Raw genomic sequence first — 57243 nt, forward strand, 5'->3', positions numbered from 1 at the left:
TCGCAGGGTGGATGCGTGCCCTTACTCATGAGATCAAACAGCGCGAAGGTAGCGCCGGTGTAGGTGTCATCGGTATGTGCCTGACAGGCAGTTTTGCCCTGACTTTGATGGCCGAAGACGCCGTTGTCGGCGGGGTCGCCAGTCAACCTGCTTTGCCAATATTTGGTGGTAAGCATCTTCACATGAGCCTGCAGGATATCGGCGCAGCGTCTGCAGGCATGACCGCTAAGGGACCCGGGCTGGCGATGCGGTATTCCGAAGACAAACTGGCACCTAAGAAACTGATGCAAGCGTTGGAGCGGGCTTTCGGCGATCTGTTGGAGACAGTGGAATATCCCGGCAAGGATCACTCGCTGCTGACGCTGGATTTCCACGAACCTGCCTATCAGCGCGTGGACGCCTATTTCAAAACCCGCTTTAGCATGAGCTAAGCGCGCAAGGCCTTTCCCTTCCTGCCTCCATTCGCTATTGCAGGCGCTGACCCGAATTTGTTGACGCAGGACGCACCCCATGGCGATGGAAAAGACATTCAACGCGGCTGAGGCCGAGGCCCGCATCTATGAAGCCTGGGAACAGGCCGGAGCCTTCAAGGCAGGCGCGAACAAATCGCGCGACGAAAGCTTTACCATCATGATCCCGCCGCCCAACGTCACGGGTGCGTTGCATGTGGGTCATGCATTCAACAACACGTTGCAGGACATCCTGATCCGCTGGCACCGGATGCGCGGGTTCGACACGCTGTGGCAACCCGGTCAGGACCACGCGGGCATCGCCACGCAGATGCAGGTCGAGAAGATGCTGGCCAACACGCAGCAGCCCGGTCGGCGCGAGTTGGGCCGTGAGAAGTTCCTGGAGAAAGTCTGGGAGTGGAAGGGCGAGTATGGCGGTACAATCATCGAACAGCTGAAGCGTCTGGGGTCATCGTGTGACTGGTCGCGGAACGCCTTCACCATGGCCGGTGCAGCAGGTGATCCACGCACGGGGCATGAGAACTCGGCCAACTTCCACGACGCCGTGATCAAGGTCTTCGTCGATATGTACGAAAAGGGCCTGATCCATCGTGGCAAGCGTCTGGTCAACTGGGACCCGCATTTCGAGACCGCGATCTCGGATCTTGAGGTCGAGAATATTGAGGTCGCCGGTCATATGTGGCACTTCAAATACCCCTTGGCCGGTGACGAGACATATGAGTATCTGGAAAAAGATGAAGATGGGAATGTGATCTTCCGCGAGGAGCGGGATTATATTTCCATTGCCACGACCCGCCCCGAAACCATGCTGGGCGACGGCGCGGTGGCGGTCCATCCGTCGGATGAGCGTTACGCGCCAATCATCGGGAAACTTTGCGAAATCCCGGTTGGTCCGAAAGAGCATCGCCGCCAGATCCCGATCATCACTGATGACTACCCCGATCCCGATTTCGGCTCGGGCGCGGTAAAGATCACCGGTGCGCATGACTTCAACGACAACATGGTGGCCAAGCGCGGCGGCATTCCGATGTACCGCCTGATGGACACCAAAGGCGCGATGCGAGCCGATGGCGCGCCTTACGCCGACGAAGCCGACAAGGCGCAGGAATACGCGCGCGGCAAAGCATTCACCGAGAACGAAATCGACGCGATCAACCTGATCCCCGATCACCTGCGCGGGCTTGATAGGTTCGAGGCGCGGGCGAAGGTGGTGGAAGAGATCACCGCTGACGGCCTGGCCGTGATGACTCGCGCGGATGACCCGCGTCTGGGCACCAAGCTGGGCGAGGATGACGACCCGGCTGCGTTGGTCCCGCTGGTCGAGAGCAAACCGATCATGCAGCCCTTTGGCGACCGCTCGAAAGTCGTCATTGAGCCGATGTTCACCGACCAGTGGTTCGTCGACGCCGCCAAGGTCGTCGGCCCCGCGCTGGATGCGGTCAAGGACGGCACGGTCAAAATCATTCCTGAATCGGGCGAGAAGACCTATTACCACTGGCTGGAAAACATCGAGCCCTGGTGCATCTCACGCCAACTGTGGTGGGGTCATCAGATTCCGGTTTGGTATGGCCTTGATCTCTCGGCTGAGAACTTCGAGGACGACGAAAACGACGGTGATCTTGATCTGGTCGAACTGGGCCGTTTGCTGAACGAAGGCGGCATGCTGCACCGTGGTAACGTCATGGAGTGCGCAGCGAACCTGAAAGCCGTTACCGAGAAGTTCCTGGACGACAATGCCAACATTCCAAGTCCATTGAGCCACGCGACGGTTATCGAAGTCGCTGACAAGCAGGAAGCCATCCATCAATTTGCGGAAAGCCTGGCTCAATATGCAGTCGAACAGGATCCAACCAAGCTGGTCTACCCGGTTTGGCGCGATCCCGACGTCCTCGACACATGGTTCTCCTCCGGCCTCTGGCCCATCGGCACGCTGGGCTGGCCCGAACAGACCGAGGAGCTGGAGCGTTACTTCCCCACGGACGTTCTGATCACCGGCTTCGACATCCTGTTCTTCTGGGTCGCCCGGATGATGATGATGCAACTGGCCGTAGTCGATCAAATCCCGTTCCACACCGTCTACCTGCACCAGCTTGTCCGCGATGAGAAGGGCAAGAAGATGTCGAAGACCACCGGCAACGTTATCGACCCGCTGGAGATCGTGGACGAATTCGGCGCCGACGCGCTGCGCTTTACCAACGCCTCGATGGCCGCGATTGGCGGCGTGTTGAAACTGTCGCGCGAGCGCATCACCGGCTATCGGAATTTCGGCACCAAACTGTGGAATGCCGTCCGCTTTGCCGAGATGAACGAGGTCTTCACCGACGCCGTGCCGCAGCTGGACGTGGCCGACCTGAAACCCAAAGCCGCTGTGAACCGCTGGATCATCGGCGAAACCGCCCGCTTGCGCGAAGAGGTTGACGCGGCGCTGGAAAGCTATCGTTTCAACGACGCGGCCAACGGTCTTTACGCCTTTGTCTGGGGCAAGGTCTGCGATTGGTATGTGGAGCTGTCAAAACCCCTGCTACAAGGCGACGACGCCGAGGCTCAGGCCGAAACCCGCGCCACGATGCGATGGGTTCTGGATCAGTGCATGGTCCTGCTGCACCCGATCATGCCCTTTATCACCGAAGAACTGTGGGGCCTGACCGGCGCGCGAACCAAGATGGTCGTCCATGCCGACTGGCCCACCTACGCCGCTGCTGATCTAGTGGATGCCGATGCGGATCGTGAGATGAACTGGGTGATCTCGGTGATCGAAAACACCCGCTCGGCCCGTCAACAAATGCGCGTCCCGGCGGGGCTCTATGTGCCGATGCTCGTCACTGAAATCGACGCCGACGGCCAAGCCGCATGGGACCGCAACGAGGCGCTGATCAAACGCCTGGCGCGGATCGACAGCCTGACCAAGGCCGACGAACTGCCCAAGGGCACCATCTCTATCGCCGCCCCCGGGGCCTCCTTCGGACTGCCACTGGCCGACATCATCGACATCGGTGCAGAAAAAGAACGGTTGGAAAAAGCCAAAACCAAACTGGCCAAGGAACTCGGCGGTCTGCGCGGACGTCTGAACAACCCTAAATTCGTGGCCTCGGCCCCGGAAGAGGTTGTCGAAGAAGCCAAAGCCAATCTTGCCGCCCGTGAAGAGGAAGAGGCGAAACTGAACGAAGCGCTCGCCCGCCTGGCAGAAATCGCCTGATCTTCTTTTCGTTCCAAACACGGAATTCCCAACCTCACCGCCCTAACCAGCGGTGAGGTTTTTCTTTGCGCTCAAAGCTTTCCCCTTGTTCGCAACACCAAGCAATTGCTAGCAATTCAGCACCCAAACTCCCGAGGCCCCGATGGCAAAGCCCCTTCCCCCAATGCAAACCATTTCAACCGGGCTGGTCGTTGCAGTGGTCGGTTTTTTCAGCTCCTTTCCCATTATTCTGCAAGGGCTTGAAGCCATGGGAGCTTCTGAAGCCGAGGCTGCCTCGGGCTTGATGAGTGCAGCGATCGCGATGGGGTTGGCTGCGATCTTTCTCAGCCTCCGCTATCGGCAGCCGATCAGCGTCGCCTGGTCTACTCCGGGTGCTGCTCTTTTGGCAGTGTCCGCCACCCCAGCAGGGGGCTTTTCGGGCGCAATCGGGGCCTTCCTCTGCGCCGGCGCACTGACGGTATTGGCCGGTCTCTGGAAGCCGCTGGGACGTTTGGCCGCCGCAATCCCGACGACGCTGGCCCAAGCTATGCTGGGGGGTGTTCTGCTGCCGCTGTGCATCGTCCCGTTCAAGGCAGCCGTCGAATTGCCCTTGCAAGCCCTGCCTGTCATCCTGACGTGGTTCATTGCGGGGCGTTTCAACAAACTGCTCGCAGTACCCGCCGCAGTGGTTGCTGCAGCACTGGTTGTCGTCTTCAGCGCCGAAGGCACCTCCGTGCGGCCCGAAAGCTTTCTTGCGCCCCCCGTTTGGACGATGCCCACATTCTCGCTGGCGTCGGCCATCGGCATTGGTCTACCCCTTTTTGTCGTCACGATGGCCACGCAGAACATCCCCGGCATCGCGGTCATGCGCAGTTTTGGCTACACGCCTGAACCGGGCAAACTGTTCTCGTCAGTGGGTGGCGCAAGCCTGTTGTCCGCCCCATTCGGGGCACCCGCGACCTGCCTCGCTGCCATCACGGCCGCCATGTGCTCCAACGAAGACAGCCACCCGGATCCAGCATTGCGCTATTGGTCAGCGATCATGGCGGGGCTGTTCTATTGCCTGTTTGGTGTCTTCGCCGTGGCCATCACTGGTTTCGCTGCTCATGCCGACCCGTTGTTGATGGGGACGCTGACCGGTGTCGCTTTGATCGGAGTAATGGCCAACGCCACCTTCGCCGCGCTTGAAGTTCCAGCCGAGCGCGAAGCGGCAATCCTGACCTTTGCCATAACAGCTTCGGGCATTACTGCGTTTGGTCTGGGCGCGGCTGTTTGGGGGCTGCTGGCGGGCGGGGTCGCCTACCTGATCTCGCAACGCATCAGATAGATGGTTTGTCTGGTATCACAGATCGCTTAAAGTAAACCCATGTTTGGAGCATTGGCAAAACTGGTCGAACGCCAGATCAAAAAGGCTCAGGCTGAGGGCCAATTGCAGGGGTTGGAGGGTGAAGGCCAACCACTGCCTGACAGGTCGCCTGAAGCGATGAGTGATCCGGCCATCGCCGCAGGTCACAGGATCATGGCGCAAGCCGGTGTATTACCGGAAGAGTTCGACATAAAAAAGCAGCTCGACGCAGCGCGGCAGACCTATGCCAATCTGACTGACCCGGCCAAGCGAAAAGCCGCGATGGCCCACATTGCCGATTTGGAAATGCGCTACAACATGGCCCGCGACGCACGCCGGGCCTTTATGCGCTGATTACTTGAACTCGGGCTTGCGGCCCTGCATCTGCGCCATCACAACCTCCATCTGTTCGGGTTTACCGATCAGCTCGACCTGTTCGACGGATTCTGCCATCAGAACGTCGGCGCGCACCTGCGACTCTGCAACTTCGATAAGGCGTTTGGCGGCGCGGATGGCCGAAGGGCTTTGACCGGCGATGTTCTCGGCAAGGGCCAAAGCTTCGGTCAGCGGATCATCCGAAAGCTGCGTCACCAACCCCCAATCCGCCGCCTGCTGCGCGCCGATTGGACGCGCGGTGTAGGTCAGCAGTCGCAGCACATCCGAACGAACTAGGCGCGGCAACAGAACCATACCGCCCATGTCGGGAATGATCCCCCATTTCATCTCCATCACGGCCAGTTTGGCTTCGGGATGCGCAATTCGAATATCCGCGCCCAGCGCGATCTGCAGACCACCACCGTAAGCCACGCCCTGAATGGCGCAAATTACAGGCACCGGGACGCGTCGCCAGATCAGTGCCAGCTCCTGCATCTCGTTGGCGTCCTCGTGGCTTCGGGTCATCAGCCATTCGGTGGGGTCCATATGAGCCATCTTGGCAAAGCTCGCCATGTCGAGCCCTGCGCAAAAGCTCTTGCCTTCACCCGATAGCACCACGGCGCGGGCGTCCGAGGCCGCGACTTCTTGCCCTGCGGACAGAAGCGCCTTGATCATCGCATCATCCAACGCATTCATCTTGTCGCCCCGGGTCAGGGTGACATGGGCAACATGATCTTGGTAGGTGACGGATACGCGTGACATGGGGAACCTCCCGTAATATTCGTGTTACAACCATGCCCGGGCCGACGGCCAAATACCACTGCGACGTCAGGGCAAATCGCTGACGGGCATCCGCGCAAACCACGGGGAATCGAGCGTCATGACGTAGAACTGATCCGCCACGATCTTACCCCCGGTCGTGATTCCCAAACGACCCTGCGGATCCTGCAACGTGCGCAAAATACGACCTTCACCATCGAACTGCACCATGATGCCACGATGGATCGGTGCAGGGCGGACGGCTGGACCCAGCCGCCAGATGATCTTGCGCACAAACGGATACGGCATCAGCGCCTCTGACGGAACACGTGGGCTGGCGAAGGCCATCCAATAGGTGCCATCGCCTTGCGCCTCGATGTTGTCTGGATAGCCGGGCAGGTTATCCATCAAGACGTTCTGCTGCCCGGCCTTCGGACCGGTCAGCCACAGTTTGTGCACCCGTGCCCGACCCGTTTCGGCGATCAGCAAAAAGTCTTCTTCCGGGGACAGGGCGACACCGTTGGTGTAGACGAACCCTTCGGCGATCTTCTGGGTGGTGCCATCGGGCGTGCGACGGGCGACATAGCCTGTTTCGGACTGCTCCCAAATGGTCAGAACCGAGGTTGGTTTTGTCCCACCCATGGTTTCGGGATCGAAACGGTCAGAAGAGTTCGAGAAATAGATCGTGCCATCCTGTGCCACATCCAACTGGTTGGCATAGATCACTGGCGCACCTTTGATGTCACCTACCACCGTTTCCAAGGTACCCGGCCCAGTCCAGCGCATCACGCCGCGAAAGCTGTCAGCAACATAAAGCGCGCCGTCAGGCCCGGCCTTGAGACCCAGAGGGCGCCCGCCCAGACGGTCGACCTCTACAGGTTCTTCTTCTTCGATGCGGTAGAGGGTACCCGCCCGACTGGTGGTATAAACCGATCCATCGGGCATCACCGCGATGTCTTCGGGGCCGACCTCATCCCTAGGCAGGCGGACTAGCTGTGCGGAATCCAGCGCCGCATTTTCAGCGAAATCTCCTGTAAACCCAGCATCTTCCGGCATTTCAACTGCGACGGGCGTTACCGGAACGGGCCAGAACAAAAGATAGGCGAGGCCCAACAGAATGACTGCTATGAGAATGCGCATCTGCGCTCCTTTATTCAAAGTCTTTGCTAGCGCGCCGGATGGCACACGCTTGCTCAATCTTCGGGCTTAGGGTTATCTGCGCACATGACCGGACCTCGATACACCCCGCTTGCCCAATCCCTGCCAGCCACCGTGCCCTTTGTCGGCCCAGAAACGCAAGAGCGGCAACGCGGTGCGCCGTTTGGTGCGCGTCTGGGTGCAAATGAAAGTGTGTTTGGCCCCTCGCCACAGGCTATCGACGCGATGGCGCAAGCTGCATCTGAAATCTGGATGTATGGCGATCCCGATAACCATGACCTGCGCGACGCCCTAGCAAAGCACCATGGCGTGACACCAGAAAATATCGTGGTGGGCGAAGGGATTGACGGGCTTCTGGGTTATCTCGTCCGACTGCTGGTCGGTCCCGAAGATACGGTGGTGACATCGGACGGGGCTTACCCGACCTTCAACTATCATGTGGCCGGATTCGGAGGTGTTCTTCACAAAGTGCCCTACTCCGGCGATCACGAAGACCCGACAGCGCTGTTTGCCAAGGCGGCTGAAGTCGAGGCCAAGTTGGTTTATCTGGCAAACCCGGACAACCCGATGGGCAGCTGGCATTTGGGTGCCGATATCGTAAATGCGATGGAGGGCTTGCCGGAAAACTGTTTGCTGGTACTGGATGAGGCTTATGTGGAATGCGCACCCGAGGGGACGGCGGCACCAGTCGACGCAAATGATCCCCGCGTCATCCGGATGCGGACATTCTCAAAAGTTTATGGCATGGCAGGTGCGCGCGTTGGATATGCCATAGGCGCGCCGGACCTGATTTCGGCCTTCAACAAAGTGCGCAATCATTTCGGCATGAACCGCGCAGCGCAGGCAGGTGCTTTGGCCGCACTCCAGGATGCAGACTGGCTGTCGCATGTCCAGAACCGGATCGCGGACTCGCGAGAGCGCATCGGCGCGATTGCACGCGACAATGGATTGCAGCCACTGCCGTCGGCCACCAATTTTGTTGCGATCGACTGCGGGCACAACGGGGATTTCGCCAGAGCGGTATTGGTTTCATTGGTCGAACAGGGAATTTTCGTCCGGATGCCATTCGCCGCACCTCAAAACAGATGCATTCGAGTAAGTTGTGGAGAGGCAGCGGATTTGGACGCATTTGCAGCGGCTTTGCCCAAGGCTCTGGTGGCAGCTCGGGCGCAAACCGCCTGACCGTTGCCCTGATCAGGCAGCGAGCACAGTCGCTGCGGCCTCGAGCGCCCCAGTGCCACGGGGAATGTCCAGCGCGGCCAAAGCTGTTTCAACACCGCCCAGCATTGCCATGATCATCTGCCCGTTGACATGCCCCATGTGACCTAAGCGGAAATATCCGTCATAGTCCGCCATCCCCAGGCCGATGCCCAGCGTCAAACCCAACTGGTTCTCCGTAAAGGCGCGCAGCGGGGTGCCCCGGCCATCGCTAAGGCGCAGGGACGTGACCGCGCGGCTGCGATGGGCACGATCTGTAACGTTAAGATGCAATGCACCGCCTTCTGACCAGGTTTCACACGCTTTCCAGATTGCTTTGGCCAAGTGCTCGTGGCGCGCCCAAACCTGCTCGATCCCTTCTGCATGGATCAGATCCAGCGCGGCACGCAGGCCATAGAGGTGGTGCGTGGGTGCTGTACCATTGAAATACTGGTAGAACAGGTCCGGGTTTGCACGCGGCTGCCAATCCCAATATTGCGATACGCGCGGCATTGTAGCCCGTTTCGCCTGTGCTTTGTCGTTAAAGAACGCAAATCCCATACCTGCCGGGGTCATCAGCCCCTTTTGACAGGCACTGACCATCACATCGACACCCCATTCATCCATCTCGAACCGGTCACAACCCAAAGATGCGATGCAATCGGCCATCAGCAACGCCGGATGACCAAGATCGTCCAGAAGTTTGCGAAGCCCGGGAATGTCGTTGCGGATCGAACTGGATGTATCCACATGGACCGCCAGCACGGCCTTGATCTGGTGGTCTTGGTCGGCGCGCAGCGTATCAGCGATTTTGTCTAAATCCCACGCCGAAGCGGTTCCAAAGTCGATCAATTCAACCTTTGCCCCGATCCCATCAGCCATTTCGGCCCAGCCGTGGGTAAAGCGGCCCGACGCCGGAGCCAGCACCGTTTCACCCGGTGCAATCACGTTGGAAAGCACAGCTTCCCACGTGCCATGGCCGTTGGCGATGTAAATCGCCACATTATGCCGGGTTCGTGCAACACGCTTAAGGTCGTTGGTAAGCGCGGGCATCATTTCTATCAACTCACCGTCATAGATATTCGGTGAAGGACGGTGCATGGCTTGTAATACGGCATCGGGCATGACCGACGGGCCAGGAATAGCCAGATACTCGCGCCCTTGCGCAAGCGAAACTTTGTTTGTCATGAGGTCAACCTGTTTGAATTGACGCCCAACCTAGCAAGGGTTCTGGCGGCGTCAATCCATCAGCTTGGATGCTTCGCTTGCCAGCGCCTCGATCCCAGCCCAATCGCCTGCTTCGACAAGATGTTTCGGTGCGACCCAGCTGCCACCGGCACAAATCACATTGGACAACGACAGGTAATCGCGCGCGTTAGACGGAGAGACACCACCCGTCGGGCAAAAGCTGATCTGCGGCAGAGGCGCGCCAATCGCCTTGAGCGCGGGTGCGCCGCCCGACGCCTCGGCCGGAAAGAATTTCAGCATGTCATAACCCTTTTCCAGCAAGGCCATCGCTTCGCTTGCCGTGGCAGCCCCTGGCAGCAGCGGCAGGCCTTCGGCCTCACAGGCCGCGATCAGTGTTTCGGTTGCACCCGGAGAGACCCCGAATTGCGCACCTGCGTCCTTGGCGGCGCGGACGTCTTCGGGCGTGACCAGCGTGCCTGCGCCCACGACGCCCCCCGGCACCTCAACCATTGCCCGGATCGCGTCGAGTGCAGCCGGAGTGCGCAGGGTCACTTCCAGCGCGGGCAGACCACCTGCAACCAGAGCTTCAGCCAGAGGGCGCGCCTGTGCGGCATCATCGACGACGAGCACCGGAACGATGGGCGCCAGCGCGCAGATTTCGCGGGTGCGTTGGGTTTTAGACATGTCTTATGCTCCGAATATGCTGGCACCTGTGTCGGCAGACCCGACGTTCTGCCGGAACGCACCGAAAAGGTCGCGACCGACACCGTGTTGGTTGGATGAAAGATCGGCGGTGGCCGGTGCCCGGTCCAAAACGCCGGGAGTGAGGATTTTCAACGCGCCCTTGACCGCATCAACGCGCAGCATGTCACCGTCTTGCAGATAGGCGATGGCTCCACCGTCCAAAGCCTCAGGGCAGACATGGATTGCCGCGGGCACCTTGCCGGACGCGCCGGACATGCGACCGTCGGTGACCAGAGCCACCTTCTGCCCCCGACCTTGCAGAATTGAAAGGATAGGCGTCAGAGAATGCAGCTCGGGCATCCCGTTCGCCTTGGGGCCTTGGAAACGCACGACAACGATGACGTCATCCGTGAACTCTCCGGCCTTGAAGGCCGCTTTGACGTCATCCTGATCATGGAACACACGTACAGGTGCTTCGACCACCTGATGTTCGGGGGCAACGGCTGAAACTTTCATGACACCGGTGCCCAGGTTGCCCGTCAGGCGCGACAGACCTCCGGTTGGTTGGAACGGATCATTGGCCGGGCGTAAAATCTTTTCGTTCAGGCTGCGGTCAGTCCCATCCTGCCAGACGAGGTCTCCATCGAGCAGCTTGGGTTCTTTGGTGTAGTTCTGGAGGCCCTGCCCCGCGACGGTCAGCGTATCGGGGTGCAACAACCCCTCGTCCAGCAATGTGCCGATTGTATACCCCAGCCCCCCAGCAGCGTGATAGTGGTTCACATCCGCCAGACCGTTGGGATAGACCCGCGCAACCAAAGGCACGACGGCAGAGATGTCGGAAAAATCTTCCCAATCCAACACGATACCACCTGCCCGCGCCATAGCGATCAGGTGGATCAGCAGGTTGGTCGATCCCCCTGTGGCCATCAGACCCACGATGCCGTTCACAAAGGCACGTTCGTCAAGAATCTGGCAGACCGGTGTGTAGTGGTTGCCCAGCGCGCTGAGCGACAGGGCGCGGCGTGCGCCTTCCTCGGTCAGGGCATCACGCAAGGGCGTATTTGGATTGACAAAGCTAGAGCCCGGCAGATGCAAGCCCATGAACTCCATCAGCATCTGGTTGGTGTTGGCCGTTCCGTAGAAAGTGCAGGTGCCGGGGCCGTGATATGCGGCCATTTCGGCAGCCATCAGGTCTTCGCGGCCGACCTCTCCGGCGGCAAATTGTTGGCGGACCTTGGCTTTTTCGTCATTCGGCAAGCCACTGGTCATCGGACCTGCCGGCAGGAAGACGGCAGGCAGATGGCCAAAGGCCTGTGCGCCGATGACCAGCCCGGGGACGATCTTATCGCAAACGCCAAGGAACACCGCCGCGTCATAGGTGTTGTGGCTCAGCGCTACGCCAGTCGCCAATGCGATCACGTCGCGCGAAAACAGCGACAGTTCCATCCCGGCCTCACCTTGCGTGACGCCATCGCACATCGCCGGAACTCCACCTGCGACCTGCGCGGTGCCTCCGGCTGCGCGGATCGCCTGACGGATCAGTTCGGGATAACGCTCAAACGGCTGATGCGCCGACAACATGTCGTTATAGGCGGTGACAATTCCCAGATTGCCTGCCGTGCCAGTTGCCATCGATTGCTGGTCTTCCCCCGAACCCGCATAAGCGTGGGCCTGCCCGCTGCAAGACAGATGCGCACGGGCCGGGCCCTTGGATTTGGCCTGTTCCATTCGGTCCAGATGCGGACCGCGCAGATCGGCGCTGCGGTCGATGATCCGTTTTGTGACGTCGGCAATAACTGAATTTACCATGATTACCCTCCGATCTGACGCCACCGGCGTCCATCGCGATGCATCAGCATCAGTGCTTCTTCGGGACCTGAACTGCCCTGATCGTAGCGGGACGGGCGGTCTCCGCGCTGTTCCCAGCCCTGAATGATGGGATCGACCCAGGCCCAGGCGGCCTCGGCCTCATCACCGCGCATGAACAATGTTTGATCGCCTCGGATGACATCCATGATCAGACGCTCATAGGCATCTGGGGCTTGCGCCTCGGCCCCAAGCGCATCGGCAAAGCTCATGTCCAGCGCCACGTCCGACAGGCGGAACCCGCCCGGCCCCGGATCCTTGATCGTGGTGCGCAGGGTAATGCCTTCGTCGGGTTGCAGACGGATCACCAGCACGTTGCCGTGCAGAGGGCCGACATTGGGGAAAATGGTATGTGGCGGATCGCGGAAGAACACCGCGATCTCGGATTCGCGCGCGCGCAGACGTTTGCCGGTGCGCAGATAGAAAGGCACACCCGCCCAACGCCAGTTACCGATATGAACCTTGAGGGCAATGAAGCTTTCGGTTCGGCTGGCGGGGTTGCCGACATGATCGACATATCCGCCCTCACCCTTGTCCGCCCGGTATTGGCCGCGCGCGATATCCTTGGGTTCGATCGGTTCCAGCGCTTCGATCACCTTGACCTTTTCATCACGTACGGCGTTGGGCGCATATTTCGAAGGCGGCTCCATCGCCGTCAGACAAAGCAATTGAACCAGATGGTTCTGGATCATGTCCCGCATTGCACCGGATTGATCGTAATAGGCCCCGCGCCCTTCAACACCCACGGTCTCGGCCACGGTGATTTGTACGTGATCGATATGGGTGGAATTCCAAAGCGGCTCGAACAGCGAATTCGCAAAACGAAGCGCCATCAGGTTCTGCACGGTTTCCTTACCCAGATAATGGTCGATCCGATAAATCTGATGCTCTTCAAAACAGGCGCGCAAACCTTCGTTAAGTGCCTTGGCCGAGGCGAGATCATGACCAAACGGCTTTTCAACGACGATGCGGCTGTCAGGCGTGGCCAAGCCGGTTTCATGCAAACGCTGCGCGATCCCAGCGAACAGGCTTGGACCCACTGACAGATAAAAAGCCCGGACAACCTCGTCGCGCAGCAACTTTTTGAGACCGGACCACCCGGCTTCACCCAAAGCATCCACGGGCACGTATTCGACATGTGCCAGAAACTGGTCCAGCGTCTCAGGAGAAAAGTCTGGTGCAAATTGCTGCATCGACTTGCGGACCTGATCACGGAACCCATCGCTGTCGATTTCTGATCGTGCCGTACCGATGATCCGCGCGCCTTCGGGCATCTGTCCAATCGCGAAACGATGGCACAGGCCCGGCAGTATCTTGCGTTGCGCCAGATCGCCGGTTGCCCCGAACAGAACCAGGTCGAATGGTTCTACCGGAATTACACGTGAAACCATCATGGGCTCCTTCTGAGTGTGTCGATACCAACCCAGCATGGTACAAAACTGCACAATACCGCGACTGTTATCGCTAACATTGCCCGCGTATTAGAAAGACCCCACGCAAAAATCAAGCAGAGTTTCCGAAAACCCGCGCGTTTTGCGCGTTATCCTTGATTGCGCAGCCATTCCATCACAGCCGGGCGTACGCTTTGCTCACCTCGATGCCGGGCATCGGCGATGATTTTACGTACCTCTGACAGATCACAGCGCAGCAACAGGCTTTTGACCGGGCCAATCGAAGCAGGGCGCATCGACAATGTCCGAATGCCCATCGCCGCCAAGCACAGCGCTTCGACGGGGCGCCCGGCATCTTCACCGCAGAAACTGAGCGGAGTGTCCGAGATATCGCAGCGCTCAACAATCCGCTCCATCAAACTCAGGAAGCTGACATTTAGCGTGTCGTAACGGCGCCGGACCAGTTCATTTTCACGGTCGGCAGCAAAGAAGAACTGCTTTAGGTCGTTGCCGCCGATCGAGATAAAGTCCACCTCGTCAAAGAACTTCTGGGGGGCAAAGGCCAGCGACGGGGTTTCCAGCATCGCGCCAACCTCAAGCGTTTCAGGCAGGATATGACCCAGCCGTTTTTCGCGATCGATGGTTTTGTTCACCTCCCACCGGGCTTCGCGGAACTCGTCCGCCTGCGCGACAAATGGAAACATGATCGTCAGCGGTCGTCCATTCGCAGCCCGCAGAAGCGCTTGCAACTGCATCCGCATGACCCCGCGTTTATCCAGCCCCACCCGAATAGCGCGCCAGCCCAGCGCAGGGTTCGGTTCAGCAACATGCTTCATATAGGGCAGAACCTTGTCTGACCCGATATCCAGGGTGCGGAACACAACCCGCTTGTCCCCTGCCGCATCCAGAACACGTTGATATTGTGTGACAAGCTCGGACCGCTTGGGCATCTTGTTACGGATCAGGAATTGCAGCTCGGTGCGGAACAGGCCGACGCCCTCGGCACCTGATGTGCCCAACGACGGCAGATCAGCCATCAGACCCGCATTCATCACCAGATTGATGCGTGCACCATCCCGTGTGACACAGGGAGTTTCTCGGATCGACGCATAGCGTTCCTGCGCCTTGGCCTGCATGGCGATCTTGTCGCGAAAGGCGCTGACCACGGTATCTTCGGGACGCAAATGCACCACGCCCTGATCACCATCGACCAGTATATGATCACCGTTCAACGCTTCGGTCGTAATCCGACCCACATGCACCACAAGCGGGATCGCCAGCGCCCGCGCCACGATGGTGGCGTGGCTGCCAACCGAGCCCTCTTCGAGCACAATCCCCTTCAGCGCGCGCCCATATTCCAGCAGATCACCCGGGCCGATATTGCGCGCGATCAGAATCGGATCCGGCGGCAGATCGGCACTGTCGGTCTTGCCCTGACCGGTCAGGATCCGCAGCAAGCGATTGCTGAGATCGTCCAGGTCCGCCAGCCGTTCGCGCAGATAGGGGTCCGTGACCTGCCCCATACGCGCGCGTGCCTGCGATTGTTCCTTTTCGACCGCAGCTTCGGCGCTGAGGCCAAGGGCAATGTCCTCTTCCATCCGCCGCATCCAGCCTTTGGAGTTGGCAAACATGCGATAGGCTTCAAGCACTTTAAGCTGCTCGGTGTCACCGTCCCGAGAAATCTCGAGCATCTTGTCGACGCCGACGCGCAACTCATCTACCGCCTCGATCAGACGCTCGCGTTCCTTGTGCGGGTCTTCCGCGATCGGGTTGGTGACAACCACGCGGGGCTCATGAAGCCAGACATGTCCTTCAGCGGACCCTTCCTGCGCGGGACCACCACGCAGTAGAACCGATTGCTGGTGAAGCGGTGACAGTGCCGCACCCTCGCCCACAAAAGCACCAAGTTCGGCCATTTCGGCCAAAACCATAGCAACCACTTCCAAGGCATAGACTTCGTCAGCGGAAAATTCGCGTGCATCACGCGACTGAACCACCAAAACACCCAGCTTTTCCCCAAGGCGCTGTACCGGAACCCCAAGAAACGACGAATACCGTTCCTCGCCAGTTTCCGGCATATACCGGAACCCTTTTTCGGATGGCGCATCCGCTGTATTGACCACCTTACTGAATTTAGCGACGCGCCCCACCAGGCCCTCGCCCATACGCATCCGCGTCTTGTGGACCGATTCAGGTGAAAGACCTTCGGTTGCGCAAAGCTCCAGTGTCTCGTCATCGCGGAACAGGTAGATCGAGCACACCTCGGCCCTGATGCTGTCGGCAATCAGGTGAGTGATCCGGTCAAGACGTTCCTGACCGGCGGCTTCGCTCGCCATCTCTTCGCGCAACCGCCGCAGCAGCTTGCGGGATTCTGTTTCCGTGCCGTCCGCCATGGCCCACCCAGTTTAGTGTGTCAGACGAAACCCTTGGCTGAAAAGCTCAGGCCGCCTTGTCCAGTTCAAAGGCATCATGCAGCGCCTGAACAGCAAGTTCCATGTATTTCCTGTCGACCAGAACGGAAATTTTGATCTCAGAGGTTGTAATGACCTTGATGTTGATCCCCTCATCCGAGAGCACCTTGAACATTTTGGCCGCAACACCCGACTGCGAGCGCATACCGATTCCCACAACCGAAACCTTGCAGACGTCATTGTCAGCCACAAGCTCGGCATAGTTCAACTCGCCAGCGTCCTTAATTGCCATCAGCGCTTTTTCTGCGCGGGCCACCTGGTCGGTCGGACATGAGAACGTCATGTCCGTGCGTCCCTCGTCCGAGATATTCTGAACGATCATGTCGACGTTCACGCCTTCATCACTGAGCGCGGTAAAGATGATCGAGGCGATACCAGGGCGGTCGGCCACCGATACGACGGTCATCTTGGCTTCGTCACGGGAATAGGCCACACCGGCCACAACATTGGATTCCATGATATCCTCCTCGTCGCAGACCAAAGTACCGGCCTCGTCGGATTGTTCTTCGAAACTTGAAAGAACGCGCAGTTTCACCTTATAGCGCATCGCCAGCTCGACCGAGCGGGTTTGCAGCACTTTCGCACCCAGCGAGGCGAGTTCGAGCATCTCTTCGAACGATATGCGGTCCAGCTTGCGCGCCTTTTCGCAGATGCGCGGGTCGGTGGTATAGACGCCATCCACATCTGTGTAGATGTCACAGCGCTCGGCACCGAACGCTGCTGCAAAAGCCACGGCCGTGGTGTCCGAGCCGCCACGACCCAACGTGGTGATACGGCCCTCGGGGCTGAGACCCTGGAAACCCGCGACAACCGCTACTTTCATACCTTCGCCGAATTTCTGGTTCAGGTTTTCGGTCGGGATTTCCTCGATCCGGGCCTGGCTGTGGGCGCTGGTGGTCAGCAGCGGCACCTGCCAGCCCTGCCAGCTGCGCGCAGGGATGTCCATTTCCTGCAAAGTCAGAGCCATGAGCCCAGCAGTGACGTTTTCACCCGAAGACACAACGGCATCGTATTCACGCGCGTCAAACAGCGGCGATGTCTCATTCACCCAGCCCACAAGCTCGTTGGTTTTTCCCGACATGGCCGAGACGATGACGATCACGTCATAACCCTTGGCAACTTCGACGCCGATGCGCTTGGCGGCACGGCGGATACGGTCCAGATTGGCGACAGATGTGCCGCCGAATTTCATTACGAGTAAGGGCATGGGGGCAAAAGTCTCCGCGCCTTGGATTGTAGGTTCCGTGCCTCATATGCGAGGGGCACACCAAGAGCAAGGGCGCAAAAGGCACCAGCCTGCGGCGCAGGGCCGCTTTACATTGTGCAGACGCAATGTCAGCCTACGGGCAACAACCATATCAAGAGGTTCTTCATGTTTCGCCTAGCCCTTGCCGTCGCCCTAATTTCGTCGCCAGCCTTGGCTCAGGTCGCAAGTGTCGCTGGAACCGACGGTCAAAACGCACTGGGCACGGTACCTTGCGCCGCAAACGCCGGTGATCCTCTGCAAAGCTGCCATGCAGAGTTGCGCCGCCACGACGACGGCAACATCACACTTGCAGTCGGCCTAGGCGGCGGGCAGGTGCGTAACATCTATTTCAAAGATGGTGTGCCTGAATCCAGCAGCTCGACCTCGAAAATGTCCTATGAAACGCGCGGCGATCTGTTGGTGATCTATATTGATCCTGGCGAAGTCTACGAAATCCCCAAAGCTGCGCTGAGCTCTCAGTAAGCGTGTGGCTGCCCATCATAGGTTTCAAAGCACCCTGTGGTGGCCAGTGACAAATCATCGAACCGCTCGATCAGGCCCGATACGGCCTGTTCCACGTCGATTTCTGCTGCGGCTCCGCCCATGTCCGTCTGGACCCAACCTGGATGATAGATTCCAACGGCGATACCGTCGTCTTTGAGGTCGGTCGCCAGATTGCGCCCCAAATTCAACACCGCCGCCTTGGACGCGCGATAGATATAGCTGCCACCCGGCGCGCGGGTATGCGAGGCCATTTGCGATGATAGGATGGCCACCTTTCCGCGCGACGCTTCTAGATTGGGCAACAAAGCCTGAACCGTCAGGAATACCCCAGTAACGTTGGTTGCAAAGCTCTGCGCCCACATGTCGGCCGGGTAGTCGTTGATCGTGTGACCTTTGTCCAAATATACGCCCGCGTTACAGATCAGAAGATCAACGGGCTGGTTCCTCAATTGCTCTGCGAATGCCGCGTGTTGCGCGGGATCAGTTACATCAAGGCGCAGCTGTGCGCTGTCATCGCGAGAGGTTCCTGTAACGGTGTCGCCCCTGTCACTATAGCGCGTGGACAACGCCAGGCCGATTCCGCGATTGGCACCGGTAATCACGATGTGCATGTTTCAGTTTGTCTTTCTGCTGGGTACAAAGGGCAATGGCGCCACAGGCACGCCGTCTTCTATCAGCGACTTTGCCTCATCTGGCTTGGCCTCGCCATAGATTGCACGGTCCGGAGCCTCACCCAGATGAATTTTGCGGGCTTCACTGGCAAAGTCCTTGCCCACGTAGTCCGAGTTTTCTTCGACATGGCGCCGCATCTCGGACAAAACCTTCTCAATCTCGGGCGAAGGTGTGGCCACGTCGATCTTTTCATCCGCAGCAGGCGGCACTTGAAGCTTGGGCTTTGCGTTTCGAGCCGGACGGACACGCGGTGTCATGATCGCCTTTTCGACGTGCACGCACCCGCAAACCGCGCAGTTAACCATCCCTGCCGCAGCCAATTTGTCGTAGGCTTCGGCGGATTGGAACCAACTGTCGAACGTGTGGCCTTCACTGCATTTCAACGCGTATTGAATCATGTTCAGTCCAAAAAATCGATTGGCGAATAGATACCGACCCGAATGACAATATCAAGCCTCTCTGGCCCGATCTTAATGTGTGTAAGGTTTAAAGTCTCGTAACAGTTCGGCAAGCCCCGGAGAATGAACCTTCAAAGCCGCCTTTTTGAGCGGATACCACTTGCGTTTTCGCATCCCCTGTTCCGGGAAATCCTGCGAAACGGACCGCACAAGAACCGGGAAGACATCCACCATAATCGGTACAGGTGGGCAATTCAGCCGGTGTTTGTGATGCAAAAACTGCCCCACCTGCTCCCCAAAACTCTGACCTGCTACACCTGCTTCCTCCCACGCTTCCTGCAGTGCCGTGTCAGCCCGTGACAAGCCGGGCATAAGCCAGCCTTTGGGAATAATCCAACGTTGCGCCCTGCGTGTCGTGATCAGCAAGACCTCGGGGCGATTTCCCTTGATCCGGTAACACAGCGCTGCGGCTTGCTGCAAAACGGGTTGTTCCGCAGATTTGAGATGTTCAATACGCAGCAGCCGTGGCTTCATCGCTTGATAGCCCCTTCAGCCAGTACTAAGCCCCTTCGCACATGAGATCAGAGTACACTCATTTTGTGGAAGACTGCCACAAGTGTACCACATGATGTGGATTTCGCCAAGCCAGGTGCGTCTGCTGAAGTGTGATCTACATGCGGGCCGCGAGTTGCCGCACCAGATCATCATGCGGAATATCGGCATCGATTGCCAGCCGCCGCAAACCGAAATGCACGCGCGCGATCTGCTGATAATAACGCGTGTAAACATAATTCGTCCCGCCACCCGCCAAAGCCCCAAGTACAGGAACCGACTGAGCCGCCAGTTTTTGCCCCAGAACAATCGAAAAGCGCGGCGCCACAGCAGCGATCAGGCGCTGCATAGCCGGTCCTGTCAGGGTCAGGCGCACCGAAAAAAAGCCAAGATCCGCCCCATCGTCATGCGACAAAGGACCAGAAGCGGCCAAAACCCGCACGCAATCGAATTTCACATTCTCCGCAGCGGGATCGAACCCTTCGCGGGCTGCAGCCCCTTGAATGGCGCGCAGCAGCAAGGCGGTTGTTGCGGGCAGTTCCATCAAAGCTGTCGAAACACCACCCATCCCGCCAGCCGCACCCATGGCCGTGGTCACGGCTGTGTTCACCCAGGGCTGCTGATCAGGGACAGCGCGCCGCGAACCCTGTGCAGCGTGCATCGCTAGCCTCAAGGCTTGCTCGGTCGCTCCGGTCAGGCCATACCGCACAGGTTCCGGCAATTGCTCAAGCAAAGACTCGGCTGATCCGCCCAGTTTGTTCAAAAGCTTGACGCCAGCACCACCGGCAGATCGGTAGTGATCCGCCAGACGATCCAGTTCAGCCTCGGCATCCACGTTTTCGACAAGAACCACGTTCTGCATCTACGCCCTCCTGTCTATCAACATCGGCGTTGCACGGCGCGGATTCAATAGGTCAGCGGCTCCAACGGGTCACTGCACCCTGCACCCCGGACCATGCGCCAGGTCTCAATTCCAATCCCAAAACCCGGTCAGGGTTGGTAGGTGGCGGCATCTCGACCCCACTCAAACGCGCGAATCCGAACCGTTTGTAATAGGGTTCATCGCCCACCAGCATGACCCGCTGCCACCCGCGCGTGCGCCCTGCGTCAACACCTGCGTGGATCAGATACCCGCCCAGCCCCTCGCCCTGATGAGTAGGGTGTACGGCAACCGGCCCTAGCAGTAAGGCATCGCGGTTGCCGACATGAACGGGCCAGAACCGGATTGCACCGGCCAAAATACCCTGACCATCCCGCGCGACCAAAGACAGCCCCGCAACCGGCGGCACATCATCGCGCAACCGATAAGACGACAAAGCCTCACGACCCGGCGCAAAGCACAGGTCATAAAGGGCCTCAACCTCCCACCAATCGTCCGGCTCTTCCGGCCTGATCCCGAATTGCTGCACCCTGCCCTCTTTTCCTTGCTGGAAATCGCCCTAGCACTTCGCTACGCCTTGGGCAAACGCTTGGAGATCAGATGTTCTATCGCCCCAAAGACGGCCACGGCCTGCCGCACAACCCGTTCAACGCCATTATCACACCGCGTCCAATCGGCTGGATTTCAACCCGGGATACAAATGGGATCAACAATCTGGCACCTTATTCCTTTTTCAATGGCGTCGCCTACACGCCACCGCAAGTGATGTTTGCCACAACCGGCACCAAGCACGATCAGAACGGAGGCAAGGACAGCATCTCCAATATCGAAGCGACCGGCGTTTTCTGTGTCAACGTGGTGGCCCATGCGCATCGGGACGCGATGAACGCCAGTTCGGCCGGACTGCCGAAAGACGTTGATGAGTTTGAACATGCCGGGTTGTCACCCATCGAATGCGAAACCATTCCGTGTTCCCGGATTGCAGGGGCTCCTGCTGCACTGGAATGCAAGCTCACCCAGATCGTCACTCTACCCGGTGAAGCCAATCGAGTTGTATTTGGCGAAGTAATTGGCGTGCACCTGCACGACGATCACATCCGGGACGGCAAGTTTGATGTGACGTCGTTTCAACCATTGGCACGCCTTGGGTACCGGGATTACTCGGTCGTGTCCGAGTTGTTCTCACTCAATCGCCCAGACGATTGACGTGATCCGGGGGCGCTGCCCCCGCCGCCCGTTCCGGGCGACTCCCCCGAGGTATTTGACGCCAGATGAAAAATGGATCCCCTGCTTCATCTGGCCCAAAATACCTCGGAGCGCGAGGCAGAGCCTCGCAAAAGGCCTAGTGTCCACCCAAAATGCCGGTACGGACAGAGTAGTCGACCGCCAGCTCGTAATCCGGATCATCATCACTGTCGATCATCAGGTGGCCAGCTTTGTTCAGCAGCTTGTGACAATCGCGGCTCAGATGACGCAGCATGACCCGTTTACCTGCCGCCTCGTATTTCGCAGCGATGTTTTCGATGGCCTGCAGGGCTGACTGATCCACAACACGGCTTTCGGCGAAATCAACAATCACGGTTTCCGGGTCGTTCGGGACGTCGAACAGTTCGATGAAACCATCAGAAGATCCAAAGAACAGCGGCCCCTGGATTTCATAGACTTTCGCGCCTTTTTCAGTTTCCGAGTCCCGGGTAACGGCGTGAATACGTTTGGCGTTATTCCAGGCATAGGCGAGGGCCGAAACGATGACACCGACCACAACGGCAACTGCAAGGTCCTCCATCACCGTCACTACTGTCACCAGAACAATCACGAAGGCGTCCATCAGCGGCACCTTGCGCATGATCTTGAACGAGTTCCACGCAAAGGTGCCGATCACCACCATGAACATCACACCGACCAGCGCGGCAAGTGGGATTTGCTCGATCAGGGGCGATGCGAACAGGATGAAGATCAACAGGAAAACCGCAGCTGCAATACCTGCAATACGGGTGCGTCCACCGGATTTCACATTGATCATCGACTGACCGATCATTGCGCAACCGCCCATGCCACCGAAGAATCCTGTCACGATATTGGACGCGCCCTGAGCGATACATTCTTGCGAGGCCCCGCCGCGCTTGCCCGTGATCTCGCCCACCAGGTTCAAGGTCAGCAGGGACTCAATCAGGCCAATGGCCGCGAGAATGACGGCATAGGGCAGGATGATCTCAAACGTTTCCCAGTTCAAAGGCACCATCGGGATGTGGAACGCAGGCAGACCGCCCTCAATCGAGGCCAGATCGCCAACGCGCGGTACATCCAGACCCAAACCAATCACAAGTGCCGCGACCACCAGAATACCGGCCAGAGGCGCGGGAATGATGCGCGTGATGCGCGGCATCACCCAGATCACCGCCATGGTCAGCGCCACAAGACCCAGCATGGTATATAGCTGCATCCCCGACAGCCATTCACCACCGCTCATACCATGTCCGGTGTTTTCCATAGTGCCCGGCACTTTGAATTGACCCATCTGAGCCAAAAAGATCACGATGGCCAGGCCGTTCACAAAGCCCAGCATCACCGGATGCGGCACCAAACGGATAAAACGCCCCCAATGCATTGCCCCGGCAATGACTTGGAGAATCCCCATAAGAACTACGGTCGCAAACAGATATTCGACCCCGTGCTCGGCCACCAGCGCGACCATGACAACCGCCAGTGCGCCGGTCGCGCCCGAGATCATACCGGGCCGCCCGCCGATCAGTGCCGTGATCAGGCCCACCAGGAACGCCGCATACAGACCAACCAGAGGGTGCACGCCCGCCACAAAAGCAAAAGCCACAGCCTCGGGCACCAGCGCAAGGGCCACGGTCAGGCCGGACAAGAGTTCGATCCGCAGGCGAGAGAAGGTCAGCCGCTCGTCAGGCACCCAGCGCAGATCGGGCATGGCGACGCGGTTGGCAAAACTTGCCAGCAAGGCTCGGGGCATTGGTCAGTCCTATAGGGTTTTATGTTCGCGCGAAGGCGACGTTGTAGCGGACACGAGGGCTTTAAGCTACTGCACCAAGTGGGATGCAGCCATGTGCTTGACGCATACCTCACCCTCGCAGCAACGTGATTTGCGGGACTGTGGTCCAGCAACCAAATCTGAGATCATGCGCTGGATCATACTCTTTTTCTTCTCTGCCCTTCCCGCCCTTGCGCAGGACTTGCAAGGCAACGACACGGCCGGAAACTGGCGCGTGACAAATCATGAGATTTTCGGGATCTGGAATTCAATCTGCGACGAGCGCGAAGAAAATGGTGCGTTGAAACAGCGGTGCTACATCCGGCGGGCAGAAGTTTTCTCATTTCGGCCGAAGTTTGCGGCACAGTTCGTGTTCATCACGCCTGAACCCGAAGGATTCAAAGTTGAGTTCGGGATGGAGCCCGGCACCTTTTTCAACCCGTCAGGGTTTCGCATCGACAAAGATAACGAAACGATATGGCGCACGCGGCGTCCGGGATGCCTGACGGGGCTTGGCTGTACCTTTGCAGACCAACGCGCACAAGACCTGCTGGATGCTATGCAAACCGGGGATGCGTATCGCTTTGTTTTCCGCGACAGGCACGGACAATCGCAGAATCTGACGTGGCCACTGGACATGTTCGACGCAGCTTGGGCTGACTTCACCGCGCAGTCTCAACAACGTAACCTGTTGCCAAAACAGGACTAGGCCTCTTGTCAAACTGTGCGCAAGCCCGCACAAATCCAATAGCATTGCAAGACGTGGAGCAGGACAGTGACCCAAACCAAGATTGCCGTCATTGGCGGATCAGGCATCTATGAAATTGATGGGCTGGAAAACGCCGAATGGGTCGCGGTTGAGACCCCATGGGGAACGCCGTCAGACCAAATCCTGACCGGATCGCTGGGCGGTGTCGAAATGGCTTTTCTGCCGCGTCATGGCCGCGGCCACGTGCATTCGCCGACCGATGTGCCCTATCGCGCCAATATCGACGCGTTGAAGCGGCTGGGCGTGACGGACGTGATCTCGGTTTCAGCCTGCGGATCGTTCCGCGAGCACATGGCACCCGGCGACTTCGTGATTGTCGATCAGTTCATCGACCGGACTTTTGCACGTGAGAAAAGCTTTTTCGGCTCGGGGTGCGTCGCCCATGTAAGCGTGGCCCATCCCACCTGCCCGCGCCTGTCGGATGCCTGCGAAACCGCCGGCAAGGCCGCTGGCATCACCATCCATCGCGGCGGCACTTATTTGGCGATGGAAGGACCGCAGTTCTCGAGCCTTGCTGAATCGAAAATGTATCGTGAGCAATGGGGCTGCGACGTGATCGGCATGACCAATATGCCCGAAGCCAAACTCGCCCGCGAGGCCGAGCTTTGCTATGCCTCGATCGCGATGGTCACGGATTATGACAGCTGGCATCCCGACCACGGAGAGGTGGACGTTGCGACCATCATTGCCACTCTGACAGGCAATGCCGACAAGGGTCGCGCTCTGGTCAAGGGTCTGCCCGCGTTGCTGGGGGCTGAACGTGAACCTTGCCCGCATGGCTGTGATAGTGCCTTGGAATACGCAATCCTGACTGCCCCTGAAAAACGCGACCCGGCGCTTTTGGCCAAGCTGGACGCGGTCGCCGGGCGAATTCTCTGAAATCAGTACTGTGGCAGGCGGTCTTGAACGGTCTGCCACAGGCCGTATGACCACAACTCGTTGTGGGTTCCGCCGGGAATCAAGAAAAACTCGACCCTCTCGCCGCCCATCTTGGCAAGGCGCGCGCCGTGATGCACTGGAACGGTTTGATCACCTGTGCCGTGGAAGATCAACGTCGGCACCTCGATTGTCCCGATGATGTCGCGGGTGGCAAACTGGTCGTGCATCAGGGCCGATACCGGCAGCCACGGATAGCGTTCCGCCGCCACATCTACGGTTGCAGTGAAGGGCGCTTCCAGCACCAACATCGTGGCTTCGGGTCGTTGTGCCGCCACTTGCGCCGCGACCGCCGTACCGAGGCTTTGGCCGTGCAAAACAACCGCCTCTCCGGCGTCGTAAAGTTGGTCAAACAGCTCCAATCCGTCCGAAACCAAGGTCGCTTGGGAAGGTGTGCCTGTGCTGCCGGGGTATCCGCGATAACTGGGTGCCAGCAGCCCATACCCGCTGTTCAGTATCTCACGCAACCTGTCCGCGCGGTCACCCAAATTACCGCTTTGGCCGTGAAGGAACAAAACGGTCGGTGCACCTTGAGTGGCCGCGGGCGCCGCCCAGACGGTCAGTTCTGTCCCATCCTCCATGGACTTCGTCATGACATCGATATCGACCAATCCGACAGAGGCAGGCTCGGGAAGTATTCCCGAAGGTTTGAACAGCAGCGCGCGCTGGTTCAGATACATGTACCCGACCACAGCGGCGTAGAGCGTTGCGATCAGAACAATGAATACAATGCCCGCGATTTTCCATCGGCTGGTCATCAGACCCGTCCTGGGAACCTTACCTGGAGATGCGTATTCGCTATGTTCCATCACAGCCTCATTTAGACTTGTTCGCACCATAGACTGGTAGAGGGCGTTTGCAATTCAAGGAAGATGGAGGAGACTTAATCTTGGCTTTAAGGCGAACCTAGCTGGCGTTGAATCGGAAGCTTCCTCCGCAGAACGCATCAATTAGCCGGGAACGAATACGCCCGGCGTCAAAAGAATGGGATTGCTTACTGGACAGGGATGCATTCTGTCCTCGGACAACTGGATTGAGCCTCGAAATGGTCAATGGCCTACTCGCCAACTGGGATCAAGCACGCGTCTGGCCTGCATGGCAGCGATCAGGCAACGGAATAGCGATACTATCCAAGCCGGATCAGCGCCAACTGGCGTTGGTAGCCAAGCTAGATGAAATCACAGGGCGGTCGTTTAGTCCCAGTTTGAGGCAATCAAGGGAATGCTTGCGACTAATGGATACGCACGATACCCCATTCGTCCTTGGACCGCGTCAACCAACCGGGATTGAGTACTGATTTGACCGGCACCGGCGCTTGGCATTCTGGTTCGCATCCGCTGAAGATTATCGACGTTTGCGACAATTGCACCATTTCCATGTCGTCAAGGGCCTCCTGATCGAAGAACAGTGTTTCGACCAAGAATACCGAAAAGTTCGGATCCCTGGCTAATTCCTCGACCTTTGAACGGCAGGACTCATCGAATGATGTACCGTTCTTTGCCTTCCAGAATTGTTTCTGGAATTGCCATTTGGCGTCAGCACCAGAGATCTGCATGGCTTCACCAATCTTGTCGCCGACATATTCCGTGATGGAATCCCATGCACCGTTCCAACCTAGGGCAATCAGACTTGAACTGTGGATCGAAACCGGATGCGGCCCAACTTGGTTGCCACCGACAACAAGTTCACAAATCATCTGTGGTTCGAATTCTTCCGAAATGTGGTTATACGCAAAGGCACCACCCAGCACCGGACCGTTCAACTGACCTTCGGATACGCTGAACTTCTGATACCGCAAATCCGATTCGTTGGCGTTGAACAGGAGTGCTTTACCAGCACCAAACGCAGCTAAACCAACAACGACGACGGCGGCGTACCGCAAATTGAATTTAGGCATGTCATATCCTCTGAACTAGTTCTGAGGATTGGGGCAGCACAGGTCTCCGCCGCAATTAAAGTAGCCGTCCGGGCACGCAGAGGCGACAGTCGGGATCAGCAATATGCCCAACAGAAAAACGGAAACGATAAGTTTCATGACGAACCTCCTATTTTAAAATCGAAACAAAAAAATGCGGCGCAACCATAACACAAATTGAATGTTTTGTCGCGAAACTAATAAAACCCGAGTAAGCATTTGAGTATTTTTGTGTTTCACAGCCAAGCGCGAAAGGCATGCTGCTGATACGTCGTGCATATGCGACTTGATTCCTGAAGCTGATTCTCTCAATCTCAGACCGTCAAATCAGGACTTCTGCGATGCAATTTGATCTTTGGCTGGCCTTTGTTGCCGCCTCCACCGCTTTACTGCTTATCCCCGGCCCGACCGTTTTGCTGGTGCTTAGCTATGCCCTGTCCAAGGGGCGCAGCGTCGCGGTTGCTTCGGCGACCGGGGTCGCTGTGGGTGATCTGGTGGCCATGACAGCCTCATTGCTGGGGTTGGGCGCATTGGTGCTGGCCTCAGCAACCTTGTTTTCGGTACTCAAATGGGTTGGGGCCGCTTATCTGGTGTGGCTCGGGATCAAACTGTTGCGCAGTGCACCTGCCGGAGGGTTAGGCACAATTGATACCGCGCGCGACGTGACTGCGCGCAATGTGTTTGGGCACGCTACGGCCGTGACCGCGCTAAACCCAAAATCCATTGCCTTCTTCATCGCTTTTGTTCCGCAGTTTCTGCGCCCGGCCGAACCGCTGGGTCCGCAATTCGCCATCCTGATCGTGACATTCGTGGGGCTGGCCTGGCTGAACGCGTTAGCTTACGCGCTGTTGGCCGATCGGCTGCGGCGCCTGATTGGCCGCGCGAGCGTCATAACAGCAATGACACGGTTTGGCGGGCTGACCTTGGTAGGGATGGGAGTCGCCACGGCAGTTCTGCGCCGCCCGGCCTGAGGTCATTCTAATCCTCTGCGTGTTCTTTCATAAAGCCACGGATAAACCGGCGAATTTCTCGCGCGGCTGAGGTATCCAGCTCTTTACACAGTTCGACAAAAGCGTCCCGTTCGTCTTTATCCAGACGCAGGACCAACTGACTGTTTTTCTTGTTTGATCCCTTGCCGTCTTTCTTTGCCACGCGCGTTGCCCCCCAGCAGACCTTGCAATTTTCGGCGATGCATTGTATATACATAGCATAGTGATTGTCGTTATCGGGCACTTAACAACAATAAAAGGAATATGGCAATGAACCTTCATACTGCTCAGGCATTTCTATTGCGAGATCAACGCAATTGGCGCAAACCGCACCTGTCCTGGTTACCCGCTGCGCTCTATCGCTACAAAAGCTTGCCTCGGGCCATCATGACCCCTCGCTCATGAAAGTTGTGCCGGATTAGAACCTTGCGCGGGGCTGTTTGATGGGCCAAACACCTTGGTGTGTTTTGACGCTAAAAGGGTTGGCCCATGTCCAGAAACAAATCTGTCAAAGATTACATCCGAACTATTGTCGATTTTCCCCACGAAGGGATCATGTTTCGCGATGTGACAACCTTGTTTGCCGACCCCCGTGGGTTTCGGATGGCGATTGACCAGATGCTGCACCCCTATGCCGGTGAGCGGATAGACAAGGTGGTGGGGCTGGAAGCGCGGGGCTTTATTCTGGGCGGTGCGATTGCGCATCAGCTAAGCGTTGGCTTTGTGCCGATCCGCAAAAAAGGTAAGCTGCCCGGCACCACAATCAGCCAGGACTACAAATTGGAGTATGGTGAAGCGATTGTTGAGATCCACGACGACGCCATCCAACCCGGCGAAAAGATTCTGGTTGTCGATGATCTGCTGGCCACAGGCGGCACAGCGGCGGCGGGCATCAAGCTGATCGAACGGCTTGGAGGCGAGATCGTCTCATGCGCGTTCATCATCGACTTGCCCGATCTCGGAGGTCGTAAAGTTCTGGAAGAGATGGGAATGGACGTGCACGTACTGTGCGAATTTGAGGGGCTCTGACACAGAATTCTTCACAAAAGCGTGATTGGACTATGAAAGCCACGCTGGCTTAGCGCGGCTTTTGGTTCCTTCAACCCACAATTCGGCGCAAAACAAGTGATCTTGCTGTGAGGATGCCGCGTACCTCGGTTGATGCTGTTTCGAGCATTCTTACCAAGGGAGACCCTCGTATGTTCCGCAAATTCGCCGCCGCTGGTGTCGCCACGATCCTGTTCAGCACTACCGCTTTGGCCGACGGCCATGGCAAAGACATTGTTGATACCGCTGTTGCCGCTGGCAGCTTTGAAACTCTCGTAGCCGCCGTGCAAGCGGCCGAACTAGTTGACACGCTGAAAGGCGAAGGGCCATTCACCGTATTTGCCCCAACAGACGACGCGTTTGCGGCTTTGCCAGAAGGCACAGTCGCAGACCTGCTCAAGCCGGAAAACAAGGACCAGCTTGTTGCTATCCTGACTTATCACGTCGTACCGGGCAAAGTGATGTCCGGTGATCTGAGCGATGATATGACTGCCGCAACCGTTCAGGGCGGTGATATCACAATCGATCTGGACTCGGGTGTGATGGTGAATGATGCCAACGTTGTTCAGGCTGACATCGAAACCAAGAACGGTGTGATCCACGTGATCGACAAAGTGATCCTGCCTGCGTCTTAACACCGTTTAAAGACACGGCCCGTACCATGGGCCGTGTTCACACTTTCAGGACAGCGCCCGGGTTCATTATCCCCTGTGGGTCCAAAGCTGCCTTGATGGCCCTCATGGCACCCAGCTTAACCGGGTCGCCATAGCGTTCAAGATCGCCCGTTTTCAAACGCCCCACCCCATGTTCAGCACTGACTGAACCATCAAAGGCGTCAACTAGATCATGCACAGCCTGCTTGATCGCGCCCCTTTCCGTGTCAAACTCTGATCGGCTTTGCCCTTTGGGCGGGAACACGTTGTAATGCAGATTGCCATCGCCAAGGTGTCCGAAACAATTGATCCGAAACGGTCCGAGGCCAGCAATCACCTGCCCACCTTTACGAATAAAGTCTGGAATCCTGGAAATCGGTATCGAGATGTCATGGCTCGAAACAGATCCGATCAGGCGGTTGGCCTCGGGAATGTGTTCGCGAACCGCCCACAGATCAGCACGCTGCGCTTCGCTTTGCGCAATCACCCCATCTTGAACCAGACCGCGCTCTTCAGCGCGGATGTAAATCTCCTCCAACGCGGCTGACGATGATTGCCCCTTTGCAAGTCCCAATTCAATCAACACGCTCCACTCTGGCGGTGCGTTGAAAGGTTGGCGAACATCCGGAAGGACATCCGTCAGGAAATCAAACCCTTGCCGATGGATCAGCTCAAACGTACTGACAGTCTCGCCCACCTGATCTCGGGCCAACGCCAGCAGGTCAATGGCCGCCTCGGGCGAAGCCACCTGAAACATCGCCGTGCCCTGCGCAGCAGGTTTTGGAAACAGCTTAAGGGACGCTGCCGTGATGATCCCCAGCGAGCCTTCGGCCCCGATCAAAAGGTCCCGCAAATCGTAGCCGGTGTTGTCCTTTCGCAACCGGCTCAGCCCGTGCCATATTTCGCCATTGGGCAACACCGCCTCAAGCCCCAGACACAGGTCACGTGCGTTGCCATAGCGCAAGACATTAACGCCCCCGGCATTGGTCGAAAGGTTGCCCCCGATCCGACACGACCCCTGCGCCGCCAATGACAGCGGAAACAGCCGATCCGCATTCTCGGCCGCTGTCTGAACGTCTTGCAAAATGGCCCCGGCTTCGGCGATCAGGATGTTCTCGGTCGGGAAAACAGACCGAATGGCTGTCATTTGCTCCAAAGAGACCAGCAAAGGGAGTGGGCCATCTGACATCACCTGCCCGCCTACCAATCCTGTGCCACCGCCATAGGGTACAACCGGCACCCGCTCCTCCGAAGCCAACCGCACCAGTGCGGAAACCTCTTCGGCGCTGTCGGGAACAGCCAACACCCCGATCTGGCCGGAAAACCGCCCGCGCGGTTCTTCCAAATACCGTTCTTCAACGGGGCGCAGGACATCGTCGCGTATTGTCGATTGGATCAGCGCGGCAAATCGGGCATCGGCGGGGTTTAAATTCATACGTTTTCAATGCCCAAGCGACGCGGCTGCGGCAAGCCCTATTCCAAATCAATCAGATATTGCGGCTCCAGAACAATCACCGTAGGTCGGTCGGGAAGATCGCGAAGCGAGACAGTGATTTCCGAAACACCGTTGCGTTCAACCGGAAAAGTATCCCGAATATCAACAAGGAACCGGTCAAGCGAGAATCCAGAAAACCAGTGCATCGGAATGATGACAGAACTTTTCAGTCGCTTCAGAACCGAGATCATGTCTGGCAAGGGCATCGTAGTCCCGCCATCTACCGCAGCCATTACAACATCCAGCCGCCCCAACGCGGCGAACTGCTCGTCTGACGGCACATGATGCAAATGCCCAAGATGACCGATACATAGCCCTTCAACCTCGAACACGAAGATCGAATTGCCCCGTTCTTCGACACCGCCATAAGCCGAACGAATATCGGTCGAAACATTCCGCACCAGCATCTCACCCAGATCAAGATGATGCTCAATGCCCTGACCAAACTCACCCCATCCCGGCAGAACATGTGGGATCGCCGGATCGGGATGGGCCGTCCAATGCGTGCTGTGGGCATGGTTCATCGTCACAACATCAGGAATCAAATCCGCACTGCCGATAAAACCGGTGAAATCGGTGACTGCATTCAACCCGCCCCGCGTCTGGATCAGAAACGACGCGTGCGCGATATAGCTGATCCGCACAGAAAATTCCGGCACCGGATCTTGCCACGCAGCTTTGTGAAGGTACTCAATCCCCGGCGCGGCATCAGCAATGGCGATGCAATGGCTTGGCCGCCGCTCTTGCGCCGCAGCTCCACCAGAAATCACCATCAATGCCGCAACCAACCAGCGCATAACTTAACTGTAGCGCAGAACACGCCCAAGTCATGCCCCTTGTTCATCTGGCGCCAAATACCTCGGGGGAGGCGCGGCTTGCCGCGACGGGGGCGGAGCCCCCTAACCCGCGTCGGTCTTTCCGCGCCTGTCGGACCGCAGGCTTGCATACAAAACATGCGTTCGCCATCGTCCGTTGATCTGCAGATAGGACTGCGCCACACCTTCGTATTTGAAGCCAGAGCGTTCCAGCAACCCGCGCGATGCCCGGTTTTCAGGCAAACAAGCGGCTTCGATCCGGCTCAGGTCCAGTCGAGTAAAGGCGTGATGGACCATGGCACCAATTGCCTCGCGCATGTAACCTTGGCGGGCAAAAGCTTGACCGGTCCAGTATCCTAAGGTTCCGGCCTGCGCGGGACCACGCCGAATGTTGTCCAGCGTGATGGCCCCAACCAGCGCGTCGTCTTCGCGACGAAAAAGGAACAGAGGTATCGCAGTCCCACTGGCGACCGAGCGCTGCGCCCAGTAGACCCGATTGGTAAAAGACTTGCGGCTCAGGTGATCCGCTGCCCAGACCGGCTCCCACGGTTTCAGGTAATCCTTTGAAGCCCGCCGCAACGCGCACCAGGTATTGAAATCGGAATGTACAGGCGGGCGCATGCTGAGCCGCGCGGTTTCGAGTTTCAGCTTGCGTCTGCCCAACAGCATCACGCCGCCCGCCTCTCCTGCAGTTCGGTCAAGCTCGGTGCGCCAGCCACAGGCCCATAAAGCGCCAGAGCTGCCGGAGCCTGTACAGCCATGGTTTCTGCAAATGCTTTCACATCTTCGGTGCCGACCGCATCGATCTTGGCAACGGTATCCTCAAGCGAAGGCACCCTGCCCCAGATCTGCACCAGCCGCGCCAAACGTTCAGCCCGGTTTGATGGGCTTTCCAATCCCATCAGCATCCCGGCCTTCATCTGAGCACGGGCGCGGGCAACCTCTTCTGCACTCATGTCTTCGGCCGCCCGTTTCATTTCGTCGATGGTGATCGTCGCCAATGCGCCGACCTGATCAGCCGAGGTTCCCGCATAGATCGTGGTTGTCCCGGTGTCGGCATAAGCGCCGGTCTGGGCAAAGATCGTATAACACAGACCGCGTTTTTCCCGCACTTCCTGGAACAGACGCGACGACATTCCGCCACCCAAAGCGGTCGAATAAATTTGCGCCGTATAAATCGCATCTTCGCGGTAACCGGGGCTTTCCAGCGCCAGCGCAAAGTGCGCCTGCTCCAACTCTTTCTCTTGCCGTGCCTCACCCCCGGTGAACCGTGCAGCGTCCGGGATCAGGCCCTTGCGCGGTTGCAGATGGCCAAACATCTCTTCGGCCATTTTCATCAGCGCATCGTGATCCACGGCACCGGCAGCCGACAGGATCATCTGCTCCGGGCCATAATGCTCGGCCACAAAGCCAGACAAATCCTCGCGAGAGAAGGCGCTGACCCGCTCGGACGGACCTAGAATCGTCCGACCCAATGGCTGGTCGTGATAGCTCTGCTCTTGCAGCCAGTCAAAGATCACGTCGTCCGGCGTGTCATAGGCCTGACCGATTTCTTGCAGGATCACCCCACGCTCGACCTCGATCTCGCGCGGGTCGAAAACCGGGTTCAGAACGATATCGCCGATCACATCCATCGCAAGCGCCACGTCGTCTTTAAGGACACGCGCGTAGTAAGCCGTCACCTCGCGCGAAGTATAGGCGTTGATATAGCCGCCCACATCCTCGATCGCTTCAGCGATTTGCAGCGCAGAACGACGCTCGGTTCCCTTGAACGCCATATGTTCAAGGAAATGCGCGATGCCGTTTTGTTCGATCCGCTCATGCCGCCCACCGGCGGTCACCCAGATGCCGATGGCCGCTGATTGCAGCCCCGGCATATGTTCACTGACGATACGAAAGCCGTTCTTCAGTTGGTCTTGTCTGACTGTCACTCAGCGATATGCCTTCTGATATGATCCTCAAGGGTACCCAGTTCGTTTGCAATGCGGGTCACCCGTTCCGAACGTTCATACAGATCAGACATGCGGGATGGAAGAGGCGGATGTTCGCCGCTTGCCTTCTCGACCGCCGCCGGGAACTTGGCGGGATGCGCCGTTGCCAAAGTGATCATAGGTGTATCGGCGGCGCGGTGGTCTTCCCCAACCTTGACCCCAATAGCGGTGTGGGGGCAAACCAGCTCCGCACTATGCGCCAGCGTATGCTTGATCGTTTCCAGCGTCTCGTCTTCGGACATGCGACCCGAATCGAAACTCTCGCGCAGTGCCTCCATCGCGCCCTGGCTGACGTTGAAGCCACCATTCTTGAGCTCATCCATCAGCTGCGCCACAGCGCTACCGTCCTCGCCATAGGCGTAATACAGAGCCCGCTCAAAGTTCGAGCTGACCTGAATATCCATCGACGGGCTGATCGAGGGGATGGTTTCGCCCTTGAAATATCCCTCGCCCGACAGACAACGATGCAGAATGTCATTCTGGTTGGTTGCCACCACCAAACGGTCGATGGGCAGGCCCATACGTTTGGCCAGATAACCCGCGAAAATATCTCCAAAGTTCCCGGTCGGCACGGTGAAGCTGACCTTGCGATGCGGCGCGCCGAGACTGACGGCGGCAGAGAAATAATAGACAATCTGCGCCAGAACGCGGGCAAAGTTGATCGAGTTCACACCCGCCAGTTTCACCCCATCGCGGAAATCAAAATCGTTGAACATATCCTTCAGCGCGGCCTGGCAATCGTCGAAGTCTCCGTCGACGGCCAGAGCGTGAACATTGCTGTCCGCAGGCGTTGTCATCTGACGGCGCTGCACCTCGGATACACGGCCATGCGGAAACAGGATAAACACGTCTACCGCATCCAGCCCCCGGAAAGCTTCGATAGCGGCAGAACCCGTATCACCGCTGGTCGCACCCACGATGGTTACACGGTCGCCACGGCGTTTCAGAGCCACCTGGAAAAGTTGGCCAATCAACTGCATGGCAAAATCCTTGAAGGCCAGTGTCGGGCCGTGGAACAGCTCTAGCAGAAAATGGTTTTCGTTGAGTTGCTTCAGAGGCGCGCGGGCGTCGTGGCCGAAACCCTCATAAGCGCGGGCGATGATCGCCTTGAACTCTTCCTCGGTAAAGGAGCCGCTGACATAGGGCCACATCACGCGAAAAGCGATCTCTTCATAGGGCAAGCCCGCCAGCGCCGCGATCTCGTCTTGCGACATCACCGGGATCTCGGCGGGCAAGTACAAGCCACCGTCGCGGGCCAAACCCGTCAGCATCGCCTCTTCAAAAGTCAGTTCGGGCGCCTGCCCACGGGTCGAGATGTATTTCATATCGTGTCACTCTCAGAATTGGCACGGCTGCGCCATAGGAAGTACCCGGTCATTGCGGCCCAGACCAGAGCCAGACCAAACCAGGTGATTGCATATTGTAGGTGATCGTTGGGAATGCCCGCCGTATCTACCGGCAAAGGCGTAATGTTTGGGTCCGTTTCCGACCGGGCGATCAGAAGCACAGGTTCGGCACCCAAAGCTGCGGCCAAGTTCGGCACGTCGCGAGCAAACCAGATATTGGCGTCAATATCGGCTTCGGGCGTATAGCTGTCGATCTCGTCCGGCCAGTGCAAATTACCGGTGATCTTCATCGGGCCAGTCAATCGCTTTGCGTCTTTGGCAGTTGTTGGAACAAAGCCCCGATCCACCAATATTGTGCGGTCCCCGGCGGTGAAAGACTGAATGATGCGGTACCCTGCGCCAACCTGCTTTACGGAAACCAGAACGTGGATTTCCCCGGGCTCCATATCGCCCGAAATGGTGACTGGCAGGTATTTGTCAGCGTCTTCTGACACCTGCGCTGGTAAGTCCACAGGATCCGCCGAGATACGGCTTTCAATCTCGGCCAACACCTCTTGTTTCCATGACAGACGCTGCACCTGCCAAATGCCCAGCGACAGCAGCACACCCAAACCGGCAAGGCCGAAGATCAGCAGAAACAGAATGCGGCGCATGGCAGGATCAAACCTCGTTGCAGGAACCGGCGTCTTGTTAAGGGCGGAGCGGTCGAAAACGCAACCACACAATTGTATTGGGTGCAATCTTGCACCGGGAAAAGCAAAAAGCCGCCCCCAGGGGCGGCTTTCGCAATCGGCTCATTTGACCGGTTTTACATCAGCGGAGCTTGGCCCCAGATGTAGACGGCAAAGAACAGGAACAGCCAGACTACGTCAACGAAGTGCCAGTACCAGGCCGCGGCTTCAAACCCGACGTGCTTCTCGGGTGTAAAGTCGCCCTTAAGCGCCCGTATCAGACAGACAGTCAGGAAGATGGTGCCGATGATCACGTGCGCGCCGTGGAAACCGGTTGCCATGAAGAAGTTCGAATAGAACTGATCACCACCGAACTCCCAGCCTTCATGGGCCAGCAGCTCGTAATATTCATAACCCTGCAGGAAGGTGAACAGCACGCCCAGAACGATACCGATGGCCAGACCGTTTATAAGCGCCTTGCGGTCATTGTCATGCACCAGCGCATGGTGGGCCCATGTGATCGCGCAGCCCGACAGCAGCAGGACCAGAGTGTTGATCAGCGGCAGGTGGAAAGGGTCAACCGCGTGGATGTCTGGCTGAATGTATTCGGTGCCCGCATAGTCATACATCGGGTACATGCGATGCTTGAAGAACGACCAGAACCAGGCGAAGAAGAACATCACCTCGGACATCACAAACAGGATGAAACCATAGCGCAGGCCGATGCGGACGACAGGTGTGTGATCGCCCTGACGGCTTTCAACAACCACTTCAGACCACCACGCGAACATGGTGTACAGCACCGCGACCAAACCAGCCCAGAACATCCACGGCGTAATGCCATGCATCCAAAGGACGGCTCCGAGCAGCATCACAAAGCCACCGACGGCTCCGATCAGAGGCCAGATCGACGGGGCCAGAATGTGATAATCGTGGTTTTTAGCGTGTGCCATCAGCGTCCCTCACCTACAGGCGTTAGTTCGTGTTTGTGTCTGCCTGCGTTTCAAGGGCGGCATAGCCCTCGGGCAGGTCAATTTCATAGAATGTATACGACAGAGTGATCGTATGAACATACTTTGCTTCAAGATCCTCGACCAGTTCCGGGTCGACGAAGAAAGTTACTGGCATTTCAACCCGTTCGCCGGGTTGCAGCACCTGCTCTTCAAAGCAGAAGCAGGCGATTTTCTGGAAATACCCACCCGCCGAATAGGGAGCAACGTTGTACGAGGCCTGCCCCGCGATGGGCCGATCGGTTGGGTTATAAGCTTCATAGAAAGCCAGCCCGGTCTCGCCGATGCGCACTTCCATCTCGCGTTCAATCGGCTTGAACTCCCACGCCATGCCTTTGGCCTTGGAGGCGTCGAACCGAACGGTGATGGTGCGGTCCAGAATGTCTTCGGGCGCTGCTTCGGCTACACCCGTGGTGCCGCCAAACCCCGTCACCCGACAGAACCAATCATAAAATGGCACAGCCGCCCAGGCCAAGCTGCCCATCAGAACAACCACACCCACAGTCTGAACAACCGTTTTCTGGGGACCAGTCAATGCCATCAGTTCTGAACCTCCTGTGTTGCCATACCGAAATCCGTGCCCGACACCTTTACGACCGTCAGCCCAAAAATGATCACGATAAAGGCGGCCAGTGTCAGGCCAACCCCCAGATTGCGGCTGAATCGCCGTTGGTGCAGCTCGTGGTTCTTTCGAAGGCTCATGACCAGCCTCCCAACCCATAGGGTTTCAGCAACGCCTCAACCAGAATGGCGCCGAAATGCAGGAAGAGGTAGAGCAGCGAAAGCTTGAAAAAGCTGCGCTCGACCTTGAAATTGTCGGCTTCCGAGTCCTCCTCGGTCCGGCGTGAAATCCGCCATGCTCCGTGTAGGAACAGCGCGTTCAACACCAAAGCAACGGTCAGGTAAACTGGGCCACCGATACCAGAGAATGCGGTTCCCAATGCCAAAATGGCCAGCAGAGCCGTGTAAACCAGAATATGTACCCGCGTCGCACGGCGACCATGCGTCACGGTCAGCATCGGGACACCCGCATCGTCGTAATCTGAGCGCATGAACAGAGCCAGCGCCCAGAAATGCGGCGGCGTCCACATGAAGGTCAGGGCGAACATCAGCCAAGGTTCAACTGACATCGATCCGGTTGCCGCAACCCAACCAATGACGGGCGGGAAAGCGCCTGCGGCGCCACCGATCACGATGTTCTGCGGCGTCGAACGCTTCAGCCACATCGTGTAAACGACAACGTAGAAGAAAATGGTGAAGCCCAAAAACGCGCCTGCAAACCAGTTGGTTGCGAGACCCAGCATGATCACCGAAAGGCCCGAAAGCGCCAGCCCAAGCGCCAGCGCCTCACCCTCTTCCACTTTGCCGGAAGGGATCGGACGACCCTTGGTGCGTTTCATCACGCGGTCGATATCCGCGTCCCACCACATGTTTAAAGCGCCAGAGGCACCGCCTCCAATGGCAATGAACAGAATGGCGCAAAAACCCACAAACGGATGCACGGAAACAGGTGCCGCCAGCAAACCCACCAGCGCCGTGAAAACAACCAGAGACATCACGCGAGGCTTCAGCAGGGCGAAGTAATCGCCAAAGCTGGCCTCGTCCGCCTGAGCGGTCGCAGTGCTGGCATTGATACTTGCGTCGGTCATTTCCGGTCCCTTTGGGCGAAAGCTGCGCGATCACGCGCGCAGCCTGCGTCATGTCTTAGGCTGGGTCTACCCCGCCCATGTCGCTTCGATTAGTTCGAGGCAACCTGATAGTTTTGCGGCAGACCCGCATATTCATCGATCGCGCCCTGCAGCCATTCGTCGTAGGCTTCCTGGCTGACCACTTTGACAGTGATCGGCATATAGGCGTGGTCTTTGCCGCAAAGTTCAGAACACTGACCGAAGTAGACGCCCTCTTTCTCGGCTTCGAACCACAGTTCGGCCAGACGTCCGGGTACACCGTCCTGCTTCACGCCAAAGGACGGAATGGTCCAGGAATGGATCACGTCAGAGGCGGTAACCTGCATCACGATGACCTTGCCGACAGGTACGACAACCGCGGTGTCGGTGGCCAACAGCCATTCGTCATCGCTGTACCCGGCATCGGCCAGCTTGGCACGCATGGCGTCATCCAGAACAAACGGGGTCACGTCCGCATCTGCTGGGCGCGCACCTTCATCCAGAGTTGCCGGGTGGCCCAGAAGATAGCTGTCGAAGGCAAAATCGTGATCAACATATTCGTAAGTCCAGTACCACTGGTTGCCGACGACTTTGATGGTGATGTCACCTTCTGGAATTTCCTGTTGCTTGAACAGAACCGGCAACGAGAACGCACCAATGAAGACCAGAATCAGGATCGGACCGAGGGTCCAGGCAATCTCGACCGGGGTATAGTGCGAGAACCGAGCCGGTGTCGGGTTTGCGCGCTGGTTGTAACGCACGATGCAGTAAAGCAGCAGGGCCGCAACAAACAGACAGATCACGGTGATGATCACCAGAATCATTGTGTCCAGCCGCTGAATTCCATCGGCCAAGCTTGTGGCCGCAGGCTGGAAGCCCATACCGCCGTCGACCGGCTTGCCAATAATCTCTAGCTCCTGAGCCATGGCGGGAAGGCTGGAGAGGGCTGTCATAAACCCTGAAAGCATCAAAGCATTCTTCATTTTCTGTCCTGATCGTTTGATCTTTGCGTCCCTGGCGAAAAGGTGTGAATCGGTCGCACCTCTCCCGTTGTCTTTGGCCGCGTTAAAAACCATATTCCGTCGGGTAGATAAAGCAAAATGCTTGCGTCAAACAGACGCTATTTTTGATCTGGATCAAACCCGAAAGGTCACAACTCATGTCCGACGCCCCATTTCGCCCCTTTGAAAGCGCTCTTGCGCATGACGAAGCGCTGTCTGTATTGCAATCGGCGACCGCTGGGGCCGAGGACGGAGAACTGTTTGTCGAACGTCGAAAATCCGAGTCACTGGTGTTTGATGACGGTCGGCTGCGCACCGCATCTTACGACGCTTCCGAAGGATTTGGCCTGCGCGCGGTTCAAGGGGAAGTCGCTGGTTATGCACATTCTACTGATGTTTCCATTCCCGCGCTGAAACGGGCAGCCGAGACCGCGCGGCTGGCCGTTGGGGACGGCGGCGGAACCCTTGCCGAAGCACCTCGATCCACCAACACACGTCTTTATACCGACGAAGATCCCATCGATTCTGCCGCGTTTCCTGTCAAGATCGAAACCCTGCGCGAGATTGATGCATTTGCCCGCGATCTGGATTCACGCGTTGTTCAGGTCAGCGCAATGATCTCGGCCGCCACTCAGGAGGTCGAAATACTGCGACCTGATGGAGTGATGGTGCGCGATGTTCGCCCGATGACACGCGTGAATGTTTCAGTGATCGTGGAACAAAATGGACGCCGCGAAAGCGGTTCGGCGGGTGGCGGCGGTCGCGTGAGCCTGAGCGGATTGATTGATCCGGCAGACTGGCAGGCCAAGGCCCGCGAAGCCTTGCGCATTGCGCTGGTCAATCTGGACGCGATCCCGGCTCCCGCGGGTGTGATGGAGGTGGCGCTTGGCCCCGGCTGGCCCGGGATTTTGCTCCACGAGGCCATCGGCCACGGGTTGGAAGGGGATTTCAACCGCAAAGGAAGTTCTGCCTTCGCCGGTCTGATGGGGCAACAGGTCGCTTCAAAAGGCGTAACCGTGGTCGATGATGGCACGATCGCTGACCGGCGCGGCTCGATCACTGTAGACGATGAGGGCACGCCCAGCTCACGTACGGTGCTGATAGAAGACGGCATCCTCACCGGATATATGCAAGACCGTCAGAACGCGCGTCTGATGGGCGTTGCGCCCACAGGCAACGGGCGGCGGCAAAGCTATGCGCACAAGCCGATGCCGCGCATGACCAATACAATCATGCTGGGTGGCGAGTCCGACCCAGCGGCCTTGGTCGCAGATATCAAAGACGGCATCTGGGCCGTGGGATTCGGCGGCGGTCAGGTGGACATCACCAATGGCAAGTTCGTCTTCTCCTGCACCGAAGCCTATCGCGTTGAAAACGGAAAAATCGGCGCCCCGGTCAAAGGCGCGACGCTGATTGGCGATGGGCCATCCGCTTTGAAACGGATCCGGGGGCTTGGCAACGACATGGCGCTGGATCCCGGTATGGGCACCTGCGGCAAGGACGGGCAATGGGTGCCGGTGGGCGTCGGACAACCCACCGTTCTGATGGATGGACTGACAGTTGGGGGGTCGGCAACCTAAGTCGCAAAAGACCAAGTTACACGGGCGCATGGTTAACCTTGCGCCCATGCGTAAAGCGCCCAAACAGTTGAAAATCCCTTTGCATCAAAAAGGCCGATTTTTATTTTTCCTTTTATTTCATAAGCATGCTTCTGCTGGATAGAACAAGTTCGAACAAAAACACATCTAATTTTCCACGATTTACAAGCTGTTAACCCGCCCGCCTGTAAACCAGTTTTGCAACAAGGCGGAGCAACGGATGACCGAAGAGCAGCTTTCTTCCAATCACCCCCCACTCCCACCCACCACGGAAGAGGACCGGTTTTCGTGGCTTCGCCTTTTGCGTTCTCGCAAGGTCGGTCCGGCGACGTTTCGTCGGCTTCTGCGGGAACATGGCTCGGCGCAGAACGCGCTGGCCGCGTTGCCGGAAATGGCACGCGCTGCCGGAATAGAAGGGTATGAAATCTGCCCCCCCGGCGTGATTGAGGCGGAGCTCAAGGCCGCAAAAGCCGCAAAAGCGCGGCTTTTGTGCCTTGGGTCCGCCGATTTCCCAGCAGCTCTGAGTGATCTGAATGATGCGCCCCCTATGCTTTGGGCAATCGGTGACGTGTCTCTCTTGCAAAAACCTGCGGTTGCAATGGTTGGTGCACGGAATTGTTCTTCGCTCGGTGCTCGAATGGCCCGGGGTTTGGCGACTGACTTGGGCAGCAAAGGCTATGTGATTGTCTCAGGCCTGGCGCGCGGCATTGATACGGCGGCACATATAGCGACCCTTACATCCGGCGCCATTGCCGTCATGGCCGGCGGCGTGGATGTCGTCTATCCAGTCGAGAATACAGAGCTGGCTCATGACATCGCTTCCAACGGGTTGCGCGTGTCGGAACAGCCGATGGGCGTGACACCGCAGGCTCGGCACTTTCCCCGCCGAAATAGGATCATCTCTGGCCTTGCGCAAGCTGTTGTCGTGGTCGAAGCCGCAGCAAAGTCTGGCAGCCTGATCACGGCACGCGATGCCTTGGATCAGGGGCGCGAGGTTCTGGCCGTACCCGGCCACCCCTTCGATGCGCGGGCCGCCGGGTGCAATCTGTTGATTCGGGATGGGGCTATCTTGGTCCGGTCCGCGGAGGACGTGGTTGAAGCCTTGCCCCACAAGGACAACCTGCCTTCACACCGCCCCCAGCAGCCACCTACCCCGGTCGCACACCCTGCCCAAGACTTACACATTCAAATCCTTGAACGACTTGGCCCCTCACCCATCGCGGAAGACCAGTTGCTGCGAGACATCGCGGCATCGGCTGGCGAGCTTGGCCCCGCATTGGTCGATCTGGAACTGGATGGACGAATCCAGCGCCAGCCCGGGGGTCTATTGTCCCTTGCAGGCTGATCGAACCACTTCCATGAAACATGGTGTCGGCCCTTCCAGAGACACGGCACCTTGCATAATGACCTGAAATTAAGGCGTTTTTCGACCTGCAAAAGGAACGCATTGACAATTCCCGCTTGCCCCACACATTTTGCACCACCATAGAAGGCGCCAAATTCGTCGAGCGAGGTTTCCCCTTAAATGCCTGTAGTTGTTGTAGAATCTCCGGCCAAAGCAAAAACAATCAATAAATATCTCGGCCCCGACTACACAGTTTTGGCCTCTTACGGCCATGTTCGGGACCTTCCACCAAAGGATGGGTCGGTCGATCCCGAGCATGAGTTTTCCATGAAATGGGAAGTTGGCAATGACAGCCGCAAACATGTCAAAGCCATCGCCGATGCCCTGAAAGAAGATAACGCACTGATCCTCGCCACTGACCCTGATCGTGAGGGCGAGGCGATCAGCTGGCACTTGCAAGAAGCTCTGACCAAGCGCCGTTCGATCAAGAAAGATACGCCGGTCAGCCGCGTAACGTTCAACGCCATCACCAAAGAAGCCGTCACCCAGGCGATGCAGAACCCGCGTCAGGTCGACATGCCGCTGGTCGAGGCCTATCTGGCCCGCCGTGCGCTGGACTATCTGGTGGGCTTCAACCTTTCTCCCGTCCTTTGGCGCAAGCTGCCCGGTGCAAAGTCCGCCGGTCGCGTGCAATCCGTCTGTCTGCGCCTGATCGTCGAACGCGAGATGGAGATCGAAGCGTTCAAGCCGGTCGAATACTGGTCGGTTAAGGCGCTTTTCGAAACACCGCGCGGCCAGACCTATGAGGCGCGGCTGGTTACTCTGGCCGGCAAGAAACTGGACAAGCACGATCTGGCCAACGCCACGCAGGCGGAACTGGCGGTTCAGGCGATCACCAGCCGCGCGCTCAGCGTTACCTCGGTCGAGGCCAAGCCCGCCGCCCGCAACCCCAGCGCTCCGTTCATGACCTCTACTCTGCAGCAAGAGGCCAGCCGCAAGTTCGGCATGGGTGCGCGCCACGCGATGCAGGTGGCGCAGCGGCTATATGAGGCTGGCTACATTACTTACATGCGGACCGACGGTATCGATATGGCCCCCGAGGCCGTGGCCGCCACCCGTGATACAATCGCGGACCGCTATGGCGCCGAATATGTGCCGGACAGCCCGCGCATGTATAAGAACAAGGCTAAGAACGCACAGGAAGCGCACGAGTGTATCCGCCCAACGGATATGTCGCGCGACGCCAGGGCGCTGAAAGTCACGGATGAGGATCAGCGCAAGCTTTATGACCTGATCTGGAAACGCACCATAGCTTGTCAGATGGCCGCCGCCCGACTGGAGCGGACCACCGTCGAGATCGGCAGCGACGATGGTCAGGTTGGCCTGCGCGCCACTGGCCAGGTGGTCATGTTTGACGGGTTCATGCGTGTTTATGAAGAAGGTCGCGACGATGTAGCCGATGACGACGAAAAGCGCTTGCCGCAGATCATGCAGGGCGATCCGGCGCGTTTTGCCAAAACCTCACTGAAAGATCAGTTCGCGAAGGCGACCAGCGACAACGGTGACAAGGTCGCGAAAGAGGCAATACTTTCCGAAAACGAATCCGTTCTGGCGCTGCAGCACCACACGCAGCCTCCGCCCCGCTATACCGAAGCCACACTGGTCAAGCGCATGGAAGAACTTGGCATCGGTCGCCCCTCGACTTACGCCTCGATCGTGACCACGATTCAGGATCGGGAATATGTGCGCAAAGACAAAAACCGACTGATCCCCGAAGAAAAGGGCCGGATCGTCACGATCTTTCTGCTGAACTTCTTCCGTCAATATGTGGGTTATGAATTCACAGCCAATCTGGAAGAAGAACTGGACGACGTCAGCGCCGGGGACCGCGATTATAAGGACCTGCTGGGCAAGTTCTGGCGCGATTTCTCGGCCGCAATTGGCGAGACTTCCGAACTGCGAATTTCCGAAGTACTGGACAAGCTGGACGAAGCGCTCGCGCCGCAGCTGTACCCGCCGCGTGAGGATGGATCGGATCCGCGGATATGCCCGAAGTGCGGCACTGGGCAATTGCACCTGAAAACCTCGCGCACGGGCGGTTTCGTCGGTTGCGGCAACTACCCCGAATGCACCTATACGCGTCCCATCGCAGGTGAAGGTGCCGAAGGGGATGAACGCTTGTTGGGCGAAGATGCGGGTGATGAGATCTGGCTGAAGTCCGGTCGTTTCGGTCCTTACGTTCAGCGCGGCGAACCCACGCCCGAGAACAAAAAGCCACCGCGCGCCTCTTTGCCGCGCGGGTGGAGCAAAGATGACATGGACCTTGAGAAAGCTCTGACGCTGCTCTCTCTGCCACGTCAGATCGGCGAACACCCTGAGGGTGGCATGATCAGCTCGAATTTCGGGCGGTTTGGCCCCTACCTGATGCATCAACTGCCGGAAGAGGCAAAGCCGGTTTACGCCAATCTCAAAGACCCCAACGATGTGTTCGAAATCGGCATGAACCGCGCGGTCGAGTTGCTGGCTGAAAAGCGTGCCAATCCGGGGCGCGGACGCCGCGAGGCTGCGAAACCGTTGAAGGAGTTGGGCGAACATCCTGATGGCGGGGCCATGCAGGTTCTGGATGGTCGCTATGGGCCATATGTCAAATGGGAAAAGGTCAATGCGACCATTCCCAAGGACATAAAGCCAGAAGATGTGACGCAGGAAATGGCCATCGAACTGGTGAATGAACGCGCCGCCAAGAAAGGCACCAAGAAAAAGGCGGCCCCAAAGAAGAAGGCCGCAGCCAAGAAGGCAACCAAGAAGGCGGCGGAATAGGTAGAAATACCAACACCCCCTTGGTTTCATTGACTTCCCCGTGACGTGGCGGCACAACCTGCCCATCACCATGTCATTGGGGGAGTTTTCCATGAAAAAAATCTATGCCAATGCCTCTGAAGCGCTCGATGGGGTTCTGACAGATGGTATGCTGATTGCCGCGGGCGGCTTTGGCCTGTGCGGCATTCCGGAACTATTGCTCGAAGCTATTAAAGAGTCTGGCGTCAAAGACCTGAGCTTTGCATCGAACAATGCCGGTGTGGACGATTTTGGAATCGGCATTTTGCTGCAAACAAAGCAGGTCAAAAAGATGATCAGCTCGTATGTCGGCGAAAATGCTGAATTCATGCGCCAGTATCTGAGCGGTGAATTGGAACTGGAATTCAACCCGCAGGGAACCCTGGCCGAGCGGATGCGCGCAGGTGGTGCCGGTATTCCCGGCTTTTATACCAAGACAGGCGTGGGCACGGTGATCGCCGATGGCAAGGAACATAAGGACTTCAATGGCGAGACCTACATCCTAGAAGAAGGGATCTTCGCCGATCTGGCCATCGTTAAGGCGTGGAAGGCGGATGAAACCGGAAACCTCGTGTTCCGCAAGACCGCCCGTAATTTCAATGTGCCTGCGGCGACCTGCGGCAAAATTTGCGTAGCCGAAGTAGAAGAGATCGTTCCGCGCGGCTCACTTGACCCGGATTCGATTCACCTGCCCGGCATCTATGTGCATCGCATCATTCAGGGCGAGCACGAAAAGCGCATCGAACAACGCACCACCCGCAAGAAGGAGGAAGCATAATGCCCTGGGACCGCAATCAGATGGCCGCGCGCGCGGCAGAGGAACTGGAAGACGGCATGTATGTGAACCTCGGCATCGGCATTCCGACGCTGGTGGCGAACTATGTTGGCGACAAGGACATCACCCTGCAATCGGAAAACGGCATGCTGGGCATGGGGCCCTTCCCGTTTGAAGGCGAGGAAGACCCAGACCTGATCAATGCAGGCAAGCAGACGATCACAGAACTGTCCCGAACGGCCTATTTCGACAGCGCCACTTCTTTTGCCATGATCCGCGGCGGCAAAATCGCTGCGGCGATTCTGGGCGCCATGGAAGTGGATGAGAAAGGCGACCTGGCAAACTGGATGATTCCAGGCAAGCTGGTTAAAGGCATGGGTGGAGCAATGGATCTGGTCGCGGGTGTCGGCCGTGTCATCGTTGTGATGGATCACACCAACAAGCACGGCGACAGCAAGGTTCTGAAAGAATGCACCCTACCCCTGACAGGTAAAGGCGTGGTCGATCGCATCATCACCAATCTCGGTGTATTGGATGTGGTCGAAGGCGGCCTGAAGATCGTCGAACTGGCCGATGGTGTCAGCGAAGACGAGATGCGCGCAGCAACACAAGCGACACTTGTTTCTTAAAAGAACAAAGGCCCGCCGAATCGAGGCGGGCCTTATTTAGTTTGAGGTCTGGAACACGCAGCCGTCAGAAATCAGATCAGGCGGGGTGGCACACAAGGCCTTTGCGATCTGGAATGCAGCCAGAACTTTGGGCACATAGTCCCGGGTTTCCGTATAGGGTGGCACACCGCTGTGTTTACGCACTGCACCTTCACCTGCGTTGTATCCGGCCAATACCAGAATCGGATCGTTCCCGAACTCTTCCATCAGCCAGTTGAGGTATTTCACCCCTCCGGCGATGTTCTGTGCTGGCTGAAGGCTGTCTTTCACCCCGAAGCGTGCCGCCGTGGCAGGCATGAGTTGCATGAGCCCCTGCGCTCCGGCAGAGCTGATCGCATCCACCCGCCCGGCGGACTCGACCGAGATCACTGCCAAGACCAGCGCTGGTGAGACATTGGTACCGACAGTTGAGCGCAGAATCTCTTTACCCTGCTGCTGCGCAATGTTCTGCAGGGTTTGAAGTCGGGGAGACCGCACACTCGTGGCTGCAAGGGCCGAGATGGCGGCATCTAAACGTCCTGCACCACCCTGACCTATCTCGGGCGAGATCCTGTCCCAGAAAGCTTTATAAGACCCTTTGGGATTACGCTTGTTTTGTGCCTCTGGAGGAATCGGCTGGGCAACTTCTGTTCGCGCAATGACATCTGGCACCGATAGGTCGGCCCCTGTGCTGGGCGCAGAAGGTTGTGTTGCATGTTCCTCCGCAGTGATTTGTACGGTCACGCGGGGGCGTTCACCCGGCTGGGGTGCTTTGATCCGTTTGTACACGCCGCGCGGTTCTACTTCGGTTGCGTCTGCATATGTGACACTCGAAACTAGAAACGCGAGTACACCGGCGCATTGGAGTGCGGTCCGGAGATTCATTTGCCTGCCTCATGTTTTCTTTTTAGGCGATTTGAACCTCGAATCTTCGCGCAAAGCCAGAAAAACAAAGCGAAATGGGGCAATTTCGCCTCATTTGACGCAATTTTGCACCGTCCAAACAGGTATGATCTGACCATTGCATTTTTTTAATCGTTTTATTTCAGTCTCTTATGCATTTTCTAACTAAAAAGTTAAGCTGCACGAAAAAAAATCTGCGTTTGGCCCAATTCCTGCCACGCACCACAGGCAAACATAGATGCATACCGAGACGGACGGGAGCGGACTGAGAGAGGAAGCTCTGGAAGACGCCGAGGTTCATTAGACTTATTTAGATCCTTTAGGAGGGACGTAACATGATCAAGTTCATCAAGAACTTCCGCAAAGACGAAGACGGCGCAGTAACAGTTGACTGGGTTGTTCTGACCGCAGCAGTCATCGGCCTGGCCGCAGTTGCTTACCAGCAGATCGAAACCGGCGCCACTGGCCTGGCAACCGGCGTGAACGAAGCGCTGAACGGCGCGGCACTGAGCACCGGCAGCAACACCACTTCGGGCGGTATCACCACCGAAGGCACAAGCAACTAAGTTGTTGACATAGAGAATTTTCGAGGCCGCGCCAGTCTGGCGCGGCCTTTTTTGTCCAGGGCGACCTGCAAACTAACTTAATGCTCACATCAAGACTAAGCAGGCAACGTCTTGGATTAGAACTTGGAAACACCCGACACCACGCGCAACCTGGCTTTGTTCCCAAAGCGCCTTTAATCTCGCGCGAAAACAGCGTTTGTCCAAGTTCAATCCTAAAAAGCCTATTATTGCCCAATTTCCGCCATTCCCGCGCAATCTTTTGAATAAAAGCTGCCAGCAATATGGTTAAAATCAATTGGAGTAGAGAACATGGTCAAGTTCCTAAAACGCTTCAAATCGGAAGAAGCGGGCGCGGTGACAGTCGACTGGGTAGTGCTGACGGCTGTTGTCATTGGCCTGTCCGGTGCGACATACCTCGTCATCAGTTCCAGCGTTGACAGCTTAGGCGGAAATGCAAACGAAGCCATGAATGCTGCCGTAGTCAGCACCGGCTCAAACAGCGCTCCCGGCGGGATCGTCACCGAGGGTACCGCGGGTGGCGGCGGTTAAATCACGCGGCTTGGTGCTTTTGGCGGCCTGAGCAAAGCAATTCCCCAAATTAAAAAACGCGACGTCCATTGGGATGTGGCGTTTTTTGCGTCAAACCCAAATGTCGGGTGAAGCTCGATAGATCATGTGCAGAATTGTGTGGATTTTGGCAGAGAAACTGACAATCAGACATATTTGTCCCACATTTCGACACAATTTGCATTTAAGGATTAGGCTGTTTCAAAGCGCCCTTGCGGCAGCTTAGTATTCGACCAAACTAAATAAAGAGGTACTCGCATGCGAGCGGTATTCGGACTTGTCCTAATTGTCGGCGTAGCTCTGGCCGGAGGCGCAGTCTATATGGCGCGCAACTATATCTCGGCTTACCAAAACGAGCTGGCCCGTCAAAGACTTGCCGCAGAAGAGGCTCTGGCCAACGCACAGGTCGAGGTTATTCCTACGGTAACAGTATATGTGTCGAATCGCGCACTTAAGTACGGCGAGCGTCTAACGCAGGAAGACATCCGCGCTGTGGACTGGCCGGAAAACGCGATTCCGGAAGGCACCTTCACTGAACTCACAGCTCTGTTCCCTGAAAACGGTCCTACAGAACGTTTTGTTCTGAGAACGATGGAAAAAGACGAAGCGATCATGGGCGTCAAGATTACCGAGCCTGGTGAAAAAGCTGGCCTGACCTCGCGTCTTGAAAAAGGGATGCGCGCCTTTGCAATCAGTGTTGATGTTGCGTCGGGCGTTTCAGGCTTTTTGCGCCCTGGTGATAATGTGGACATCTACTGGACAGGCTCCAGCGGCACTCTTGAAGGCACTGGCAACGGGGGCATTACCCGCCTGATCGAAACCAATGTACAATTGATCGCCGTTGACCAAACAGCGGGTTCCGACGTCACCAACACAACGATCGCACGGACCGTCACAGTTGCGGTAACTCCGCAACAGGTCGCCGCTTTGGCACAAGCCCAAAATTCCGGCCGACTGTCACTGGCACTGGTTGGTGTAGCAGATGAATCTGTCGCATCTACGATTGAAGTTGACCAGCGCAAGCTGCTTGGCATTCAAGCTGCAGCACCGGAACCGGAACAGAAAGTAGAAGAAGTTTGCACGACCCGCATCAGACGCGGCGGCGAGATTGTCAACGTGCCTATCCCTTGCACAAATTGACGCTAATTCAGAACCTTACAAGATCAGAGCCGCGCCTAGGGTGCGGCTCTTTTTTTGTGGTTGTTGCCAATTCTCCACATAAGGAACATTCCGGAAACCATTGATTATTGCAAAAAATTTGGAATTCGCGCAGTCTGCTTTGGTATAGGGCATAAGACCCAAAAAAACGAGGCGTGATCGGAGAGGCAGGTCACATGACAATACGTTCCTGGATCAGCGCAACCCTGCTGGGGTTGTCGCTTGTTATTAGTCCGGTTGGCGACGCCGCCTGGGCTGAAACTTTGCGCGTGGTGAAAAAGGGTACGGTGGAAACACTGGATGTCCCTATGAACCGCGCAATCGTCGTTGAAAGCGAGCAACCGTTTGCTGAACTCAGCATTGCCAACGCAGGCATTGCGGACATCTCGTCGTTGTCGGACCGGACCATTTATGTTCTGGGTAAGGCTCCGGGCTTAACGACACTGACCCTGTTTGACGGGGCCGGCAACCTGTTAGCCAACGTCCGCGTACGCGTTTCACCCGATGTTTCGGAGTTCAAGGAGCGTCTGCGTCAGATTCTGCCTGAAGAACCAATCGAAGTTCGCACCGCCAATGATGGCATCGTGCTGTCCGGTACGGTTTCCAGCTCGGCCAAACTGTCGCGTGCACTGGAGTTAGCCGAACGCTATGCGCCTGATCGTGTCTCGAACCTCATGTCAGTTGGTGGCGTTCAGCAGGTGATGTTGAAAGTGCGCTTTGCCGAGATGAATCGGTCCGTTGCCAAGAGCTTGACCGCTTCACTGGGTTTCGGCGGCAGTGATGTGACAGGTGGTTTCAACACTCTCAACAACCAGCTTTCACTTAATAATGCCCTCAACAACAACATACCTGCGATTCAAACAAACACAGGCGCGATCCTTTTCGGGTTTGGTGCCGGTTCAACTCAGGTTCGCTTGTTGCTGGAGGCGCTTGAAAGCAAGGGGCTGGCCCGCAGCTTGGCTGAACCGAACTTGTCAGCCCTATCTGGTCAGCAAGCAACATTTTTGGCCGGTGGCGAAGTTCCGATTCCAGTACCACAGGATGAAGGCGTCATAACCATTGAATACAAAGCGTTCGGTGTCGAGATCGATTTCATCCCTCGCGTCGTAGATGGAGACCTGATCAACCTTGAAATGGCAACAGCGGTTTCAAGCATTGATCAAAGCTCTGACTTCACGCTTAACGGTGACCCCGTTCCCAGCTTCATCACGCGCCGGGCAACTACGACGATTGAACTGCGTGACGGCGAAAGCTTTGCTATAGCGGGATTGATCCAGGATGATTTTGCAGACCTGAGCAACCAAGTTCCATGGCTGGGCGACGTTCCGGTTCTTGGGGCCCTGTTCCGCAGCGCCAACTACCAGCGTGAGCAAAGCGAACTCGTTGTTATCATTACTGCGCACCTGGTCTCGCCAACGCGCGGCGAAGCGCTGGCCCTTCCAACCGACCGGGTCAAGCCGCCCAGCGAATTTGATCTGTTCGTGAATGGGCGGGTCGCACGCACTCAGCGTGCCGGTTCCGGTGGAGCATCCGAAGTTGCCAAACAAGATTTCGGCAGCTCGTACGGCTACGTCCTAGATTGATCAGGAGGATAGGACCAATGCAAAAGTGGATCATCACATTGGGTCTTACGGTCGCAGTTGCCGCATGTACGCGCGAGGCCGGATACGAGATCGATGCTGGAACTTTCGGCAACGCAACGTTGAACAACATTCAGGTACAAAACGGTGAACTGACTTACGCTCAGATCCTCGGCCAACGCTTTGCGGCGGATGTACCAAGCCAGGTGAACTTTGCCTTTAACAGTTCACAGCTGGACGCGTCAGCACAGCGAATCTTGTTGCAGCAAGCAGACTGGATCAAACAGTTCCCTGAAGCGCGCTTCCGGGTATACGGCCATACCGACGCTGTGGGTTCGACCAGCTACAACAAAAGCCTCGGCTTGCGCCGTGCCCAGTCGGTTGTGGCCTTCCTTGAGCGCCAAGGAATCTCGCGTTCGCGACTTGAAGCAGTTGTGTCCTTTGGCAAATCGCAGCCTTTGATTGCCACACAGCAGCGTGACCGCCGGAACCGACGGACTGTGACCGAGGTTTCAGGCTTTGTTGACGGCAACCGGCAGCTTCTGGACGGCAAGTACGCAGATGTGATCTACCGGGAATATGTGGAAAGTGCGACATTCAAGAGCTCGGTCAAAGAAGTGACCGCATCAGAAGGCGATGATGGATAATACATCCGAAATGGGCGGCATCGTCGCCCATTTCCCTACAATTGGTTCTTTTGCGCCCAATTCTTGCCCCACTTCAAAGCAACATTGTGAACAATAGGGTGACCTGCGGCCAAATTTGACCGTATTGGGGCGACAGCACATCAATCTGGCGGATTTCGTTCATATGACATGCTGAGCCCTCACGACGAGGATAGTGTTTATGACCAGCGCGACGCCGCAAGATGACAATACAGCAATTTTGGCCTGCACCATCAGCCGGGATGTCCAAAATTTCGATCTTTTGATCGAAGACATGGAGGCCATTCTGGGTGAACGCTGGGGAGATCTGGGCTTTGCCGAGGCGCTGGCCTTTTTCAGCCAGCCAGAAGCTGAATCTCTTGAATTTGTGGCGTTGGCAATTGATGGAGAGGACGAAGACAACCTTTCTTTGATGGGTGAGATCATCAACCAGGCCAAAGAAAAGAAAATCAAAGTTGTCCTGATCGCTGAAGACGTCACACCAGCCTCACTGCATCAGCTATTGCGCAAAGGCGCAGACGAATTCGTCCCCTACCCTCTTCCGGAAGGCGAACTGCAAGAAGCGATCGAGCGCATGAAGCAGCCCGATCCTGTCGCAGTGGCTCAAGCCGCCGCCGTTCCTTTGACAAGCGGTGAGGCAAAGGAAGGGGCTTTGTTCGTTGTACAAGGGCTGGCTGGCGGTGTGGGTGCGACAACAATGGCCGTCAACCTGGCTTGGGAGTTGGCCTGTGCATCGGAAAAAGATGCCCCTTCGGTCTGCCTGATCGATCTGGATCTTCAATACGGTACGGTTTCCACCTATCTGGACCTGCCGCGGCGCGAAACGGTTTTTGAAATGTTGTCAGATACCGAATCGATGGATAACGAGGTTTTCTCGCAAGCGCTTCAAACTTATGAAGAAAAGCTTCAGGTTTTGACGGCACCATCGGATATGGTGCCGCTGGATCTGATTACACCAGATGATATTCAGCGCGTTATCGACATGGCCCGCACACATTTCGATTATGTGATCGTCGACATGCCCAAGACGCTGGTTCTGTGGTCCGAAACGGTCTTGCAAGCGGCGCATGTGTATTTCGCGATGATCGAATTGGACATGCGCTCTGCGCAGAATGCACTGCGCCTGAAGCGCGCCTTGCAGGCAGAGGAGTTGCCCTTCAATAAACTGCGTTTTGCTCTAAACCGAGCGCCCAAGTTTACCGATCTCAACGGAAAGAGCCGAGTAAAGCGTATGGGTGAAAGCCTTGGGATCTCGATCGACCTGCAATTGCCCGATGGGGGCAAGCCGGTCATGCAGAGCGGTGACCACGGTCTGCCACTGGCGAATTCGGCCGCCAAGAACCCGTTGCGCCGGGAAATCGCGAAACTGGCAAAATCGCTTCACAGCCTTGGTAGCGGCAGCGCCGAAGAAGCTGCGTAACATCTTTGCAAAGGGGTACCTGCCGTGTTTTCAAGATATAAGAAACCGTCCGCTGCACAGCCGGTAAAAGCGCCGGCACAAGCCACCGAACCGGCAGCGCCCGTTGCACAGGCCGCTGCCACAACGACAGCGGTTGCACGCAAACCCCAAAAAAAGAAGCCCGGCGAGGTCGTTGGATCCGATCGTGATCGCAAGCGAAAGGAACGACTGGGCGAAATCAAGATCGAGCTGCACAAGGAATTGTTGGAAAACCTGAACCTTGCGGCTTTGGAAAACGCGGGCGAAGCCGAATTGCGCGCAGAAATCAGCGCAATTGCCAGCGAGGTTCTGGAAACCAAGAACATCGTTCTGAACCGCGAAGACCGGTCTCAACTGAACAAAGAACTGTATGATGAGGTGACAGGTCTCGGCCCGCTTGAGACCCTGCTACAAGACGACACGGTCAACGATATTCTGGTCAACGGCCCGCAACAGATTTTTGTTGAACGCGCGGGTAAGCTGGAACTCAGCGACATCACGTTCAAGGATGAAAAACACCTGATGCGGATCATCGACAAGATCGTGTCCGCTGTGGGTCGTCGTGTTGATGAATCAAACCCTTATGTTGACGCCCGTCTGGCCGACGGCTCGCGTTTCAACGCCATGGTCCCGCCAATTGCGGTGGATGGATCGCTGGTCTCGATCCGTAAATTCAAAAAGGACAAGCTGGGCATTGACGATCTGGTCAATTTCGGCGCTTTCACGGAAGAAATGGCTGCCTACCTGCAGGCGGCGGTATCAACGCGCCTGAACATAATCGTTTCGGGCGGTACCGGTTCCGGTAAAACAACCACTTTGAACGCACTGTCCAGTTTTATCGACGATGCCGAGCGCATCCTGACCATCGAGGATACGGCGGAACTTCAGTTGCAGCAGACCCATGTGGGACGAATGGAAAGCCGCCCGCCCAACGTGGAAGGCAAAGGCGAAGTCAGCCCGCGCGACTGTTTGAAAAACGCCCTGCGTATGCGGCCTGATCGCATCATCGTGGGTGAGACGCGAGGCGCCGAAGTGATCGACATGTTGCAGGCCATGAACACCGGCCACGATGGGTCGATGACCACGATCCACGCCAACTCGGCGCGTGACGGTATTTCGCGACTAGAGAACATGATTGCCATGGCAGGGATCGAGATGCCGATCAAGGCGGTCCGCAGCCAGATCTCATCTGCTGTGAACCTGATTGTGCAGGCCAGCCGCTTACAGGACGGTTCACGCCGGATGACCTCGATCACCGAGATCACAGGGATGGAAGGCGATGTGATCTCGATGCAGGAAATTTTTCGTTTTCAACGCGTTGGACTAACACCCGACAACAAGATCATCGGTCATTTCACCGCAACCGGCGTGCGCAGCCACTATTCGGAACGCTTCCGTCTGTGGGGCTTTGATCTACCAGCGTCGATCTACGACCCAACCACGATGTAGGAGAAACACGCATGAATGTGCCTATGGAGGCGATTATCTATGTCGCCATCTTTGTGGGGGTTCTTGCCCTGGTCGAGGGCATCTATCTTGTCGCCTTCGGCAAATCCATCAGCCTGAACAGCCGGGTTAACCGCCGTCTGGACATGCTGGAAAAGGGTGCCGGGCGCGAACAGGTGCTTGAGCAGCTGCGCAAGGAAATGCAGCAGCATATGAAATCGCAGAGCATCCCTCTGTATTCACTGCTTGCTGACAAGGCTCAGAAGGCGGCGATTGCGTTTTCCCCGCGTCAGTTGATCATGATCATGGCTTTGGTGTCCGGCGTGGCGTTTGTCGGGCTCAGCATTGGCACTGCCACAGATACCGCACTGCGCGCCGTAATCTCTATCGCGATTGGCATCGGAGGCGTTTACGCATGGGTCAATCACAAGGCCAAGAAACGCATGGGTATGATTGAGGAACAACTGCCCGACGCGGTTGAATTGATGGTGCGTTCGCTGCGTGTGGGTAACCCGTTCGTGTCGACCATTCAGGTGGTTTCAAACGAAGTTCAGGATCCGCTGGGCACTGAATTTGGCGTCATTGCGGATGAATGTGCCTATGGCCGCGATGTCGGTGAGGCCTTGAAAGATATGGCCGAGCGGCTGGACATGCAGGACTTGCGTTTTTTGGCCGTCGCTGTGGGTATCCAACAGCAATCCGGTGGTAACCTCGCTGAAATTCTGGCCGGTCTGGCTCAGGTCATCCGGGCCCGATTCCGCCTGTTCCGCCGGGTAAAAGCCATCACCGCCGAAGCGCAGTGGTCAGGAAAGTTCCTGTCTGGCTTTCCGATTGCCTGTCTGGTTTTCATCCTGGTTAAAGACCCAGGCTATTATGACGAGGTGTTGGACCATCCCTGGTTCATCCCCGCCTGTTTCGTTGTCGCCATCATGCTGACACTGAACCTGATCGTCATGAAGATCATCACCAACATTAAGGTCTGAGGGCGCATCATGGAATTTCTGACCAGCATCAATGACCTTTTGACACAACACCTGGGTGAATTCGGACCGCTTATCGTTGTCGGCATTCTGGGTCTGATAATGATTCTTGTGGCCGTCTCGCTGATGATGAATCAGCCCGAAGACCCGCTGAAAAAACTGCAAAGATCAAACTCAGCCCCTAAAAAGCAAACAAAAGACAAAAAAGAACGGCTTCGCAACTCAAGCCGTAACGAGCAGCTTGAGAAATTTGCAACGTTCCTTGAGCCTAAGAACGAAGAAGAATATTCGGCGGTCGAACTGAAACTGCGGCAGGCCGGGTATCGGTCGAAAGACTCGGTTCGGTTCTTCCATTTCGCTCAGTTTTCGCTGGGTATTCTTGGGATTCTCGTCGGTGTCCTGTTGATCACCGTCTTTTCCGGTGGACAGGAATTCACCGGTCAGCAGATGATCATCCGGGTTTTTGTTCCGGGCGCGATCGGCTACTTCGCCCCCAAATACTGGATCTCACGTCGAGTGGAAGAGCGAAAAGAAGCCATTACCGCAGGATTTCCCGACACGCTTGACCTGATGCTAGTATGCGTCGAAGCCGGGCAATCCCTGGATCAGGCAATCGTCCGTGTGGCCAGCGAAATGAGTGCCTCCTACCCTGACATCGCGCAAGAATTTGAAATCGTCGCCTACGAAATGAAGGCCGGTAAGGACAAAGATACGGTTCTGCGCGACTTCGGTACGCGGTGCGGTGTGCAGGATGTGAATTCATTCGTGACCGTGATGATCCAATCGGCGTCATTTGGTACATCCATTGCCGAAGCTCTGCGGGTGTATGCCGGTGAGATGCGCGACAAACGCGTCATGCGCGCCGAAGAGGCCGCGAACAAGTTGCCGACAAAGATGACTCTTGTCACAATGGCGCTGACCGTGCCGCCATTGCTGATCATTCTGATCGGTCCGTCGGTAAGGGTCATTTCGAGTTTTGGACGCGCGGGCGGATAGAACCCTATGAAAGCTGAAAACAGGTGCTTCCCTTTCGGGTTTCGCCGAATACTTTGGGCCACCACAGTTTGCGCTGTGGTGGCTTCCTGCACGGAAGAGTCGTCGTCAAA

At 57.1% G+C, this 57243-nt stretch carries 56 protein-coding genes (1 of these 56 running past the window's edge); 26 read left to right on the forward strand and 30 right to left on the reverse strand.

From position 1 onward, the window contains the following. From GOV91_RS09125 to GOV91_RS09140, 4 genes are all read left to right on the forward strand, one after another. Positions 1-431, forward strand: the 3' portion of a protein-coding gene (locus GOV91_RS09125; protein ID WP_171235265.1) for a dienelactone hydrolase family protein. The gene continues 298 nt to the left of window position 1, outside the view; the window shows 431 of its 729 coding nt (coding positions 299-729); its start codon lies off the left edge, out of view; it ends in the stop codon at positions 429-431. 79 nt (positions 432-510) lie between these two features. Continuing rightward, the gene (locus GOV91_RS09130; protein WP_171235266.1) at positions 511-3666 is read left to right on the forward strand and encodes a valine--tRNA ligase; all 3156 of its coding nucleotides are present in this window, start codon (positions 511-513) and stop codon (positions 3664-3666) included. A 142-nt stretch (positions 3667-3808) separates the two neighbouring features. Next, positions 3809-4972: a benzoate/H(+) symporter BenE family transporter gene (locus tag GOV91_RS09135; protein WP_254440633.1), complete on the forward strand. Its 1164-nt coding sequence runs from the start codon at positions 3809-3811 to the stop codon at positions 4970-4972. Positions 4973-5011: 39 nt separating this feature from the next. Continuing rightward, positions 5012-5344 carry a DUF1992 domain-containing protein gene (locus GOV91_RS09140; protein ID WP_171177816.1) on the forward strand — a complete coding sequence of 111 codons (333 nt, stop codon included), beginning with the start codon at positions 5012-5014 and terminating at the stop codon, positions 5342-5344. On the opposite strand, the gene GOV91_RS09145 is transcribed toward GOV91_RS09140, so the two are convergent. Both GOV91_RS09145 and GOV91_RS09150 read right to left on the reverse strand, forming a co-directional pair. Then, positions 5345-6127 carry a crotonase/enoyl-CoA hydratase family protein gene (locus GOV91_RS09145; protein ID WP_171235267.1) on the reverse strand — a complete coding sequence of 261 codons (783 nt, stop codon included), beginning with the start codon at positions 6125-6127 and terminating at the stop codon, positions 5345-5347. A 66-nt stretch (positions 6128-6193) separates the two neighbouring features. Further along, positions 6194-7264, reverse strand: a complete 1071-nt coding sequence (locus GOV91_RS09150) for an SMP-30/gluconolactonase/LRE family protein (RefSeq protein ID WP_171235268.1) — start codon at positions 7262-7264, stop codon at positions 6194-6196. Between the two features lie 84 nt (positions 7265-7348). Here GOV91_RS09150 and GOV91_RS09155 point away from each other — a divergent pair, with 84 nt between their 5' ends. Beyond that, entirely contained in the window at positions 7349-8464 is a 1116-nt protein-coding gene (locus tag GOV91_RS09155) for a pyridoxal phosphate-dependent aminotransferase (protein WP_171235269.1), read from the forward strand. 12 nt (positions 8465-8476) lie between these two features. Here GOV91_RS09155 and GOV91_RS09160 read toward each other — a convergent pair whose 3' ends face one another. The 6 genes from GOV91_RS09160 to GOV91_RS09185 form a co-directional block, all read right to left on the reverse strand. Beyond that, positions 8477-9667 (reverse strand): alanine--glyoxylate aminotransferase family protein, encoded by a 1191-nt coding sequence (locus GOV91_RS09160; protein WP_171235270.1) that lies wholly within the window; start codon positions 9665-9667, stop codon positions 8477-8479. A gap of 51 nt (positions 9668-9718) precedes the next feature. Beyond that, positions 9719-10351 carry a bifunctional 4-hydroxy-2-oxoglutarate aldolase/2-dehydro-3-deoxy-phosphogluconate aldolase gene (locus tag GOV91_RS09165; protein ID WP_171235271.1) on the reverse strand — a complete coding sequence of 211 codons (633 nt, stop codon included), beginning with the start codon at positions 10349-10351 and terminating at the stop codon, positions 9719-9721. Positions 10352-10354: 3 nt separating this feature from the next. Next, positions 10355-12160: a phosphogluconate dehydratase gene (edd, locus tag GOV91_RS09170; RefSeq protein ID WP_174836646.1), complete on the reverse strand. Its 1806-nt coding sequence runs from the start codon at positions 12158-12160 to the stop codon at positions 10355-10357. 2 nt (positions 12161-12162) lie between these two features. Further along, positions 12163-13608: a glucose-6-phosphate dehydrogenase gene (zwf, locus tag GOV91_RS09175; protein WP_171235272.1), complete on the reverse strand. Its 1446-nt coding sequence runs from the start codon at positions 13606-13608 to the stop codon at positions 12163-12165. Between the two features lie 149 nt (positions 13609-13757). After that, the gene (ptsP, locus tag GOV91_RS09180) at positions 13758-16001 is read right to left on the reverse strand and encodes a phosphoenolpyruvate--protein phosphotransferase (RefSeq protein WP_171235273.1); all 2244 of its coding nucleotides are present in this window, start codon (positions 15999-16001) and stop codon (positions 13758-13760) included. Between the two features lie 46 nt (positions 16002-16047). Further along, positions 16048-17286 (reverse strand): aspartate kinase, encoded by a 1239-nt coding sequence (locus GOV91_RS09185; protein ID WP_171235274.1) that lies wholly within the window; start codon positions 17284-17286, stop codon positions 16048-16050. Between the two features lie 165 nt (positions 17287-17451). On the opposite strand from GOV91_RS09185, the gene GOV91_RS09190 reads away from it, so the two are divergent. Further along, the gene (locus GOV91_RS09190) at positions 17452-17808 is read left to right on the forward strand and encodes a hypothetical protein (RefSeq protein WP_171177836.1); all 357 of its coding nucleotides are present in this window, start codon (positions 17452-17454) and stop codon (positions 17806-17808) included. Here the strand turns inward: GOV91_RS09190 and GOV91_RS09195 are convergent. From GOV91_RS09195 to GOV91_RS09215, 5 genes are all read right to left on the reverse strand, one after another. Beyond that, entirely contained in the window at positions 17802-18440 is a 639-nt protein-coding gene (locus tag GOV91_RS09195; protein WP_171235275.1) for an SDR family oxidoreductase, read from the reverse strand. The genes GOV91_RS09190 and GOV91_RS09195 overlap by 7 nt on opposite strands. A gap of 3 nt (positions 18441-18443) precedes the next feature. Continuing rightward, positions 18444-18899 (reverse strand): DUF1178 family protein, encoded by a 456-nt coding sequence (locus tag GOV91_RS09200; RefSeq protein WP_171235276.1) that lies wholly within the window; start codon positions 18897-18899, stop codon positions 18444-18446. 72 nt (positions 18900-18971) lie between these two features. Next, the gene (locus GOV91_RS09205; RefSeq protein WP_171235277.1) at positions 18972-19433 is read right to left on the reverse strand and encodes an NUDIX hydrolase; all 462 of its coding nucleotides are present in this window, start codon (positions 19431-19433) and stop codon (positions 18972-18974) included. Between the two features lie 136 nt (positions 19434-19569). Continuing rightward, entirely contained in the window at positions 19570-20313 is a 744-nt protein-coding gene (locus GOV91_RS09210; protein WP_171235278.1) for an EcsC family protein, read from the reverse strand. Positions 20314-20365: 52 nt separating this feature from the next. Continuing rightward, entirely contained in the window at positions 20366-20860 is a 495-nt protein-coding gene (locus GOV91_RS09215) for a GNAT family N-acetyltransferase (RefSeq protein WP_171235279.1), read from the reverse strand. Between the two features lie 71 nt (positions 20861-20931). Here GOV91_RS09215 and GOV91_RS09220 point away from each other — a divergent pair, with 71 nt between their 5' ends. After that, entirely contained in the window at positions 20932-21537 is a 606-nt protein-coding gene (locus GOV91_RS09220; protein ID WP_171235280.1) for a flavin reductase family protein, read from the forward strand. A gap of 136 nt (positions 21538-21673) precedes the next feature. Here GOV91_RS09220 and GOV91_RS09225 read toward each other — a convergent pair whose 3' ends face one another. Then, positions 21674-23308 carry a SulP family inorganic anion transporter gene (locus tag GOV91_RS09225; protein WP_171235281.1) on the reverse strand — a complete coding sequence of 545 codons (1635 nt, stop codon included), beginning with the start codon at positions 23306-23308 and terminating at the stop codon, positions 21674-21676. A 91-nt stretch (positions 23309-23399) separates the two neighbouring features. Here GOV91_RS09225 and GOV91_RS09230 point away from each other — a divergent pair, with 91 nt between their 5' ends. Together GOV91_RS09230 and GOV91_RS09235 are read left to right on the forward strand one after the other, a co-directional pair. Further along, a complete protein-coding gene (locus GOV91_RS09230; RefSeq protein ID WP_254440634.1) occupies positions 23400-24035 on the forward strand; it encodes an invasion associated locus B family protein in 636 nt (211 codons plus the stop codon). Between the two features lie 66 nt (positions 24036-24101). Next, a complete protein-coding gene (locus tag GOV91_RS09235) occupies positions 24102-24974 on the forward strand; it encodes an S-methyl-5'-thioadenosine phosphorylase (protein ID WP_171235282.1) in 873 nt (290 codons plus the stop codon). Between the two features lie 2 nt (positions 24975-24976). Here GOV91_RS09235 and GOV91_RS09240 read toward each other — a convergent pair whose 3' ends face one another. The 3 genes from GOV91_RS09240 to GOV91_RS22815 form a co-directional block, all read right to left on the reverse strand. Then, positions 24977-25789: an alpha/beta hydrolase gene (locus tag GOV91_RS09240; RefSeq protein ID WP_254440635.1), complete on the reverse strand. Its 813-nt coding sequence runs from the start codon at positions 25787-25789 to the stop codon at positions 24977-24979. Between the two features lie 473 nt (positions 25790-26262). Further along, positions 26263-26928, reverse strand: a complete 666-nt coding sequence (locus tag GOV91_RS09245) for a hypothetical protein (RefSeq protein WP_171177857.1) — start codon at positions 26926-26928, stop codon at positions 26263-26265. Between the two features lie 15 nt (positions 26929-26943). After that, positions 26944-27066 (reverse strand): hypothetical protein, encoded by a 123-nt coding sequence (locus tag GOV91_RS22815; RefSeq protein ID WP_256368547.1) that lies wholly within the window; start codon positions 27064-27066, stop codon positions 26944-26946. 221 nt (positions 27067-27287) lie between these two features. Here GOV91_RS22815 and GOV91_RS09250 point away from each other — a divergent pair, with 221 nt between their 5' ends. Continuing rightward, complete coding sequence (locus GOV91_RS09250) at positions 27288-27917, forward strand: LysE family translocator (RefSeq protein WP_171235284.1); 630 nt, start codon at positions 27288-27290, stop codon at positions 27915-27917. 7 nt (positions 27918-27924) lie between these two features. Here GOV91_RS09250 and GOV91_RS09255 read toward each other — a convergent pair whose 3' ends face one another. Next, positions 27925-28098: a hypothetical protein gene (locus GOV91_RS09255; protein WP_171177861.1), complete on the reverse strand. Its 174-nt coding sequence runs from the start codon at positions 28096-28098 to the stop codon at positions 27925-27927. A 326-nt stretch (positions 28099-28424) separates the two neighbouring features. Here GOV91_RS09255 and GOV91_RS09260 point away from each other — a divergent pair, with 326 nt between their 5' ends. After that, positions 28425-28964: an adenine phosphoribosyltransferase gene (locus GOV91_RS09260; RefSeq protein ID WP_171235285.1), complete on the forward strand. Its 540-nt coding sequence runs from the start codon at positions 28425-28427 to the stop codon at positions 28962-28964. Positions 28965-29134: 170 nt separating this feature from the next. Further along, positions 29135-29617, forward strand: a complete 483-nt coding sequence (locus GOV91_RS09265) for a fasciclin domain-containing protein (protein WP_171235286.1) — start codon at positions 29135-29137, stop codon at positions 29615-29617. A gap of 37 nt (positions 29618-29654) precedes the next feature. Here the strand turns inward: GOV91_RS09265 and GOV91_RS09270 are convergent, their stop codons facing one another. From GOV91_RS09270 to coxB, 11 genes are all read right to left on the reverse strand, one after another. Continuing rightward, positions 29655-31070, reverse strand: coding sequence for an FAD-binding oxidoreductase (locus tag GOV91_RS09270; RefSeq protein ID WP_171235287.1), 1416 nt, complete (start codon positions 31068-31070; stop codon positions 29655-29657). Positions 31071-31108: 38 nt separating this feature from the next. Then, positions 31109-31927 carry an MBL fold metallo-hydrolase gene (locus GOV91_RS09275; protein WP_171177871.1) on the reverse strand — a complete coding sequence of 273 codons (819 nt, stop codon included), beginning with the start codon at positions 31925-31927 and terminating at the stop codon, positions 31109-31111. Positions 31928-32029: 102 nt separating this feature from the next. After that, complete coding sequence (locus tag GOV91_RS09280) at positions 32030-32614, reverse strand: GNAT family N-acetyltransferase (RefSeq protein WP_171235288.1); 585 nt, start codon at positions 32612-32614, stop codon at positions 32030-32032. Then, positions 32614-33876, reverse strand: a complete 1263-nt coding sequence (locus GOV91_RS09285) for a pitrilysin family protein (RefSeq protein ID WP_171235289.1) — start codon at positions 33874-33876, stop codon at positions 32614-32616. Before GOV91_RS09285 ends, GOV91_RS09280 begins: the two co-directional genes overlap by 1 nt. Then, positions 33873-35261, reverse strand: coding sequence for a threonine synthase (thrC, locus tag GOV91_RS09290; protein WP_171177878.1), 1389 nt, complete (start codon positions 35259-35261; stop codon positions 33873-33875). The genes GOV91_RS09285 and thrC overlap by 4 nt, the downstream gene beginning before the upstream one ends. Then, entirely contained in the window at positions 35258-35935 is a 678-nt protein-coding gene (locus tag GOV91_RS09295) for an SURF1 family protein (RefSeq protein WP_171177880.1), read from the reverse strand. The genes thrC and GOV91_RS09295 overlap by 4 nt, the downstream gene beginning before the upstream one ends. 155 nt (positions 35936-36090) lie before the next feature. Then, entirely contained in the window at positions 36091-36906 is an 816-nt protein-coding gene (locus GOV91_RS09300) for a cytochrome c oxidase subunit 3 (protein ID WP_171177882.1), read from the reverse strand. Between the two features lie 22 nt (positions 36907-36928). Beyond that, positions 36929-37504: a cytochrome c oxidase assembly protein gene (locus tag GOV91_RS09305; protein WP_171235290.1), complete on the reverse strand. Its 576-nt coding sequence runs from the start codon at positions 37502-37504 to the stop codon at positions 36929-36931. Further along, on the reverse strand, positions 37504-37665 hold the full coding sequence (locus GOV91_RS09310) for a hypothetical protein (RefSeq protein WP_171177886.1): 162 nt from the start codon (positions 37663-37665) through the stop codon (positions 37504-37506). The genes GOV91_RS09305 and GOV91_RS09310 overlap by 1 nt, the downstream gene beginning before the upstream one ends. Continuing rightward, on the reverse strand, positions 37662-38612 hold the full coding sequence (gene cyoE, locus GOV91_RS09315) for a heme o synthase (RefSeq protein WP_171177888.1): 951 nt from the start codon (positions 38610-38612) through the stop codon (positions 37662-37664). Before cyoE ends, GOV91_RS09310 begins: the two co-directional genes overlap by 4 nt. Positions 38613-38701: 89 nt before the next feature. After that, on the reverse strand, positions 38702-39613 hold the full coding sequence (gene coxB / locus GOV91_RS09320) for a cytochrome c oxidase subunit II (protein WP_171177890.1): 912 nt from the start codon (positions 39611-39613) through the stop codon (positions 38702-38704). A 176-nt stretch (positions 39614-39789) separates the two neighbouring features. On the opposite strand from coxB, the gene tldD reads away from it, so the two are divergent. The 5 genes from tldD (at position 39790) to GOV91_RS09345 (ending at position 46816) form a co-directional block, all read left to right on the forward strand. After that, positions 39790-41211 carry a metalloprotease TldD gene (gene tldD / locus GOV91_RS09325; protein WP_171235291.1) on the forward strand — a complete coding sequence of 474 codons (1422 nt, stop codon included), beginning with the start codon at positions 39790-39792 and terminating at the stop codon, positions 41209-41211. Positions 41212-41449: 238 nt separating this feature from the next. Beyond that, on the forward strand, positions 41450-42574 hold the full coding sequence (dprA, locus tag GOV91_RS09330; protein WP_171235292.1) for a DNA-processing protein DprA: 1125 nt from the start codon (positions 41450-41452) through the stop codon (positions 42572-42574). A 180-nt stretch (positions 42575-42754) separates the two neighbouring features. Beyond that, positions 42755-45394, forward strand: a complete 2640-nt coding sequence (gene topA / locus GOV91_RS09335; protein WP_171235293.1) for a type I DNA topoisomerase — start codon at positions 42755-42757, stop codon at positions 45392-45394. 91 nt (positions 45395-45485) lie between these two features. Further along, positions 45486-46190, forward strand: coding sequence for a CoA transferase subunit A (locus GOV91_RS09340; RefSeq protein WP_171235294.1), 705 nt, complete (start codon positions 45486-45488; stop codon positions 46188-46190). Next, positions 46190-46816, forward strand: coding sequence for a 3-oxoacid CoA-transferase subunit B (locus GOV91_RS09345; protein ID WP_050603192.1), 627 nt, complete (start codon positions 46190-46192; stop codon positions 46814-46816). The genes GOV91_RS09340 and GOV91_RS09345 overlap by 1 nt, the downstream gene beginning before the upstream one ends. 36 nt (positions 46817-46852) lie before the next feature. On the opposite strand, the gene GOV91_RS09350 is transcribed toward GOV91_RS09345, so the two are convergent. Next, positions 46853-47719, reverse strand: a complete 867-nt coding sequence (locus GOV91_RS09350) for a lytic transglycosylase domain-containing protein (protein ID WP_171235295.1) — start codon at positions 47717-47719, stop codon at positions 46853-46855. A gap of 353 nt (positions 47720-48072) precedes the next feature. Between GOV91_RS09350 and GOV91_RS09355 the strand changes: the two genes are divergently transcribed. The 9 genes from GOV91_RS09355 (at position 48073) to GOV91_RS09395 (ending at position 57133) form a co-directional block, all read left to right on the forward strand. Continuing rightward, positions 48073-48303 (forward strand): Flp family type IVb pilin, encoded by a 231-nt coding sequence (locus tag GOV91_RS09355; RefSeq protein WP_171177902.1) that lies wholly within the window; start codon positions 48073-48075, stop codon positions 48301-48303. Between the two features lie 309 nt (positions 48304-48612). Continuing rightward, positions 48613-48852: a hypothetical protein gene (locus GOV91_RS09360; RefSeq protein WP_171177904.1), complete on the forward strand. Its 240-nt coding sequence runs from the start codon at positions 48613-48615 to the stop codon at positions 48850-48852. Positions 48853-49128: 276 nt separating this feature from the next. Further along, entirely contained in the window at positions 49129-50010 is an 882-nt protein-coding gene (gene cpaB, locus GOV91_RS09365; protein ID WP_171235296.1) for a Flp pilus assembly protein CpaB, read from the forward strand. Positions 50011-50204: 194 nt separating this feature from the next. Then, a complete protein-coding gene (locus GOV91_RS09370) occupies positions 50205-51611 on the forward strand; it encodes a type II and III secretion system protein family protein (RefSeq protein WP_171235297.1) in 1407 nt (468 codons plus the stop codon). A 17-nt stretch (positions 51612-51628) separates the two neighbouring features. Further along, positions 51629-52255 carry an OmpA family protein gene (locus GOV91_RS09375; RefSeq protein ID WP_171235298.1) on the forward strand — a complete coding sequence of 209 codons (627 nt, stop codon included), beginning with the start codon at positions 51629-51631 and terminating at the stop codon, positions 52253-52255. Positions 52256-52454: 199 nt separating this feature from the next. Continuing rightward, a complete protein-coding gene (locus GOV91_RS09380; RefSeq protein ID WP_171235299.1) occupies positions 52455-53693 on the forward strand; it encodes an AAA family ATPase in 1239 nt (412 codons plus the stop codon). 24 nt (positions 53694-53717) lie between these two features. Continuing rightward, positions 53718-55160: a CpaF family protein gene (locus GOV91_RS09385; protein ID WP_171235300.1), complete on the forward strand. Its 1443-nt coding sequence runs from the start codon at positions 53718-53720 to the stop codon at positions 55158-55160. 11 nt (positions 55161-55171) lie between these two features. Further along, positions 55172-56140, forward strand: a complete 969-nt coding sequence (locus tag GOV91_RS09390) for a type II secretion system F family protein (RefSeq protein WP_171177923.1) — start codon at positions 55172-55174, stop codon at positions 56138-56140. Positions 56141-56149: 9 nt separating this feature from the next. Then, positions 56150-57133 carry a type II secretion system F family protein gene (locus GOV91_RS09395; protein ID WP_171177924.1) on the forward strand — a complete coding sequence of 328 codons (984 nt, stop codon included), beginning with the start codon at positions 56150-56152 and terminating at the stop codon, positions 57131-57133. Positions 57134-57243: the final 110 nt, after the last annotated feature.

It is taken from the genome of Ruegeria sp. HKCCA6837, from assembly GCF_013034475.1.
Classification (GTDB): Bacteria; Pseudomonadota; Alphaproteobacteria; order Rhodobacterales; family Rhodobacteraceae; genus Ruegeria.

What these genes read in the sequence shown, in the direction of transcription:
- GOV91_RS09130 (WP_171235266.1), top strand. Translation starts at nt 511, where the DNA reads ATGGCGATGGAAAAGACATTCAACGCGGCTGAGGCCGAGGCCCGCATC.
- GOV91_RS09135 (WP_254440633.1), top strand. Translation starts at nt 3,809, where the DNA reads ATGGCAAAGCCCCTTCCCCCAATGCAAACCATTTCAACCGGGCTGGTC.
- GOV91_RS09140 (WP_171177816.1), top strand. Translation starts at nt 5,012, where the DNA reads ATGTTTGGAGCATTGGCAAAACTGGTCGAACGCCAGATCAAAAAGGCT.
- GOV91_RS09145 (WP_171235267.1), bottom strand. Translation starts at nt 6,127, where the DNA reads ATGTCACGCGTATCCGTCACCTACCAAGATCATGTTGCCCATGTCACC.
- GOV91_RS09150 (WP_171235268.1), bottom strand. Translation starts at nt 7,264, where the DNA reads ATGCGCATTCTCATAGCAGTCATTCTGTTGGGCCTCGCCTATCTTTTG.
- GOV91_RS09155 (WP_171235269.1), top strand. Translation starts at nt 7,349, where the DNA reads ATGACCGGACCTCGATACACCCCGCTTGCCCAATCCCTGCCAGCCACC.
- GOV91_RS09160 (WP_171235270.1), bottom strand. Translation starts at nt 9,667, where the DNA reads ATGACAAACAAAGTTTCGCTTGCGCAAGGGCGCGAGTATCTGGCTATT.
- GOV91_RS09165 (WP_171235271.1), bottom strand. Translation starts at nt 10,351, where the DNA reads ATGTCTAAAACCCAACGCACCCGCGAAATCTGCGCGCTGGCGCCCATC.
- edd (WP_174836646.1), bottom strand. Translation starts at nt 12,160, where the DNA reads ATGGTAAATTCAGTTATTGCCGACGTCACAAAACGGATCATCGACCGC.
- zwf (WP_171235272.1), bottom strand. Translation starts at nt 13,608, where the DNA reads ATGGTTTCACGTGTAATTCCGGTAGAACCATTCGACCTGGTTCTGTTC.
- ptsP (WP_171235273.1), bottom strand. Translation starts at nt 16,001, where the DNA reads ATGGCGGACGGCACGGAAACAGAATCCCGCAAGCTGCTGCGGCGGTTG.
- GOV91_RS09185 (WP_171235274.1), bottom strand. Translation starts at nt 17,286, where the DNA reads ATGCCCTTACTCGTAATGAAATTCGGCGGCACATCTGTCGCCAATCTG.
- GOV91_RS09190 (WP_171177836.1), top strand. Translation starts at nt 17,452, where the DNA reads ATGTTTCGCCTAGCCCTTGCCGTCGCCCTAATTTCGTCGCCAGCCTTG.
- GOV91_RS09195 (WP_171235275.1), bottom strand. Translation starts at nt 18,440, where the DNA reads ATGCACATCGTGATTACCGGTGCCAATCGCGGAATCGGCCTGGCGTTG.
- GOV91_RS09200 (WP_171235276.1), bottom strand. Translation starts at nt 18,899, where the DNA reads ATGATTCAATACGCGTTGAAATGCAGTGAAGGCCACACGTTCGACAGT.
- GOV91_RS09205 (WP_171235277.1), bottom strand. Translation starts at nt 19,433, where the DNA reads ATGAAGCCACGGCTGCTGCGTATTGAACATCTCAAATCTGCGGAACAA.
- GOV91_RS09210 (WP_171235278.1), bottom strand. Translation starts at nt 20,313, where the DNA reads ATGCAGAACGTGGTTCTTGTCGAAAACGTGGATGCCGAGGCTGAACTG.
- GOV91_RS09220 (WP_171235280.1), top strand. Translation starts at nt 20,932, where the DNA reads ATGTTCTATCGCCCCAAAGACGGCCACGGCCTGCCGCACAACCCGTTC.
- GOV91_RS09225 (WP_171235281.1), bottom strand. Translation starts at nt 23,308, where the DNA reads ATGCCCCGAGCCTTGCTGGCAAGTTTTGCCAACCGCGTCGCCATGCCC.
- GOV91_RS09230 (WP_254440634.1), top strand. Translation starts at nt 23,400, where the DNA reads ATGTGCTTGACGCATACCTCACCCTCGCAGCAACGTGATTTGCGGGAC.
- GOV91_RS09240 (WP_254440635.1), bottom strand. Translation starts at nt 25,789, where the DNA reads ATGACCAGCCGATGGAAAATCGCGGGCATTGTATTCATTGTTCTGATC.
- GOV91_RS09245 (WP_171177857.1), bottom strand. Translation starts at nt 26,928, where the DNA reads ATGCCTAAATTCAATTTGCGGTACGCCGCCGTCGTCGTTGTTGGTTTA.
- GOV91_RS22815 (WP_256368547.1), bottom strand. Translation starts at nt 27,066, where the DNA reads ATGAAACTTATCGTTTCCGTTTTTCTGTTGGGCATATTGCTGATCCCG.
- GOV91_RS09250 (WP_171235284.1), top strand. Translation starts at nt 27,288, where the DNA reads ATGCAATTTGATCTTTGGCTGGCCTTTGTTGCCGCCTCCACCGCTTTA.
- GOV91_RS09260 (WP_171235285.1), top strand. Translation starts at nt 28,425, where the DNA reads ATGTCCAGAAACAAATCTGTCAAAGATTACATCCGAACTATTGTCGAT.
- GOV91_RS09265 (WP_171235286.1), top strand. Translation starts at nt 29,135, where the DNA reads ATGTTCCGCAAATTCGCCGCCGCTGGTGTCGCCACGATCCTGTTCAGC.
- GOV91_RS09270 (WP_171235287.1), bottom strand. Translation starts at nt 31,070, where the DNA reads ATGAATTTAAACCCCGCCGATGCCCGATTTGCCGCGCTGATCCAATCG.
- GOV91_RS09275 (WP_171177871.1), bottom strand. Translation starts at nt 31,927, where the DNA reads ATGCGCTGGTTGGTTGCGGCATTGATGGTGATTTCTGGTGGAGCTGCG.
- GOV91_RS09280 (WP_171235288.1), bottom strand. Translation starts at nt 32,614, where the DNA reads ATGCTGTTGGGCAGACGCAAGCTGAAACTCGAAACCGCGCGGCTCAGC.
- thrC (WP_171177878.1), bottom strand. Translation starts at nt 35,261, where the DNA reads ATGAAATACATCTCGACCCGTGGGCAGGCGCCCGAACTGACTTTTGAA.
- GOV91_RS09295 (WP_171177880.1), bottom strand. Translation starts at nt 35,935, where the DNA reads ATGCGCCGCATTCTGTTTCTGCTGATCTTCGGCCTTGCCGGTTTGGGT.
- GOV91_RS09300 (WP_171177882.1), bottom strand. Translation starts at nt 36,906, where the DNA reads ATGGCACACGCTAAAAACCACGATTATCACATTCTGGCCCCGTCGATC.
- GOV91_RS09305 (WP_171235290.1), bottom strand. Translation starts at nt 37,504, where the DNA reads ATGGCATTGACTGGTCCCCAGAAAACGGTTGTTCAGACTGTGGGTGTG.
- GOV91_RS09310 (WP_171177886.1), bottom strand. Translation starts at nt 37,665, where the DNA reads ATGAGCCTTCGAAAGAACCACGAGCTGCACCAACGGCGATTCAGCCGC.
- cyoE (WP_171177888.1), bottom strand. Translation starts at nt 38,612, where the DNA reads ATGACCGACGCAAGTATCAATGCCAGCACTGCGACCGCTCAGGCGGAC.
- coxB (WP_171177890.1), bottom strand. Translation starts at nt 39,613, where the DNA reads ATGAAGAATGCTTTGATGCTTTCAGGGTTTATGACAGCCCTCTCCAGC.
- tldD (WP_171235291.1), top strand. Translation starts at nt 39,790, where the DNA reads ATGTCCGACGCCCCATTTCGCCCCTTTGAAAGCGCTCTTGCGCATGAC.
- dprA (WP_171235292.1), top strand. Translation starts at nt 41,450, where the DNA reads ATGACCGAAGAGCAGCTTTCTTCCAATCACCCCCCACTCCCACCCACC.
- topA (WP_171235293.1), top strand. Translation starts at nt 42,755, where the DNA reads ATGCCTGTAGTTGTTGTAGAATCTCCGGCCAAAGCAAAAACAATCAAT.
- GOV91_RS09340 (WP_171235294.1), top strand. Translation starts at nt 45,486, where the DNA reads ATGAAAAAAATCTATGCCAATGCCTCTGAAGCGCTCGATGGGGTTCTG.
- GOV91_RS09345 (WP_050603192.1), top strand. Translation starts at nt 46,190, where the DNA reads ATGCCCTGGGACCGCAATCAGATGGCCGCGCGCGCGGCAGAGGAACTG.
- GOV91_RS09350 (WP_171235295.1), bottom strand. Translation starts at nt 47,719, where the DNA reads ATGAATCTCCGGACCGCACTCCAATGCGCCGGTGTACTCGCGTTTCTA.
- GOV91_RS09355 (WP_171177902.1), top strand. Translation starts at nt 48,073, where the DNA reads ATGATCAAGTTCATCAAGAACTTCCGCAAAGACGAAGACGGCGCAGTA.
- GOV91_RS09360 (WP_171177904.1), top strand. Translation starts at nt 48,613, where the DNA reads ATGGTCAAGTTCCTAAAACGCTTCAAATCGGAAGAAGCGGGCGCGGTG.
- cpaB (WP_171235296.1), top strand. Translation starts at nt 49,129, where the DNA reads ATGCGAGCGGTATTCGGACTTGTCCTAATTGTCGGCGTAGCTCTGGCC.
- GOV91_RS09370 (WP_171235297.1), top strand. Translation starts at nt 50,205, where the DNA reads ATGACAATACGTTCCTGGATCAGCGCAACCCTGCTGGGGTTGTCGCTT.
- GOV91_RS09375 (WP_171235298.1), top strand. Translation starts at nt 51,629, where the DNA reads ATGCAAAAGTGGATCATCACATTGGGTCTTACGGTCGCAGTTGCCGCA.
- GOV91_RS09380 (WP_171235299.1), top strand. Translation starts at nt 52,455, where the DNA reads ATGACCAGCGCGACGCCGCAAGATGACAATACAGCAATTTTGGCCTGC.
- GOV91_RS09390 (WP_171177923.1), top strand. Translation starts at nt 55,172, where the DNA reads ATGAATGTGCCTATGGAGGCGATTATCTATGTCGCCATCTTTGTGGGG.
- GOV91_RS09395 (WP_171177924.1), top strand. Translation starts at nt 56,150, where the DNA reads ATGGAATTTCTGACCAGCATCAATGACCTTTTGACACAACACCTGGGT.